Source organism: Bhargavaea sp. GQ12 (assembly GCF_059758705.1).
Genome location: NZ_JCAXEU010000009.1, coordinates 1 through 55,396, shown reverse-complemented (window position 1 = coordinate 55,396; position 55,396 = coordinate 1). Strand labels below are relative to the sequence as shown.

The window sequence follows — 55,396 nt, the reverse complement described above, 5'->3', positions numbered from 1 at the left end:
TGATCTCGATCATCCCTGTCTCCTCCTCGTCATGGACTCCGCGATTTCTTGTTCCGTGAAGCCGAGCGCCTCGATGTTCCGGATAAAATCATCGATGAGCTGCGCCTTTTTCTCCTCTCTCAGTTGTCCGAGCCGTTCCGCGTTCTCCGTGACGAACGTCCCCTGGCCCCGCTTCGTTTCGGTAATGCCCATCCCCTCCAGCTCCTTGTACACTCGTTGCATCGTATTGGCATTGACGCCGGCTTCGACCGCGTATTCTCTTACCGACGGCAGCTTTTCTCCCGGCTTCAGGGCGCCCCGGATCAGGTCACCCGTGATCCGGTCGATCAGCTGCTGGTAGATCGGCTTATCCGGCAGGAAGTCAAAACTCATTCATCGCGCCACCTTCCTGTTGAAGATATAGATGGCGAGCATCGCGAGGAGAATTGCCTCGATCGCGGCAAGCCCGACTCCGCTGGCAGCAATTGTCCCCGTGAAATCCAGCGACCAGTCATTGACCCGGTTCAGGCGTTCCGTGTAGGTCAGCGGAATCTCACCATAACCCGCGAGCTTTTCATAAGGCCCCCATCGGGCCACTTTCTGGAATACATAGAACGTTCCGCCCACCAGCATGCCTGTCAGGATAACCGCGCCGATTTTCGTGAACTTCTTCAGCCACTGGTAAATGGTCCAGAACAGGAAGCCGAGCACCATCTGCATGATTCCGAGAAACAGCGAGACAGTACCGACCTCCGCAAAGAAGCCCATGAACCATCCGAGCGGCATGCCCTCCGGAAGGCCTGACCCTCCGCCGAACAGGTGAATCATCCCATTGGCCAGTGCCAGGACCGTGAATAGAAACAGCATGGATGCCACGGTCATCAGCACGGCAAAGACCGCTTTGACGCCGACGAGAACGTAGGACGGTGCAGGGGAATGCAGCCAGATATCCGGCCGTTTCATATCCGCCTGCAGGCTGACAAGCAGGCTGACCACCGGCATATAGCTGAGTGCCAGCACCCAGAAGCCCATGATGATGAACGCAATGTTCATCACCGGAACTTCGTGGAAGGCATAGCGCTGCAGCAAAAACGGCACCACCCCAATGCTGAGCACGGCAGCAAGTACCAGAAACGCCATCCCCAGACGCGCCTGAATCCACTCTTTCCACAAGAGCCCTTTCCATCGGCTCATAAACTTCACTCCCTTGAATTTGCATTGTGTATCGGTGTATTAGTTACATAGTACACTGGTATTCAAACAAAATGCAAGGCATTCGCGGAATTTATTTGGAAATCTGGTTGCCCATAATAAAAACGCCTTCTGCAGAAGGCGTCACAAGAAGAATGAGAAAAAGCGGGATCCCTAGAATCCCGCAGTCCGGTGCAGCACTGGTGATTGAACTTCGAGGGGCCGGGTCACTACCGGTTCCGCACGCCCCTCCAACGAAACCCGGTCAATCAATAATCTGCTCCGCAATGGAAGCCCTACATCCTCCGAGAGGTCCTCCTCCAGTCCATACAGTACGGCAAACAAGATCCGGCGAATAAAGAAGTACAGCAAGGCGGCCTCACCGGGACTTTCCTGTGGCAGATCCGCGGCCTGCTCCAAAGAATCGGGCATCCGGAAGCGGTCCGTCAAGATCAGCGGCCCCACCTCGATCCGGCTGCCGGTAAGATCCATGAACAGCACCCGTTCCGAAGCCGCCCGGGCATCGTCGCGCCTTACGGTTTCCGAGCTTTCCAAGATTACCGCATCATAGCTCCCGGCCGTTTTCTTCGTATCCACCTGAAGATATGGAATCTTCCCCAGCATGGTTCGCAGCTGCGGAAAACGCTCCGGATCCGCTGCAAACCAGATGCGGAACCCGCTGCCATTCTCCGCAAAGTCCCTGACCGTCTGCTCAATCCTCCCAAATGGCCTGCCGGTCAGAAACAGATTCCTGAAGACCTCCAGATCGGATCTGACGGCAGACAGCATGGCACGCTCCCTTTCTGACCGGCACTCCATGAACAGGCCCGGAAATTTATTCAGGAACGCCTTTGCATAGGCGTACTCCCGGGATTGTTCGGCTGCCTGCCCGGAAAAGCCCTGATTCAGCAATATGCTGAACCGGAGAAAGTTCAGTTCCCCTTTCCGGACAGCCGCTTCCACTGTCCCCTTCTCACTGTTTTCAATGGTCACCAGCCCGCCTCTGTCATATAGGCCGACGGCCGGTCGCATGATGAACATTCCAATCACCTACCCTAATAAGAATGAGTACAGCACGTCGTCTCCTGTTCCGATAATCGTTCCGAGAGGCGCATCATAAAATCCGCCGAGCGGAAGCGACCGGATTCCCAGGTAATTCGCCACGAGCTGGATGTTCTGGCCGATATGCCCGGCTTCCTGCTGGACCAGCTTGTAGGAAATATCGGGATACTTGGCGGCAATCGAGTCCAGATCGGCCGTAAGGGCAATGGCAAACTGTGCGGTGGCCGCACTTTCCTTCTGGATATATGCCTGTTCGATCCGGCTCCACGGGACACTTTTCCGTCCGGCCAGGAGGCCCCGGTCCGCATCCACCTGGCAGACATTCCACCTTCCCAGGGATTCTTCCACCCTATTTTCATTGAACAGCAGATGAATCCGGACATAGTAGCGGGCACCTCCGGACGGATAGGCCCTTCCCTCTCGTTCATGGCCGATAAACGCAAGCTGGGTAAACCGGGCGATCAGCGGCAAGTCGATGGTCTGCTCGTTCGGAAACGGATAAGGCCAGGTATGCCGCTGCATCAGTGCATTCTCGAAGCCGTTTGTTCGATCAGGAACATAGTCCATCTGATGAAGGACTTCCCCCTCAACAGGCTCGGGAATCCGTTCGCTGTGCTTGTAAACCTGCATGCTCGTATAAACCGGATCATTGATTGTCAGGCGATGATAGTCCTGGTAAAGACGGTCGTAGCCGACTTTGAAATCCCAAAGCCTCATACCGCCGCGGCGCCCTTGGCCAAAAATATCCCCGACAGGAAATGCTCATTTTCAGGGGAGATGCCGAGCCGGTTGTTCAGCATATGGATGTGGGACACCATGAGGTAATGGACGTCTTCCTCACGGTACGTGTTTTGGATGTCGAGGATCCGTCGCATGGCGGATTCAAGGTCTGCAAGATAATCCCGATATACCTCCGGCACCTCGCTCCTGTACCGGTTCTTTTCCAGTCGCTTTTGGAGCGCGTTCCGGACAGCCTCATGCCGCGCATCCGCACCGAACGATTCCCAGACCCTGTGGTAAGCCGAGAAGAAATCCTCCTCCGAGCGGGTCATGCCGATCTTTTCCGCGATCATGAAGCTGTATTGCATCAGGTCGAACGCCACCACATACCGTTTCGGCCATTCAAGCGAATCTATGATCGTTTTGGCCATCTCCGACGATCTGTGGAACAGCTGCTCCGAGTGGCCCATGGCCTCCTGCCCTCCGTAGCGTTCCCACTCCGGCCCGTACGGGATATCCCGGATGCTGAAATTCGGATACACCTCCAGGTTGTTCACACCCTCCAGTTCGACGATCCGATTGTCATAGCTGACTTCCCTGAAGGGATGATCTGCATGGTCCTTTCCGAATGCCTCCAGCCGGTCTGACAGCAAGGCGTCAAACCGCTTTTTTCTGACGGGATCCTCAAACCGGCAGCGGAGCCGGATATGCGGACCTCCCTGCCAATAGCGGATAAAAAACCACTGATCCGGTGTTACCGCATCGATCACCCTGAACAGATGACCGCTGAGGAACTGGTCAATCAGCCCGAAATCATGAATAAACAAGTGTTTCGAATGCCACATGTCTCCCCCTCCTTCTATTTACTTAACGCCGCCGGGAACCTTGATCGTCACTGCCTGGTTCCGATCCGGGAACACGACGGCAGAGTAGCCGATGGCCATGTCGTCCGGAAGACTGGTTTTTCTTCTGACGTACGCGTCATCAACGTTTTTCAAGGGACGCACCGCACAATTTTCCCCGGCCATGGAAACAGAAATAAACTGCATCAGGCGGCCCATTTCCATGAACAATGGCGTGGCGTCCGCCATGATGTCCGTTTTACTAAACGCCATAAAGATCCAGAACTGAAACCCGAGAAAATTCGAGAACTCATGGTACTCCGATAGCAGCCGCTGATCCTCCCGCTCCCCTTCAAACGGACAGATGTGAATGAGTCGGCCTTCCTCCAGCCGGTAGTAACCCGGCGCAATCCCTCTGACATCGTTCACTGCGACCAATAGCTTGATGCCGGCCTCTTCCAGCACAGGAACTGCCCGCTCCATCAGGTCGTTAAGCGGATGCTGGTCCAGTGTCCGGTGGAAAAAGACGTCCCCTTCCCCTCTCTGGTCCGCCGTACGGTCTGTAAAATGCCTTTCCGTCAGGGAGGACAGCATCGCGTCCGGCACCGCCCCGAGTTCCCTGTCGGCACTGGCTTCTCCCGGACCGATGCGGAGAACCGCACGAGGGCGGATATGGATGCCGGACAGGTGATCCGTTTCTGAAGAACTGCCTGCCGGTGCATACCGGTACCCGCATCCCGCCTGCTGCAAGGCAAACTCCAGATTGAACAGGGCGTGGCCGGCGTTCAGGGCGGACAGCATCCGGGAGAACTCGCCGTAATACAGCTGCAATCTGCGGTCATCCGTCATGAGAACGGCCCGGTCTCCTGTCCCCTCCGCCGGACCGATGTCCACCACGCGGTCCCTGAACGGGTCATAGGCATGGATCCGCCCTTCCGTCATGATCAGGATTTTGATGGTCTTCATATTCCTTGCGCCCGGTATAAGCGGATGGAACGGATAGCGGCTCGCCAGGTCGACCCTGCGGACCTTCTCCGTGTATTCGTAGACCAGCCGCATCATCCGCACCTTCTGCGGCGCTGCCTGTGACGGCCGTCCCGCCCGGACAGCCGCTCCGATCCGGTCCGGATCCGGCGACACCTCCCCCCGGGCAAAGTGTTCAAACCGCCTGTCAGTAAAGGCGTCCAGATAAGCCGCATCCATCGTGCTCACCTCACGGGAAGGGGTGCGGGACACGCTTGAGCCATTCTTCGTCAAGATGCCCGCGCCCCTTCAGACGGATTGCCTTCTCCACACGGCTGCGGATGATCCTCCGGTTCTGGTGCCCGAACGTCATCGTCAGCATCTCCGGCACGATGTACTTCACATTGACAAAGCCGATCCGGTCGAGGTTCGGGTTTTTGGTGACCGCGCGGAATGCCTTCCCGGAAAGGCCTTTTACGATTTCGTGGAACCGGCCGATGACATCTTCATACCTTCCGCTAAAACGGGTATAAGACTCTTCCAGCTCTTCCATCGTATTTTGGTAGGGGGTGTTGAGCGCAAACCGCAGATAGGTCTCCGCCTCCCGGTTGGAATAAAGAAGGAGATGATCTTCAAGCCGGCTTACCGCCTCCGGATTGTCCAGAAGCATCGCCTTCCTCTCCAGATACTCCTGTTTCCGGAAAACATTCTGGAACACCGATATGGCCGTGGTCGCTTCGATCAGCGCCTTTTCAATCGCGTCTTCCAGATCAAATGAGGACGCCGCCGCGGTATAAAACGCCATATCCTCTTCCCCTGCGTCTTCCTTCTCCAGGAGCACCCAGATGGTCGGGATCTTCAGCTCCATCGAGATATCGAACAGATGGGCACGGATCCCTTTTTTCTGCAGGGCGACCAAATAGCTTTTCAGCGTCTTTGAGCGGATCGAGGATTCCCTGATGCGTACTGGCGGAATCTGCCCGTACCAGGTGCTGAGGAAGGCGTCCCGCTCAAACAGTTCCAGCATCGCAAACAGACTGGCTTCATTCACGGTCGACCCGAGCGCGCTGCCATTTGAACTGTCAAACAGATAGCGGGGCTCCCCGGACACATGATGGGAATCAAAGTAAATCATCTGTTCCGGAATCAGCTGCATTTCTCCGCTGATGAGTTCCTCGGCTTCCCGGTATCGGATCTGTTTTTCCGGGGTGTATGCCCCCATTTCCATCTCCGCCGATTCCATCACCCCGGTCAGAGTCAGCCCGATTCGCGGGTCTTCGCCTTCCCGCAGAACGGCGTCCGCCGGACCGTATGGAAAGGCCGTCGCATACCGCTCGAGGGACTCGAGGACCGACGTATGGCGTGACTTCCCATATGTATCGGTACGGCCGTACGACAGAAGAGATATGCCATTGTGATGCACTTCTGTCTCCACCATCGGCAGGCCATATGAGTCGCCCGACCGGCTTTCCCGGTTGACGATCGACAGGCGGCTGCCGCGGATCACTTTGTTATGACGGCGGAGGCGGGCCTTGACGTCTTCCCACCGGTGCTCACGGGGATCATCAGGATTGAACATCACCGAGGGCTTTTGGTGCTGCTCCGCTGCCGGGACATCTCCGGAACAGACCGGACAGTCTCCGCGCTTGTAGGTAGCCAGCATCGTGACTTCTTTTGTATTCCGGTTTATGGCGAACAGCCCGTCCGCTGTTTTCTCGTTTTGCAGCATCCATGCATAGGAGCTGATAAGCCGCTGCTCGATCATGTCCGGCTCCTTAGCATCCTCTCCGTTCAAATAATGATCTGCCAGTTCCATCTCTTCAATCCGGCTTTTCAGGCATGACAGGCAGAAGCTTCCGGATTGCCTGACGGGACCGATAAAAATGAACGGGTGGGTCGCAATGACCGGAAGATCCCCTTCCTTCAGATCCGCCGCGTCTTCCCATTGATCCAGTAGATTGACCATTATCCATTCACCTCCGCCAGTTGCTGTGCGTGCTCCGTGACTTTAAAACCTGCGGCCTCTGTACCGACGCCGTTTTCCCTTGCGCTTACATAGGTGTAGAGCGCGACCGGAATCTCGCTGATCTCCAGCGGCATCTTGAAAGCTGCCGTTATGTCCGCATCTTTGTCGTGAATACGGACAGTGTATCTGCCGGACAGAGGCCCGGTGATCGTCCAATCCAGATCCATCTCTTTTTCTTTGATCAATTGCCGGATGGTATCCGAATCCGGAGTTTCCACGGTAATTTCGGCTTTGCTCAAGGCTGCCGGCCTGTTGCCGTATGCCTGCCCGAGAATCTCCGGGAACGCCGTCCGGGATACGAAAGAGGCCAGGCGGCCGTAGTCCATGTCCGCGTAATAGAGGCTTCGGACCTTATCGGCACTGTCCGCATACTGGATGGTCAAAATCTGAAGCGGAAGCTGCCGGTAGTCGTCATACTCCGGGTTCCTGTTGACCGACAGGATCCGTGAACTGTACATGCCGATAAACCGCTCCACCTTGTTCAGCCCGGCGATCGGGTCTTCCCCGGCCGCCCTGAATTCTTCCGGAAGCCCGGCTGCCGGGTCATATAGCGTTTTCCGTCCGACTTCGAACTCTTCATTGATGGTAAATACCTCAGGCGCTTTTCCGATGATTGTCAGAATGACACTGTAGAACAGGAAAGGGGCGAGCAGTTCAGCCGAAACCGTCTCACTCCCGGCTTTCCCGGAACCGAGGTGACGGATCATCTGCCGATCTGCGCCTGCGACAGCCACTTCTCCTGCCGGATTCACCGCAACATTGATCGCCAGTGTCTGCCCGCCTGACAGGACGGTAATATCATTGTCCAGGTCTTTCCCCGCCATGCCGACCGCAAGGCCGCTTGCAAACAGCAGGTCACTTAGTGCCCCACCCGCGAAAAAGCCGGGAGAAACGGTGACCTTGGCTTCTGAAATTCCTTCAAGCGCACTTTCCACGCCGACCGCTTCCGTTTCCACCATCCGGAAGTAGGCCTTGTCCCTGTGCTGCAGAAGAAGCGTTTCCCCAATCTCATAAATGAGTCCCTGATTTTCCAGCAGGCTGACCAGTTTGCCGAAGTGAGGATAGCGCTCCGTGATTTTCTGCCTGTCCATCCCGTCGGCGAGCTCTCCCAGCATCCGGTGAATCTCCACATACACGGCTTCCGTCGCCCTGATGCTGAACTTTTTGGATTCACTTGTAAAAATGACGGTTCCATTATGGTAATGGAACCGGCAATTGGACCGATATTTCAGGATTGCCATCTGTTTCTCCTCCCTTAAACTTTTGCACGGCGGCTGACGAGCAGCACCGAGACAAAGACCAGCAATGTCAGGTACGCGAGCGAGATCGTGGTTTCGGTGTTCAGGACAAACAGTCCGTTCCATACGTCGATGAAGATGTGATTGATGTGATAGATCGGGTTGAGGTTTGCGATCCACTGTACAAACTGCGGCATTTGTGCGACCGGGACTGTGAAGTCTGCAGTGAACAGGACCACCTGGAAAATGACGATGGAGAAGACGAGGGCACTTTTCATCTCTTTAAAGAATGAGTAGATCGCGGACGAGATGGTGAGCAGTGCCGCAGTGATCAGAATAAATACGGCGTAGGCGGAGAAGAAATCTGCCAGGCTGATCTTCAGGCTGTACACCGCGATGCCGATGGATGTGATGAGCATGAAGCCGAGCGACGTGATGATGACCGACTTGATAATGTTCGACAGCAAGATGGTGCGCATATTGACCGGCGAGACGCTGATCCGCTTTTCGATTCCGAGCGAGCGGTTCATCACCTGGTCAAAGCCGAAAGCGAAGAACACGACGGAGAACGTGATCAGGATGATGAAGGACGGCGTATAGAACTGGACGTAGCTCAGGTCTCCGCCATACGTTTCCCCTCCGAACAGCTGCCCCATGAAGAGGTAGGTGGCCGGCGGGACGATCACTGTGAAGACGAGGTAGAAAATCTCCCGGAAGAACATGATGAGGTCATATTTCAGCTGGGTTGCAAGCATCGTCATCGTACTGCCTCCTTTTCACCGATCCGGTCCAGATAAAAATCATTGATGGAGGTATGCCCTGTTTTCGCCAGCAGGTTGGCCGGCGTATCAAACACGTTGGACTGCCCTTCGTGAATGAGCATCACCTTATCGCAATACCGTTCGACTTCGTCCATGTAGTGGGTGGAAAGCAAAATCGTCCCGTTGTGTTCCTTGTTGTGCCGGATGATGTTCTTCCAGAGCACATCCCTCATGTATGGATCCAGGCCGGTTGTCGGCTCATCCAGGATCACGAGTTTCGGGGAGCTCATGAACGCGATGGCAAGCGCCACGCGCTGCTTCCATCCGCCCGACAGCTTATCAAACGGTGTCTTCAGATGCTCCTGAAGCTCGAAATCCCGGATCGTCGCCTTGACGTCGGCTGATTTGCCGTAGTACGACCGGAACAATTCCAGCAGTTCCTTTACTCTCAGGTTTTTATAGAAGTTCGTCGGCTGGAGGACGATGGACAGGTCCTTTTTAAGTTCACGGACGCCCTTTGCCCCGAGTGATCCGACATCCTTACCGAACAGGTTGACCGTACCTTCATCGAAGTCCCGGATCATCATGAGGGTCTCGAGGAAAGTTGATTTCCCCGCTCCGTTTTTTCCGATGACCGCAATCACTTCACCCTGCTCCGCAGTGAAATCCAATCCTTTCAGCACCTGCTTGTTCCCGTATGCCTTTTTCAGGCCTTTGACGATGATGTTCGGCATGTGTTTCGCTCCTTTTCAAGTGAGTATTCGACGAGGAATTCATTTAGCGGAATCTCCGGATCCGGCAGCAATTCCTCGATATACGCGTTGTCTTTGAGCTCGTTGGCGAAGAACTTCAGCAACAGCGGGACGGATACGTCGAAGAACATCGGCTTTTCCACGACAAAGTCCCCTTCGTTGCGGAAGTACTTGAGGAAAAATCGTTTCGGCAGCGCTTTTTCCTCAAAGTATCGGTTCACCCGTGCATACAGCTCTTCCGGGTCGGCCGCTCCGTTCATCAGCTCCCGCAGCTCCTCCGTCTGCAGCTGCCACTTTCTCCGCGACAGGACGACATTGCCCATCGTCACCCGCGGCGCTTCCCGGTACGGTTTCAGAAGAGCCGTAATATCGAAGTTCATCCTGCCCGACTGGAACAGATGCAGCATGACGGACAGGATCCCCGGCAGAAAAATCGGCACGAGCGAGGATTTGTAGACGATCCGGCAAATCTTTCCGTCGCTGTCCAGGAACTCGATTTTTCGTGTGTTCGGGTTATACCGGACGGTGATGTCGCTGACCGGCTGGCCGCCGTCTTTGGAGAACTGCCGGTATCCGACTTCAAGCTTGGCCGTCTTCAGGTCTTTTCGGACATGGATGCCCCCGTTGAACCCGAAAAGCTCATCGATTTCATAGTAGTTCCGGTTGCGGAAAACCCGATTGATGTAGTCCGCATATTCACGGTTTTCCGCGGCTTCTCCGAAAAAGTCCTTGAAGCGTGAGATGAATTTTTCATGTCCGTCATACACGTCGTTGAGTACGACGGTATCCTTGTCTGCGTATTGGAGGAACAGTGAGCAGGAAATGTCGATATCGCGTCTGATGGCTGCCGGAATCCGCTCACTGTACGAACGGATCAGTTCTCCGGCGTCCACATCTCCGCCGCCGCTTTCTTCGATCAGCCGGCTGAACTCATCCAGGAACCCGTCCCGCAGATCATCGAGAATCCCGATTTCCTCGGCCGCTGCCTCCCTGTACCGGTACCTCTGGTTTTGGTAGTACGGATAGAAATGATGGATGTTCTTGAAAAACACCTGATTCAGCAGCCGGCTGTCCGTCAGTTTCTGCGGCGCGTCCCCATACTCTTCATGGAACAGGCGGCCGATTTCATACTGCACACGGACGTTGACATCGAACAGCAGGAGAAAGTCCCCGATCACTTTCATAAAGTCTTCCTCTACGATGGAGGAGACGAGATCCTGCCGGGTCTTTCCGAAAATGACGTCTTCATAGATCAGTTCCTTGCCGGACTGAGGATGCGCCTGCCTGATGAGTTCCCCGATCCGCTTCCAGTGGGCAATCCGGTCAAAGGCGCCTTTCTTTTCGAATGCCCTCAGCTCGGCATCCAATTCATCCAGTTGTCCAATCACGCCTTCCCCGATGCCGTAAGTGTCGAACAGGCGGCGGACAGACTGCAGGATGCCCCGGTTATTCGGGATATCGACCTGCTGCCTAAGCAGCTTCAGCTGGATCAGCTTGGCGAACAGGGCTTCCTCTTCCCCCCGGTACTCCGGAATCTGTCCGGCCTGTTCCGCGAAATCCCCGTATGTGAGAGTCTGCTTTTTCTGTTCCATCAGGTAGCCGATCAGGCCGGGATGGAGCGGATATTCCACGAATTTGTCGCTGGTCTCAAATACCTTTTGGGATTGGTTGACGCTATGCTGGCTGACATAGTAGACCTTGCCGTCCCGGACACCGAAGTTCTCCACCTTTACTGGAATCTTCCTGAGTGCGGCCTCATCTGTCCGAAGGAACTCATGGACGATTTTAAGGATGATGGAGTGGTTCATCTCGCAGAAGCTCGTGTTTTCAAAGGTTTCCTTTCCCTCACCGGCGAGTCCGGTCTTGGTCAGGTAGGAAAACGGACTCGTCTTCATGGAGCCCCGGACAAGCAGCTTGAGCAGGAAGAAATCGAGTTTTCTCAGTTTCTTGTTGTGGCCGGCATGATCTGTGTCCAGATATTTCTCCAGCTTTTCGTAGATCGTGTCATTAAAGAAGGCGATGGATTTCGCCAGATCTTCGTGGGCGGCATGCTCCTGCAGCGCTCCGCGGTTAGCTTCGGCAGCAGAGTGATACGCATTTTTGAACGCATCAACCGCTGTCTGATGGTGATTTTCACTTTCCAGATAGTCATGGATAACCTTCAGGGCCGCTTCCGGATGATTTTTCCCGAGGGCATTGGACAGCCGTTCGAGCCTTCGGTTGAACAGATCCCGCTTGAGGTTGAGCAGATCCGGATTTTTGGTTTCCGCGAACAGCTCTTCCAGCCTGATGACCGCCCGTTCCGAGGCCTCTTCTGCGTCCTGCCGGGTCTCTTCCACTGCATCATGCAGGGCGGGCAGCGGAGCGGATTGCTCCTGCATCTGTTCATACCAGGTTTTCGGGATGTCACTGCCCCTAAATAGCACAATCGGATTTTTCAGTACCTCGAAGTTCAAACCCCTATCTCCTCTCTCCACGTACGGGCGTTTTTTGTTTCGGTGTATCGGTATGCCATGTAGATGAACTGCTGTTTTTTCAGCGCGCTTACCTTCAGGAAGGGCAGGGAAAGATACAGAACATTGACGATGAACCGGTAGGCGGTGGCATCCATGTCTGCCAAAAACCCGGTCTGTCTGAAGTAACGGACAAACTGCTGATGAAAGTCATTTTGGAAGCCGGTATCCAGATCAGCCACCGACTTTCTGATGGTGTCCAGGTAACTTTCATCGAGATTCCGGTGGATCTCGGCCTTGTACGAGTCTGATATCTTTCCCCACACTTCCTTCCAGCGTTCAATGTGGGGATCGCCTTGCGCGTCAAGTGCGCCGATATCATGTTCGTGTGTCCGGAACCGCTTTTCAAAATCAGCTTCGGTATAAGGCAGGTTTTGCTTTTCCGACAGTTCCAGGAACCCCTGGACGTGAGAGATAAACGAAAAGTACCCTTTGTTTCTCCCCTCATCCCGATAAGTTTCCGATACGTGATGGAACAGCAGCGGCATGAGTGCCGGCATCGCTTCACCATCTTCGTGCAGCCGGAAAAACACTTCCTCCAGCACCGGCTGAAGTTCAAATCGCATCTGATGGATGATCCGGGTCAAAGCCGGGTTGTGGTAATCGAAGCGGTTCGCTTCCACCCTCACCGACCCGTGATCGGCCATCATTTCCGGAACGTCCTTCTTTTCCAGCACGGCAATCCGGTTCACCATCTTCCGGTATTGTTCCCGGACCTGCAGTTCATCATCAGGATTCAGCTGAATCGCCTCTGCTGCCTGCCTCACCCGGGAGGCAAACTGTTCGATGGCAACAGCTTCTGCCGAACCGTCGAAGGTCACCGCAAGATGCGGTCCGGATTCCCAGGATCGCGAGATGTAGTAAGGAACCCCGACATCCCGCGCCCTGAAAATGACAGTCCGGACAAATGCGGTATCCGTCGCCTTGCTGAAGTTGAAGATTTTCACGTCTTTCATGATATCCGCATCCTTCTTCATGATTTTGCCGGGGCCTGTTGCAGGCAGCCCTCAGCTATTCGTTCTGTTTTCCGCAGCTTTAGCAAGAACCGCAGCAGGAAGTGGAACCGCATGTCGACGTAGCGCTACAGGAAGTCGAGCCTGAACTTGCTGTTGTTTCAGGAATTGCGCTCACTTCGTCGAGGTCGAGGAAATCAACATCTACTTCAAATTCCTTTTTCGTTTGCTCTTCCGGTTTGTTGTTCATCTGAATCTCTCCTTTTTAGTTGGGTTTAATGGTTATGGGTTCGGTTTCAGCAGGATCCGCAGCAGGAAGTCGATCCGCAAGTCGATGTGGCTGAGCAGGATGTCGAGCCCGAGCTTGCCGTCGTTTCCGGAATTGCGCTTACTTCGTCCAGATCGAGGAAGTCCACATCTACTTCGAATTCTTTCTTTGCCTGTTCGTTTGTTTGGTTGTTCACTGGTTTGTTCATTGGTATCTCCCCTTTTGTTTGATGGTTGGTACAGCAGGTCTTTCCGACTTCTGTTGCTTGAAAAGCGTTCTGTTTCCCCCTTTCAATGAATGCAGGAAGTCCGATCAATCTCCCGCTTCCGCAATCCATTGAATGCTGAGCAGCGGCAGATCCGGATGATCCGGCCCGGCGGCGTCCAGATAGTCGGTCAGGTTCCCGTGAAGAGAAAGCACGGCGCTTAGCCCGTGTGCAAGATCCACACTCTTCCCCCGGAGCCTGACAGTCTCTTCTTCCGGGTGACTCCCGTTTTGGAAGTAACCGACGGCCAATGGCGCTTTCAGGCCGGACGGGCCCAGCTGATGCCTGATTCGGCGGACATCGATCCGGTCCGTCAGACGGAATGCATCCTGCCGGAAATCCGGAATGTAGACGCCCGGACCGGGCAGGCCTTCCACCACACTCTCCCGGAACAGGATGACACCGGGCGTGAGCTCACAGAACTCCCCCTCTTTCCGGCGGAACGCTTCGTACAGAATTTGTGCCAGCGTATTCACATGAAGCATCGGTTCTTCTGAATCCTGTGTAGCGGGCGCTTGATCACTCCGGAAAATCCGAAAAGGAATCAGCCACGTTTCATCCAGTTCCGGATGATGTCCGGCTGCCTTGTTCATCTGTTGTCACCTCCTTTCGGTGTAGCCCAATCGTACGGCGGTTTAAAAGTAAAGCTCAATAAGTAAAACAGGCACAAAAAAACAGCCGGTTAACCGGCTGAAAGCATGACGACTTTACTAAAATTCCTGGGTTGAATTGCGTCATGAATGTGTCGATAATTAACTGAATTTTACTTCTTCTCTTTAACGTTTCCTCTTGGTTACGATGAGGTTACAAAAAACAGGGAGGAATGTACGATGAAAAAAGCAAAAGATCTGGTTTTGGTTGCCGCAATGGTCCTGGTAATGGTTCTTCCTGGGATATCATCTATAGAAGTTGGTGACGGCAACAACGAAATTAGTCCCCTCGACAAAGGTGACCGCGGCGAACAGATTCTCTGATTCTGAGCCTTTGGGGGCGATATGGCTCAAATTTACCTTTTCCGACATAGCCGATTTTCATATAATAGGAGATAGGTAACCCATGAAGCTAAGCATTTCCGATCAATTCCTTCCATTGTGGAGGAATTTTTTTTTGTTCATCGAAACTGATACTTTAGTTCCTGATTCCATTTTTGGGAAGATATTATTAAGATGGCTTTGCAAAGAGGGGGGCAGAAAAATGGAAGTGGGAGAACGGTTAAGGCAAATCCGCATACATAAAGGATTTACACAGTCGGAATTGGTGGAAGGAATCTGTTCGGTCACTTACATCAGCCGGATCGAAGGCGGAAAAGTTAAGCCATCCGGGCGTTTTATCAGGGAAGTGGCCGACAAACTGGGCGTATTGCCTTCATTGATACTTGAATCGGACAATGAGCAGGCTGAACTGGAAGTCGGCAAGATCTATGACTCTTATAAACAGGGAACACCGCTTGATGATTCGACACAATCTTTCCTCGGGATGACCGCCCTTGAAAATCACTCGCCCAAAACTTTTTTCCAGATCTACACTATGTTGATTGAACATGCCTCTTCTCAGGAAAACCCGGCCATCCAGGCAGAAGAATATGTCCGGCGCTCTGAAAACCTTCTGCCTTCAGAACCTGAACCCCACGACCGTGACGTTGCACTCGACTACTACAGAGCACTGTCCCGTTTCTATTATTCCAAACAGCAATTTGAAAAAGCCTACCGTTACGAGAAAATCATCGAGAAGCATCTGGACGAAAACTGTCCCGGCATCGACCGCGCGAGAAATTACTTCAACCTCGCACTTACCCGCACACAGCTCGACGATGACGCAGATCTGGAACTCGCGTTTCATTACGGCAACCAGGCACTCGACATCTTCCGCCAGACGGATCATCAAAAAGGCGTGGCGGATTGCCTGACCACACTATCGATCATCGCCCACAGGATGGGGGAATTTGAAAACGCCCTTGAATACCTGGATGAATTGGATGACGAGGCGCTCGGCTACTTGTCTGTCTCCGACGACGAAACAGACGGTCATGCCAAACTCACCAAACGGGCTGTCATTGACTATAACTACGGCAGAATCTATCAGAAGATGGGAGATGCCGAGCAAGCCCTTGTCTATTTTGAAAAAAGCCTCGAACTGGATACACTCGCCCAAAACGAAAAATTCACCACTCCGGTTCTGACAAGACTCGCAGAACTCTACGCCGAACAGAAAAACTGGGAACGGACGGAGTATTACCTGAACCATGCTTTCGACGTTGCTGAACAGTACGACCTGCCGGGATCAAAAGTCCTGCTTCTGCATAAACAGGCACATCTGCACAAAGTGAAGGGTGACGAACCCGCATACGAGAAAGAAATGCAGAAAGCCATCCAGCTGGCATCCGACTGGAGTTTCACCGTTGACGTAAAAGAAATCAGCACAGAGCTGGCCGATCATTATTATGAAGTCAGGGCATACAAGATGGCCGCCAAGTATTACCGGCTTGCACTTGAAAGAGACTGATCCGTCCCAATCCTGGTCACGGGTCTTTTTGTTTGCACCCAAAAGCGCCAAGCCCCCGGGGGACTTGGCGCTTTTGGCCGTACAAGGTTATAGGAAGTTCTCCGCTGCAATCTCGACGATCAGCAGGAGCGTGACCAGGCGAAGGATCGGCTTAACAAAACGTGGATTGATCCTCTCCGCGATATGCACGCCGACCCGCGCGCCGGTCAGCGAGCCGAGCATGAGCGCAATGGCAACCGGCCAGATGATGTTGCCCGATGTGATATAGCCGATCGCCGCTCCGAACGCACTGGAGAACGTGGCGACACGGACAAATCCGATTGCCCGGATATAGGAAATGTTCAGGTGGCCGAACAGCTGCAGGAGAATCGTCGCCTGGCCGGGACCGAACAGGCCGTCATAAATGCCTACCCCGAACAGGCTCGGAACAGCGGTCCTGCTTGGCTTGAGCTTGGCATCCCCGCTGAAGTCCCCTTTCGAGAGGAAAGAGAAAATAAACGCCACGACCAGCAGCACCGATGCGACTGCCAGCATCGTCGCTTCGCTCAGCCCGTTTGCGATAAAACCGCCTGCTAACCCGCCCGAAAGCGATACCGGCATGATCCAGTACAGTTCCCTAAAAGATATTTTCTTCTTCAGGAGGACCGTCAGGAATGTCGAAAGCGAGCTGACAGTGTTGGAAATCTTGCTCGCCCCGACCGCGGCGTGGACCGGTATGCCGAGCAGGAGCATCGCAGGCAACGTGATCAGCCCGCCGCCTCCGGCAAGCGTCCCGATCGTCACCGCCACGAGCCCGATAAAAAACAGCCCGATGTATTCCATCACCGCACCTCCCTCTTTAGTTGGTAATATAAGTATACGACTAAATCATCGATAAGAAAATTAGATTGTTATTATTCATTAATATAAGTAACTCTTATCAAACGATTTGAGTCCGGCACCTTTTGGCATCCGTCTAATCATTGAAAAGGAGGTGAGCGCTTGGACATCATGGCACACAGTCAGGCTGAAACCGGCGCGGGGCACCGTGAACTGTTCAACAGCCTCGTCCGTCAGCATGCGGACGAGCTGAAACGGATTGCTTACATCTATGTCCACGACCGTGCAGAGTGCGAGGACATTGTCCAGGAAGTGTTTATCAGCTGCTACAAGAACCTGGGGAACTTCCGGCAGGAATCCGAATATAAAACCTGGCTGATCCGGATCACCATCAACAAGTGCAAAGACCATCATCGGAAATGGAGTTTCCGCAACCTGGTCTACAAGCCGGTCATCGGCCTGTTCAGAACCGGCCCTTCCGCCGAAGAAAAGCTGATGGGCCGGCATCACTCCCAGGAAATGATTGACCGGATCTCCGCGCTCCCCGCGAAATACAAGGAGATCCTAATCCTGTACTACTATCAGGAGATGGGCGTATCAGAGATCGCCGAGGTTCTGGAACTGAACGTCAGCACCGTCAAAACCCGGCTGCAGCGGGGCCGGGAGTCCCTGAAGCATTCACTGGAAAGGAGCGAGACGAATGGATCCGTTTGACCGCAGCGTTTCTTCGGAGCTGAAGAAGTCTGTGAACAGTGACATTCGGTTCACGGCACGTGAAGAAGAAAGGCTTTACCATTCCATCAATACGGAGAGAAAGCAGAAAGCCCGCCCGATCTATTGGGTGGTCGCAGCGGCTGCTACCGCACTGTTCCTCCTTCTCGGGGCTTCATTCCTGATGCCGGAACTGACTGAAGAGCCCTCGGCATCCCCCGAAACAGCCGCTCCGGACCCGGCCTCTCCGCCCACAGAGGTCAGTCCCGGGAAATCCACCGCCGTTCTGGCAGATGACGGGCTTTGGGAAGAACTTAAGAACGTTGAGCTGACTTCCCGTGAGATCAGCCGAAGCGAACGGGCGACCAGCTATGAATTCACCATTGTGAACCGTTCTTCTATCCGTCTGGTCGCCCTCCGGCTGTACGCGAGCTACGACCGGAACGATAACAATCAGATTCAGGGCAATCCATTCCGTGCTTCCCTGTTCTCCGACCGGGAACTGGCACCGGGAGAAACGTACTCTTTCACAACGAGCCTGCCATCTGCTGTTTTCCGCGAGGACAAGGTGAACCTGGCCGGCCTCACCCTCGACCTGGAAGGATACGCCGGGGTAATGAAGCCGGAGCGCTATTTCTCCATTGGCCGATCCGAAAGTGTTGCGGAATAAGTCCGCTCATGCAAAAGCACCCGTGACCTGAAAGGTCCCGGGTGCTTTGCTGATTATGAAAGAATGATCTCCCGCTCCCGTGCGGCAAGGCGCGCAATCTCTTCATTGGTACGCGTGAGCCGGTCGCGGAGTTCACGCAGCACTCGCTCAACATCAACGAGGACACGGTCCAGCTCGCCTTTCGCTTCCGTGATACGCGAGTGGACCATCCAGTCCGTGAACATGTTATCGAAGAAGAAGTCCGTAAAGTTCAGGAAATCTCCCTTGTTGACCGTCAGGCGGTGCTGGTCGAATTCCTCAACATCCGCAAGCTCTGACTGGAAACGGCGCAGCGCACGCTGTGCGCGGTGGATTTTGTCATCGGAGCTGTTGATGCTGGAGTACTTCATCGCCGTGACGATCATGCCGCCGCCAAGGAATGTATCCCACATCGACATTCCTTCCGCATTGCCGAGCTGGCTCATTGCGGACTGCAGCACCCGGCCTGCATCCTGGCCGGCATGGATCGCTTCCTCGATCTCCCGGCGGAGCGACTGGAGCATCGCCCGTTCATCGGCCACCTGCTGGAGCTTCTTGACTGCGGCCTCATCGTTGTTGCGCATCCACAGTTCCTTTTCCTGCAGAAACGCTTCCCAGTCGTCATCGAGGAACTCATAATCAGGACGGTTGAGCTCAGCTTTCAGCGCGGACGTTTCTTCTTCCAGGTCCATGAGCACTTTCTCGGCTTCATTGAACTTCAGCTCGGCTTCGGCTGCCTCGTTCAGTTCCTTTTCCATGATTTCATCCATCTTGCCGGTCAGCTGGCGGAACTTGTTGGCAAACGAAAACTGGCCCAGCCGAAGGACGTCCTGCTGCTCTTTCGTGAGGCGCGACTTTAGCCGGTCATGGTTACGCCTGGCCTCTGCGCGCTCTGTCTCTTTTGCTTCATACCGCTTTTTCATCCGGTCCCGCTCCGTCATACGCATCCGGAGCTCGGTCTGCCGGTCGTAGATTTCTTCCCTCATCAATCCAAGCACCCCCTGATTTACTTACGATTTTATCACTCTCAGGTTTCATTTCCCATTTCTTGACGGGCATCAACGTCTTCCGGACAAAATGGCAGTACGCTGTTGTAAAGAGGTGGTGAAGATGGCCCGGATAACTCGGGTTCTGATTCTATTGCTGCTCATCTCGGGGTGCAGCAGGGAAACAGGACCGGCACTGCTCCCCGATCCCGTTCCCGATCAGGAAATGGCGTCCTCCCGATCCGGTGCTTTTTTGGAGATCTTGGACGTGCGGACTGATGATGGGCATTACAAAATCATCTATGAACTGACGAATCAGAGCGCAGAGCATTTTGGTTACGGCAGGTATGCGGCACTCGAAAAAAAGACGGCTAAAGGTTGGCACGGTCTCATCTATTCCGATGCCGTGTTTTACCGGGATCCGGAATTCAGGGATTTCGGCAAGATGCTGAATCCGGGCGGGTCGGACAGGATGGTACTGGATACCGTAGACATCGGCACAGCCCTTAACCCGGGAATGTACCGTCTTGTGAAAACTGTCAATAGCAAGGACGGGCAGGAAATTTCAGTCGCAGCAGAGTTCGAAGTGAAATAAAAGCCGCGCGGCGGGAGTTATCCGCTGCACGGCTTTTCATCACGAATGCTTGATCTGCTGGCGTTCCTGCCGGTTCGCACGGCGGGCCGGGGCCTTGTCGAACAGGGCTTTTTCCGCCTTTGTCTCCGGGTACACCGGGGCAACAGGCGTCGGCTTGTTTTCTTCATCCATCGCGACCATCGTGACGAACGATTCGGTCGTCAGCTTGCGGGCACCCGTGACGATGTCGACCGAGTGGACCTGCACAAACACTTCCATTGACGTCCGACCGGTGGAACACACGACGGCTTCAATCTCCAGTACATCGCCGACCCTTGCAGGCGAGACGAAATCGACCGAGTCGATCGATGCCGTGACGACCGCCGCGCCGGCATGCTTCATCGACGCGATCGCGCTCATTTCGTCCAGATAGGCCAGCACCTGGCCCCCAAAAATGGTTCCGTGATGGTTCGTGTCCGGCGGCATGACGAGTTTCGTCGTTTTCGTCCGCGAACGGCTCATGGGAATCGCTTCTGCCATAGGGCAACACCTCTTCTGCCCGGATATTCGTCCGGGTTGGTACGCAACAGTATACCCGAATCGGGCGCGGGATGCACCGTACAAGGGTGCGGGAGCCTCGTTGCAACTTCCGGTACCTTGTTGCAACTTCCCACCCCTTATTGCGACTCCACCATTAGCAAGGAAAAGAAAAAATCCCCGGCGCGCCGGGGATTTCAGCATTAAACGGTCTTTAATTCCTTGCCTTCCTTTGCCATGATCTCCGCGTCGTACAGGTGGCAGGCGACAGAGTGGCCTGGCTCGACTTCGCGAAATTCCGGATCGATCACCGCGCAGCTGTCCATCGCGAACGGGCAGCGGGTGCGGAACCGGCAGCCGGACGGAATGTCGGTCGGACTCGGCACGTCACCCGTCAGGACAATCTGCTCGCGGGTGCGTTCTTTTTCCGGGTCCGGCAGCGGAATCGCCGACAACAGTGCCTGGGTATACGGATGTAGCGGCTTTTCATACAGCTCATCGCTCCCCGCGAGCTCCACGATCTTGCCGAGATACATGACGGCGATGCGGTCGCTGATGTACTTGACCATCGAAAGGTCGTGAGCGATGAACAGGTACGTGAGTCCTCGCTCCTCCTGCAGCTCCTTAAGCAGGTTGACAATCTGGGCCTGGATCGATACGTCGAGTGCCGCGATCGGCTCATCGGCAACGATGAACTTCGGCTCAACGGCAAGCGCCCGTGCGATGCCGATCCGCTGGCGCTGACCGCCGGAGAACTCGTGCGGGTAACGCCCCGCATGGTTCTTGTTCAGGCCGACAAGCTGAAGGAGTTCATGGACACGTTTTTCCCTTTCTTTCGGGGACATGTCCGGATTGTGGATGACGAGCCCTTCCGAGATGATTTCGGAGACGGTCATCCGCGGGTTCAGGGACGAGTAGGGATCCTGGAAGATCATCTGCACATCGCGGTTGATCCGTTTTTTCGTCTTCCGGTCGAGGCGGCCCTTGATTTTAAGCCCGTCAAACTCAAGCTCTCCGTCCGTCGGCTCATAGATCCTGGTGAGTGTACGGCCAACCGTCGATTTGCCGCATCCGGATTCGCCGACAAGGCCAAGCGTCTCGCCCTCTTTGATCGAGAAGCTGATGCCGTCGACCGCCTTCAGCACGGTTTTTCGGTCAAGGCGGAAATGCTTTTTCAAGTTGTTTACAACGAGCAGGTCTTTCTGCCCGGCATTTGCGTCGTGGTGTTCTTTAAGTTCTTGTGTCATACCGGCACTCCTCCCGCTGCATCGATGGCGGCCTGATCGGCGGCGATTTCCGACGTCTGGCGGCCCTTCCGGATCACTTCCGGTATATGGTCTTCCGGCGTACGCTCATCCTGAAGCCAGCAGCGGACGGCCTGCGTGCCGCTCACTGCCGTGTAGCCAGGGTTGTGGTCGTGGCACACCTTCATCGTGTATGGGCAGCGCGCGGCAAACGGGCAGCCCGTGCCAAGCGATGCCGGATCCGGCGGGGATCCCGGGATCGGGATGAGCGGTTCGGTACGGGGGGCGTCCAGGTTCGGCATCGACCGGAGCAGCCCGAGCGTGTACGGATGCTGCGGCCTGTAGAAGATTTCATCCAGCGTACCCTGTTCAACGACTTCCCCCGCATACATGACGGCGACCCGGTCGGCCATGTTGGCGACCACTCCGAGGTCATGTGTGATCAGGATGATCGCCGTGTCTGTCTTTTCCTGGAGGCCGCGCATCAGCCGCAGGATCTGTGCCTGGATCGTCACATCAAGCGCCGTCGTCGGCTCATCGGCGATCAGCACCTTCGGGTTGCAGGCAAGCGCGATTGCAATGACGACGCGCTGGCGCATCCCGCCGGAGAACTGATGCGGATAAGCGTCGAGCCGGGCTTCCGCGTTCGGAATGCCGACCAGCTCGAGCATCTCCTTCGCACGCTCACGGGCCTGCTTTTTCGTCAGCTTCATATGGCGGGAAAGCCCCTCCGTAATCTGCTTTCCTATTTTCATCGTCGGGTTCAGCGAGGTCATCGGGTCCTGGAAGACCATCGAGATGTCCGACCCGCGAACGTTTTGGATCTCTTTCTTCGAAAACTTGAGCAGATTTTTCCCTTCATAGAGGACCTCGCCCTCGGGGATGATCGTGTTCTGCTTGGGCAATAGCTGCATGATCGACTTCGCGGTCACCGACTTGCCGGAGCCGGACTCGCCGACGATGGCGAGCGTCTCCCCTTTTTTCAGAGAAAAGTTGACGCCCCTTACCGCCGGGACCTCGCCGTTGCGGGTCTTGAATGAAACATGCAGGTTGTTGACTTCAAGGATGTTTTTGTCCATTTTTTGACCCCTCACTTTCTCATTTTCGGATCGAGCGCGTCGCGCAGCCCATCAGCCAGCAGGTTGAAGCAGATCATGACAAGGCTGATGACGACCGCAGGAATAAGCAGTTTATACGGGAACGAACGGATCGCGTCGTAGCCGTCCTCGATCAGGACCCCGAGTGAGGCGAGCGGTGCCTGAAGGCCGAGGCCGATAAAGCTCAGGAACGCTTCGAAGAAGATCGCTGTCGGAATCGTGAACATGACGGTGACGATAATCGGCCCCATGACGTTCGGGAGCAGGTGCTTCCTCATCAGTCTTGAATCCGAGGCCCCGAGCGTCCGCGAGGCGAGGACGAATTCCTGTCCCTTCAGCTGGAGCATCTGCCCCCTGACGACCCTCGCCATCCCGACCCAGCCGGTGATGATCATTGCGAGGATGATCGACCGGATGCCCGGCTCAAGTATGAGGATAAACAGGATGATCACAATCAGGTTCGGGATCCCTGTCAGGATCTCGATGATCCGTTGCATGACGTTATCGATGCGGCCCCCGTAATAAGCGGAGATGCCGCCGTAGATGACCCCGATGACGAGGTCGAGGAACGCTGCGACAAGCGCGATGAACAAAGAGATCTGTGTTCCCTTCCAAACACGCGTCCACAGGTCCCGCCCGAACTCGTCGGTGCCGAACCAATAATTCGTCTCAACGCCGCGCTGGGCGTACTGGTCGACGCCATTTACATCTTTCCCGTCAAATCCGAGCCATTCGAGGCCCGCGACTTTCGGCGGAAGGTTCGAGTGCGGAATATGCTGTTCACGGTAAGTGAATTCGTTCATAGACGGGCCGATAAGTGCCATCGCCCCGAGGATGATCAGAAGAATCAGGGAAACGAGTGCGCCCTTGTTTTTGAACAGGCGCTCCATCGCCTCTTTCCAGAAAGTCGGTGCCGGCGCCGCGAGTTCCTCGCGCACCGTGGAATCCAGAGGTTGCGGGACGAACAGATCCGCGGACGGTTCCGCCGGACGGTCTGTGCTGCGGAGATTCTTGGAGTCTCCGTCATTCGGCTGGATGGTCGTCATGCCTTGCTTCCCCCTTTCAGGTCGATCCGAGGGTCAAGCAGGCCGTACAGCACATCCACGACAAAGACGACGAAGATGAAGAGCGCACTGTAAAGCAGCGTGATGCCCATGATGACGCTGTAGTCGAGCACGAGGATCGACAGTGTGAACTGCTCCCCGAGACCCGGGACCCCGAAGATCTTCTCGATGACGAGGGTCCCCGTCATGATTGAGACGGCGAGCGGACCGAGCATCGTGACGACAGGGATGAGGGCGTTCCGGATGACGTGCTTCCAGATTACACCTGATTCATTCAGCCCTTTTGCCCGTGCGGTCGTGACATAATCCTGCCCGAGCACCTCGAGCATTTCACTCCGGATAAACCGGGCGACTGTTGCGATAACCGTCACAGACAGGGCAAGCGACGGCAGGATGGTGCTCTGATAGTTCTCCCATAGTGCAACCGGCAGCCAGCCGAGTTTGACGCCGATATAGTACTGAAGAAGCGCCGCAAAGACGAACGATGGAATGGACATGCCGAGGACGGCAATCGTCACAGATGCATAGTCGAGCGCAGTGTTGTGGCGGAGCGCCGAAACAATTCCGAGTACCAGGCCGATGATCGTACCGAACACGAGGCCCTGAAGGCCGATCAGCGCGGAAGGCCCGATGCGGTCGCCGATCATGCTCATGACCGTGCGTCCCTGATACTGGAACGAGTACCCGAGATCACCCTGGACCAGGTTTCCGATATAGGTGAGGTACTGGATCGCCACCGGTTTATCGAGCCCGTATTTCGCATCGAGGATCGCCCGCTGCGACTCGGTCAGCTTTTCCGCGTTCGAGTAAGGCGTACCCGGAAGAAGCTGCATCAGCAGGAATGTCGCGGATACGATGATGAACAATGTGAGTGCTGCATAGGCAAAGCGTTGAAGCAGATAGCGTTTCATGATGTGGTCACCTCGCTTTATAAATCGGTGCAATTAAAGGAAAAAAAGCGGGGGCCGCACCAGTGGCTCCCCCGCTTGTCTGCTGCTATAAAAGGTTTACTTGACCGATGCCCACTTGAGCGAGAGGTCCGCGCCAGCCGGGTGGATGACGAGGTTCTCGATGCTCGGACGGGTCAGGTACGTATTGCCCCGCTGGTAAAGCGGTGCGACCGCGGCATCTTCTTCAAGGAGAACCTTCTCGATTTCGAGGAGGGTCTTGTAGCGGTTGCTGAGGTCCGTGTCCGTGCGTGCTTCGGCTACAAGCTCATCCAGCTTCGGATTAACATAGTCCATCCGGTTCGCCGAGCTGCCATCCACCCACATGTCGAGGTAAGTCATCGGGTCAGCGTAGTCAGGGCCCCATGTCGAGAGGGAGAGATCGTACTCGATCGCTTTCTCGATTTCAAGACGCTGTGCGAATGGAACTGCTTTCAGCTCAAGCTTGAATCCAGGCAGGTTATCTTCCAGCTGGGCCTGAAGATATTCGCCGACTTTCTTCATTTCATCCGTGTCCGCGATGTTCAGGGAAACCGTCAGGCTGTCGATGCCGGCTTCTTCAAGGCCTTTTGTCCAGAATTCCTGTGCTTCTTCCGGTGTGCCTTTGTTGATGTCGCCGTTCAGCTCACGATAGTCCTGGCCTTCAGGGGAGTTGTAGTACCCTTCAGGAACTACTCCGTAAAGCGGCGTGGAGCCGTCTTTGAGGATAACGTCTGTCAGGCCATCACGGTCGATCGCCATGTTGACTGCGCGGCGGATGTTCGCGTTGCTCAGTACTTCATGGTTGTGGTTAAAGCGCAGGAACACGATGCCTGACGCCTTTTCGTTCGTGAATCCTTCATTGTCCTGATACTGGTCGACAAGAGAAGACGTCAGCTTCACACGGTCGACTTTTTCTGTTTCATACAGGTTGGCACCGGACTGTGGATCCTTGATCACGACGAACTCGGCTTTATCGAGCTTGACGTTTTCGGCATCCCAATAATCTTCGTTCTTTTCAAGCGTCCAGCCCTGTTCCTGCTGCCATTCGGAGAATACGAACGGTCCGTTTGCAAGAACGTTTTCGGCTTCAAGTGCATATTGGTCTCCCTGCTCTTCCACGAATGCCTGGTTCTGAGGCAGGAATGTCGCGAATGCAAGAAGGGTTTCAAATAGCGGGTTTGGTGCCTCGAGTGTCACTTCAAGTGTCTTCTCATCGACGGCCTTGACGCCAAGTTCTTCCGCGTCCACTTCTTCATTCATGATCGCTTCGGCATTTTTTATGCCTGCCGTAACGAGCATGTAGTTGTAAGGACCGGCTTCACGCATAACGCGCTTCCATGCATATTCGAAGTCCTGGGCGGTCACCGGCTCGCCGTTGCTCCAGTTCTGCTCACGGAGCGTGAACGTGTGAACGGTTTCATCTTCATTTTTGTCATGCTTTTCCGCCATGGCCAGTTCCACTTCGTTGGACTCATTCTGGCGGTAGAGCCCTTCATTGATGTTGTTCAGGACGTTGAAGGCGATCGAGTCATGTGCCTTCGTGGAGTCCATCGTCGGAATGTCCGAGCCTTCGCTCAGCGTAATCACCTGTGCGGAGCTGCCGTCCCCTTCGGCGCTTCCGCCCTCCGAATCTCCGGACGCCTCATCACCGGAACCGCTGAAGTTGCAGCCCGCGAGAATAAGAGCCGCTGCGGCCGGAGCCATGAAGCGGGATACCCACTTTTTGTTCATGCTATTTTCCCCCTTGTCTCTATCGAAATGTAATCCTATTTTACGTATACTATCGATAGAAAGCAATATCTTTTTTCACAATTTAGAAATTTGGAATCGTTACCATTTACGCTCGTGAAAGGAAGTCTGCTTATGTATCGACGTTTTGTCCCGATTATTTTTGTCATTCCCCCGATGTTTGTCGGATGGTCGTGGATGACGCGCACTCCAGACCCTGTCCGGGCTGCCGACTTGCTATTTTGGGCAAGCATTCTGGTCCTCATCGCAGGTGGCGTCCTTTATATCGCCAGACATGAAGTAACAGAGACTTTTACAAAAAATTGGAGGAAATTCTTCCGTTCTCTTAGCAGGAAAGAAAGCTTTATCAGAGAATCCGAAGGCAGGAAGGAAGACCCGGAATTCAAAAAGGGACCTCTGCCTTATCGTGCTGTTCTGCTTTTCGGGCTCTATCTGTTTATAGTGAGCATCATTGCCTCGGTGCTGGCAATGGAATAGGACGAAGCTGGCCGGTGGCTATTTCCCGGGAAATATGTCGAATCAGGTCATGTAAAAAGACAAGGTCCCGCAGAAGCGGTTCCTTGTCTTTTGTTACTTCGGACGGTTTTCGAGGAAGTTACGGTAGGCGAAGCCTTTGACCTGGTCTTCCGAATAACGTTTCAGCAGTTCGTTGATGAGATTCTGCTGCATGGAGGCATCGGACAGGTTTTCCACTTTGTCGGCAATGCCGTCAAAGTCGGAGCCAAGGCCGATGAATTTCTCGCCGCCGAGGCCGCAGAAATGTTCGATGTGACGGATCAGGTCATCAATGGTCACTGAACCGCCTTCCTTTATGAATGCCGGGCAGTAGACAACATGGATCATGCCGCCCTTATCAAACAGCGCCTTCGCCTGGTCGTCGTAAAGGTTCCGGACATGATCACGGATTGCCCGGGCATTCGAGTGGCTCGCAATCGGGTAATCCGCAGTCTCGATCACGTCCCAGAACGCTTTCTCGCACAGGTGCGATACGTCGGTCAGGATCTGGTGTTCGTTGTTGAACCGGACGATTTCCCGGCCGAATGTCGTGAGGCCGGCTCCGCGGGGCTCGCCGGCACCATCTGCTGCCAGGTTCGCATTATTCCAGGTCAGTCCGACCGATCGGACACCAAGTTGGTGGAGGATAGACAGCTTCTTCAGGTCGTTGCCGATCGCATCCACACCTTCGAGCGTAAGTAGCGCGCCCGTCTCGCCTTCTTTTAATGAATCGATATCCGACCAGTCCCGGATCAGCTTCATTTCCGGGTTGTTCCCGAGGACATCGGTGTAGAACCAGTGAACCTGATCGAGGGCCGCCTGGAACTTTTCCTCGGCCTTCATACCCGGCCAGATAAAGATGGCGAAAGCCTGAAGCTTTATCTCGCCCTCGCGGAGGCGTTCGCGGTTGGTATCCAGTTCCGGTGCGTCGGCAAACCGGATCTTGCCGTCCGCTTCATACAGTTTCAATAATGCGTCGCAGTGCAGGTCAATGATTTGCAAGACTTCCCGCCCCTTCCTTTGCTGTTTCGATGAACCGCTCGAACAGGCGGAGTGATGTGCTGTCCCCTGCTGCGGCAAGTGCTTCCGGATGCCACTGGACGCCGACCGCGAACCGGTGCTCCGTACTCTCGACCGCCTCGATCACGCCGTCGGACGCAACGCCGGAGATTGCGAACGGCGCCTTCACATCACGCACCGCCTGGTGGTGATAAGAATTCACCCGGAACTTCTCTGCCTGCGCGGCCTCCCGCAGAATGCTGCCTTGCGCCGCCTCGACGAAATGGGACAGATGAACCCGGTTTGCGCGCTGGCTGTGCTGGAGCAATTCACGGTCGATCTGGGAATAGATATCCTGATACATGTCGCCACCCTCGGCGATGACCATGACCTGAAGGCCCCGGCAGATGGTGAGAAGTGGCATGTCGCGCTCGAGTGCCCCTTTAATGAGCGCAAGCTCCGATGCATCCCGGCCCGGCGAGATCTCTCCGAGCTTTGGATGCGGCTCCTCGCCGAATAGGGTCGGATCGATGTCGCCACCTCCGGAGACGACAAGGCCGTCGAGTGCTTCAAGGATCCGGTCCGCGTCGTTTTCCGTGTCGATCGGGATGAGCAGCGGGATGCCGCCGGCCCGCTGGACAGCAGTGATGTAGTCGTGGTTCAGGACGTGCTTATAGTCAAGTTCAACATGGGTCGTGATGCCGATAAGCGGTTTCATGGTGAATTTCCCCCTTATATTAACCTTCATTGATTCTAATGTTAGCCTCATGCATAAGTCCCGTGCTTGTTTTCCTTACTCCACGCCCGGCAGGATGGTGAGCGTCTTTGCATCGGCGTCCAGATATGCCTCGACGCCGAGCGGGACCGCGAAGTGCGGCTGGCAGTGACCGATCCGGAAACCGGATACGACCGGCTTACCGAACCCTTCAAAGAAGTCCTTGAACACCTCTTCATAGAAGAAGTCGCCCTTATGATTCTTAGGATATTTAAAGTCGCCGATGACGATGCCGGCCACACGATCAAGAACACCCGACTGCCTTAACTGCGTCAGCATGCTGTCCGTGCGATACGGCTCCTCGTCGGTATCTTCGATAAGGAGAAGCTTCCCGTCAAACGAAGGGGCGAACTTCGTGCCAATGCTTGAAGCAATCAGTGAGAGGTTGCCGCCGATCAATTGACCCCACGCGCTTCCGCCGGAATACGCGGTAAGCGGCGAGACAGATTCGTCATAGTGCAGCTCGAGCGGCTGGAACAGCTGCGCAAAGAGTTTGGCCGACAGCGGATCAAAGTCTTCCTTGGCGACGTCCGACTCGAGCATCGGCCCGTGGAACGTCACCAGGTCCGAATACATATGGATGGCCTGGTGGAGCGCAGTGATGTCGCTATACCCCCAGAAAATCTTCGGGTTTTCCCGGATCATCTGGTAGTCGACCTTCTCGAGATAACGGGCGGCGCCATAACCCCCTCTTGCACAGATGATGCCTTTGACTTCCGGGTCCCTGAACATCTCGTGCAGGTCGTCCAGGCGTTCCTGATCGGTTCCCCCGAGATACCGCTCCTTTTTCCCGACAGCCTTTCCGATCTTCCAGTTGAGGCCGAGCGACTCCAGGAAGGCGAGCGAGCGGGTCAGCTGTTCGGTTTTCGGCGGGCTGGACGGGGCGATGATGCCGACGGTGTCGCCCCGTTTCAGCCGCTCCGGACGGATGAGTTCCGTCATCGGTAGGTGGTCTGCAGCGCAAGCTCGATCATGACGAGCATCGCGCTGTACGCTTCCAGGATATCTTTCGCCTCGAACCGGACGACCGTCGATCCCGGTTCGATTTCGCAGCCCGGCATGAATGCCGCCCATTCGGCCTGGCCATAGTTCGTGAATTCGATGCGGAGCACCGGATTATCCGGAGGCGTCAGCGGCTTGACGTTGTTGCCGTTCGCAATGGCTTCCGCCGCCTTCTCCTTAAGCAGTTCATGCGACTTCTGTGGGGACAAGGACCGGACCGCGGAGCGTGTCAGCGACTTTTTCACCGCCGCCGTCACCACACCCGGGATCAGTTCCTCTGCTTCGCGGCAGGCTCCGTCGTCCCCTGCCACCATGATGACCGGCACACCGTGATAACCCGCGATGTACGCATTGAATCCGATTTCCCCGATTTCCTGATCATTGATCCACATGTTGCGGACCGCATGGATCATCGAGTGGCTCATGACCCCCGGCTGTCCCGCTCGTGAATGATAGCCCGTGAAGATGGCGCCGTCATACGTGCTGTCAAGGCCTTCCACCATTGAGTACAGCTTCACGCCACCGTTGATCAGCTCCGCTTCCGGATGCAGCTTCTCAGGCAGCAGGTTGTTCATCTTCGAATGGCTGTCGTTGACGAGCAAATGCTCTGCCCCGCCGGCCAGCGCCCCCTCGATGACCGCATTGGCGTCCCCCGTCATGAGGCTCCGCCCGATTTCGTAGTTATGCTGGGATGAATCGACGAACGTGTAATCCGGGATGCCCGTGATCCCTTCCATGTCGACCGAAAGATAAATATTCATCGGTTCGCCTTCTTTCTTTTCAGAACTATTTTCGTTTTCGAAATACAAGTCCACTTTAGCAGAACAAGGGGTGCCGGACAATGCGATTTCCTGCTGAACATGAAAAATACGGAAGCCGGAGTGGGCTTCCGCTTTACGATTACCATCTCAGGACCATCAGGTCTTCGTCATAATATCTTCCGCTGACTTCAGGGCACGGGGCTCGGTTCCATATCGTTGTCTGGTATGTATATTTATTAATTCTACTTTGATTCAATCCCATATTTGGCCTTCCACGCTTCACGCTGTTCCACCATTTCCACATCTCTGAGATTTTCGTAGCCGTACTCCACATGAAATTGGCCGTTGCATTCAAGAATGAAGGTGAGGCTTGTCCATGGCTCCTGCCCCAGCTCCTTAAAAGCATCTTGCAGGTCAAGGATCCGTTCCGCCAGTTCGAATTCACGGTCTTCGAATTCTTCTTCGTCCAAGTCGAAAAGTGTGGGGATTTGATGGCTCAGAACCGGCGCTCTTCCGTCTGCCGGATCGTAATAGAAGTATTCGGTAGAGAAGTCTTCCCAGCCTTCGACGTATAAGTATACTTTGTTCCATTCTTCCGGTATGAGGTCATTTATAACTTGAGCGGCCTCTTGGAAAATTTCCTTTTGGTCAAGCATAGATTATTTCACCCCGTCTTCTATAAGACGTCATCGATCGCGTTGGTGACGAGTTCCTCAAGACAACTGAATTCCTGAATCTGATCTCCACTGGGTTTATCCAGTTCGTAATACATATTGTCGGTCAGGTCAAAACAATACCAGGAGATACTGGAGTCAGCCAAGAAGATGTAGCTGCGGTTCCATTCTTGTTCCCACCAGATTCTGTTGGCAGCATAAACGCTGTTGTTCTGATCATCCTGATTGATGTTGTAGATTACCAAACCGTTGTACTGCAATCCGTTAGTGATCTTCATTAAATCAATGTAATCGTTGATAAAAGCTTGATTCCTCGTCTTTTCGGTAGCCCATTTTATAAACCTCATCGATCAATAAACCGGATGCTAACGGCTCGGGAAGCCGTCCGGAACTTGGATTCTTCGATTAACGATCTCCATCTGTTTTTTCATCCTAGTCCGTCTCTCCTGGAGAATTGACATTGATTCGATCCGTCTTATTCAATCCCATACCTGGCCTTCCACGCTTCGCGCTGCTCTCCGGGATCGACTTCGCTTAAATCCTCATAGCCAAAGTCCACCTTGAACTGGCCGTTTTGCTCCAGGATAAAGGTGAAACTTGTCCACGGCTCCTGACCGTCTTCCCTGAAACCCCGCTGAAGGGAAAGCCCTGTTTCGCCAAGCTCATACTCCTTTATCTCGAAGTCATCCGGGTCCATATCAAACCGCTCCGGGGTGTCGTGGCTGAGCACTGGACCTGTGCCCTCTGCAGGGTAATAAAAGAAATAGGCGGTTGATGAATCATTCCAATCTTCCACGTAAAGAAAAACCTTTTCCCATTGCTCAGGGATCAGGTCATTCAACTGATTGGCTAGTGCTTGATAGATCTCTTCCGTTTTCCGAGCCAAATGCTTCACTCCCTGCTACTCTCCGAAAATATGCTTTGCTTCCCAGCGATCCTGCTTTTCAATCGGATCAAGGTCAGACAAGTCCTCATAACCGTACTCCATCTTCATGTTTCCGCCGATTGTCAATGTCAACGTGAGGTTTGTCCAAGGTTCCTGACCCGCGAACTGCATCCATAGCGATTTTTGGTGATTGTAGAGGCTTTCTTTTAACTGATTAAAATGCTCATAGTCCACTTCGAACCTATCAGGGATATCCAGGCTGTAGACCGGTTCTCCGCCATGGGAGGGCGCACTGCTTTCAGGGTAATAGTAAAAATAGGCTGTGGAGTACCCTTCCACGATTTCTTGGTAAATTTCTTTCATTTCTCCTCCTTAGAGAAGCAGCATCATCGTTTATATTCAATCCCGTATTTTACTTTCCAAGCCTCTCGCTTCTCCCCCGGATCCAGTTCCTTTAAGTCCTCATATCCGTATTCGGCCTTGAACGTGCCATCATGATTTAAAATCAACGTGAAGTTCGTCCATGTTTCCATATCCTGTTCACTGAACATCTGTTGTAGAGCCAGAACCGTCCTTCTCAGCAGACGTTTCTGAAGAAGAAAATCATCCGGATCAACAGAAAAAAGGTCCGGAATATTTAAGTTTAGAATTGGCAGAGTGTTATCTGCCGAGTCGTAGTAGAAGTATATGGTAGTGTAGCCCGGCCAACTTTCAGCGTACAGCTTCGCAGTGGTCCATTCCTCAGGAATCATGGCGCTAATCTGGTGCGCAATCTCCTCATAGCACTTTTCAATCTGTTCTGCAGTCACTTATCCCTTATCCCCCCCAGTGAGATTGTTGGATTCCCAGCGTTTTCGTTTTTCAAGAGGATTAAGATCTGACAGGGCGCTGTAATCATAGTCGATCTTCATTTTTCCATCGCTTTGCAAAGAAAACGTCAGGTTCGTCCAGGGTTTCTCTTCCTGGTTTTTGAATTCGTTCCATAGCACTTTGATGTGGTCATATAATTGTTCATCTAATCGATCAAACGTTTCCTGGCTGACTTCGTATTCATCAGGGATATCCAGATTGTAGATGTACTCGTCGCTCCCTGCAGGAGTGTAGTAGAAATAGCACTTATAGTACCCATCCCAATACTCGGCGTACAGCTTCACCCAATCCCACTTTTCCGGAATCATCTCAAGCACTGTATTCGCAATGGCAGTATAACGGTTTTCCTTTTCTTTCGTGTCCATGGTACTCCCCCTCACTGGGCAGTATTTAATTGATTGAGTGCTTTTCTTTCCAAAGTCTCCTCTTCTCAACTGGTCCCAGCAGTGATAGATCCTGATAGTCATATTCAATTCGAAATTCACCAGTACTCTTGGGTATGAACGTCATGCCGGTCCACAGTTCTGCTTCTAGTCTCATCTGTTTTTCATATAACAGCATGATCGTATCTCTCAGCTCATCTTCCAGATGTTTAAACTCTGTGGAATCCACTTGGAATTGCTCAGTAATTTCATAATGTAAAAGGGCTTTATTATCGTTTTCAGGATAATAATAAAAATAAACCGTGTCGTAACCTGCCCATTTTTCCGCGTACAAATATACTGAACTCCACTTCTCGGGAATCATCCTTTGAATTCGATCAGCAATTTTCTGGTAGATAGTCTCCATAACCTCAATCCCCATTTCGATTGCTCCATACATCTATTCTACCGGGATACGGCTGAGGGAGCAGCGGGATTTCCTATTTTGGAAGAAAAGAGGAGGAAAGACCCGGACGCATTGGTTTGAAAGCACCAAAAAGCCGGAAGAGGGATGTCCACTTCCGGCTTCTGACGGGTTGTTGCCTGCTGGATTCGAATAATTACCACGCTTGCCTGAGTCTTTACCCTGTCTATACGAGCGGTTACCAATTGTATAAAACGCTTATTGTTTAGACCTGAAGAGCACTCTCTTCAAAACACCTATGGTCAAACCGACAAACAGGATTATCAAAACCAGGTAGCCGTTTGGCAGTTCTCCGTTATAAGCACTATAAACAGCTGCTGAAATCACGATCACCATCAGTAATAATATCCAGTCAAACTTGCCGAACTTCATTTCACCTCACGGCCTTTACATATGAGACTTTTATGCGTAATCACTCAGAACGTCGTTTTCACCGTAATGAACTTCAGCTCGGTCATGCCGTCGATGGCGTATTTGACGCCTTCACGGCCGTAGCCGCTCATCTTGACGCCGCCGTATGGCATGTTGTCGACGCGGAATGTTGGGATGTCGTTGATGATGACAGCGCCCGCTTCGATTTCATCTGCGGCTTTCATCGCGGATTCGATGTCTCGCGTGTAGATGCCGGCGTTCAGGCCATACTCGGAGTCGTTGACGAGATCGATTGCTTCGTCGAGGTCCGAGTATTTCATGATCGTGACGATCGGGGCGAACACTTCCTTGCAGACGACGTTCATATCCGGCGTAACGTCGGTCATGACGGTCGGAGCGATGCCGTTCTGGACACGCTCGCCGCCTGTTCGGACGGTCGCACCGGCCTTTTTCGCTTCCTCGATCCATTCCATGGCACGGTCCGCCTCGCCCGGATGGATCATCGAGCCGACATCGGTCGATTCATCTGCCGGATCGCCGATCTGGAGTTTCTCGGTCTCCGCGACGAACTGGTCGACGAATTCATCGTAGATGTCGTCATGCACATACACGCGCTGGAGCGAGATGCATACCTGTCCGGCAAAGCCGAATGCGCCGGTGACGGCACGCGGCATGATTTTCTCGAGCGGCACGTCCGGCTCGACAATCAGTGCAGAGTTTGAGCCAAGCTCGAGCGTCAGTTTTTTCAGGCCGACCTTCGACTTGATGTCGAGTCCTACAGGAACGCTACCGGTGAATGTCACTTTCTTCACGAGATCGTTCGTAATGAGCGGATCGCTCAGCTCGCTGCCGCTCCCCGTGACGATTTGGAGGGCGCCATCCGGCAGGCCCGCTTCCTTGAAGATCTCGGCCAGAGCCAGTGAAGAAAGCGGCGTCTGAGTGGCCGGTTTCAGGACAACCGCGTTGCCCACTGCGAATGCCGGTCCGAGCTTGTGTGCGACCAGGTTCGATGGGAAGTTGAACGGCGTGATTGCCGCGACGACGCCGAGCGCCTCCCGCTTTGTCCAGCCGATGCGGTCCGTCACACCCGGCGCCGCGTCCATCGGCACCGTCTCGCCGGATAGCGACTTGGCCGCTTCCGCCGAGAACTGGTATGTCGCGATCGTCCGGTCGATTTCGCCACGTGCCGTCTTGATCGGCTTGCCCGCTTCCTTCACGAGAAGCTGCGCCAGCTCCTCCTTCCGCGCCTCGATCAGATCGACGGCCCGGTAAAGCAGTTCGGCCCGCTCGTATGCCGGCCATTTCCTGAACTCGAGAAACGCCTCATGGGCACCTTCAATTGCCTGTTTCACATCTTCTTCATCCGCTTTTGCAACCGTTGCAATCGCTTCCTGGGAATACGGCGACTTCAATTCATACGTACGCGCCGCTTCCTTCCATTCCCCGTTGATCCACAGTTTCCATGTTTCCATTTCCCAACACCTCCCAAAACTATTCTATACCCGTTCCGCGGGGCATCCAAATAAGGTACTCTGAATAAAACGAATACGGGGGAATGAACGATGAACGAATTGGATGTTGTGCTCCGAACAGGGGAATTCATTTCAAAAGAGACGATCAAAGAGCATCTGGGCAATGCGGGTATCGGGAAAGGCGACAGAATCATCATCCACACGTCGCTGAAAAAGGTCGGCTGGATATCCGGCGGCGAGCAGGCCTTTGTAGAAGCGCTACTTGAAATCGTAACGGCAGACGGGACGGTCGTCATGCCTTCGCAGTCCTCGGACAACTCGGACCCGAGGCACTGGATGATGCCGCCGGTCCCGGAAGAATGGCACGAGCCGATCCGCCGCACGCTACCGGCTTACGACCCCCATCTGTCGCATCTGCGCGGGATGGGCAAGGTCCCCGAATGTCTCCACCGTCATCCGGAAACGGTCCGCAGCCCGCACCCGGCGCATTCGTTCATCGCCTGGGGCCGTGACGCGACAGAATGGATGCAGGATCATCCTTTGGAGGATTCCTTCGGGGAGGGTTCCCCCCTAGGCAAAATGCACGGCTCCGGTATGAAGATCCTGCTCATCGGGACCGGCTACGACTCCTGCACGGCACTGCATCTGTCGGAATACCGGGCTCCGGGCCTCGAGACATACCGGGACGGCGCGGCCATGCTGGTCGGCGGTGAGCGGAAATGGATTGAATACGACATGGCGGATCTGGAATCCGACGACTTCCCGCCGCTTGGAATGGCATTCGAGCGTGAACATCCGGAAGCCGTGACCCGCTGCAAAATTGGCCAGGCGGATACCCGGGTGATCGACATGGACACATTGGTCGACTTCGGGACGGAATGGATCACGAAATGGCGGGAAAAGAAAAAAGTAGCGCAGGCAGAGAAGGCCGAGTGATCGTTTTAGGGGGCTAATAGTAGGGTAAACTTAGGAGAAATCGAATGAAGTGGGGGATGGATATGGCGAAGAAGGAGCCGTTCATGGAAGAAACGTACGAAGACCGGAAACTCCGCGAAGAGCTGGGCCGGCAGACCAACGCTGGATTTGCCCGGGTGGAGAACATGGAGATGGAGGCCGGCGCAATTGACCTTCCGACCGATGAGACCGTGCTTGAACCCCTAACCGAAGAGGAAATCAAGCGCCGTGTCGGATCCGGCAATTACGAGGCGGCAAAGGATGACAAACAGACCGGTTCGATCAACAGCTGACAAATGGCCGCATCGCTGCGGCTTTTTTGTATGGGGCGGATGCTGGCTGTCGGGAAACGTTAACATACTGGAGTGAGACGTTAACATAAGCGCTCACTAAAACAGGGCTGACACAAGAGGCGGATCATTCCGCTCCGTGTGTCAGCCCTGTTTTTCCGAATTCATCCGCCGATGTAAGACATGCCGATTTTATTGCGATTACGCGCGGTCTGTTCGGTACGCTCGTCGGAGTAGCGGTCGGCCCGGTTTTCCCAGACGCTTGCTATGGCGCTCATGAGTTCTTCATCGCTTGCACCATCCCGGATCAGGCTGCGCAGGTCGAATCCGCCTTCTGCGAACAGGCAGGTGATCAGCTTGCCGTCGGATGACAGGCGTGCACGGGTGCACGTGGAGCAGAACGACTCCGACACCGAGGTGATAAACCCGAGTTCCGCTCCGTTGTCGCTGTGGCGGTAACGTTTGGCGACTTCCCCGTAGTAGTCCTGCCCGACCGGCTCTAGGTCATATTCACCCCTGAGCCTGTCGAAGATTTCTTTTTTCGTGACAACGTCCTTGAAGCTCCAGCCGTTGTCATTGCCGACGTCCATGAATTCAATGAATCGGAGCGTGATGCCCCGCTCTTTGAAATAGGCGGTCATCGGCAGGATCTCGGAATCGTTGACGCCTTTTTTCACGACCATATTCACCTTGATCTCGAAGCCGACGTCCTTGGCGTAGTCGATCTGCTTCAGGATACGCGCGGGGTCGACACCCCGGCCGTTCAGTTCACCGGAGATGACCGGGTCCAGGGCATCGAGGCTGATGTTCAAACGGCGCAGGCCCGCATCATAAAGCGGCTGGGCATGCGTTCCGAGCAGAAGCCCGTTCGTCGTAAGGCCGATGTCTTCGACCCCTTCAACCGACAGGATCCGCTCCACAAGATCCGGAAGTCCCCGTCGCATCAGCGGCTCGCCGCCGGTCAGTCGGATTTTCTTGACGCCGGCGTCCGCGAACAGGCGGGTGAGCCGGTGGATCTCCTCGAAGGTGAGAAGCTCCGACTTCGGGAGGAAGGCGTAGTCGTCCCCGAATACCTCTTTCGGCATGCAGTAGGAACATCTGAAGTTGCAACGGTCGGTGACGGAGATCCGCAGATCACGGATCGGCCGCCCGAACCGGTCGGTCAAAGGCTGTCGGGTCATGTTCGCTTCCTCCTTCTCATTGCTCGTTCGGCGTGTTCACATTACGGAAAACAGACAGGTCCGGATTCAGTTCACGCGCGTCGATCCACTCCGTCTCCACTGAGGCAAGAAATGGCATAACACCGTGTTCGCCTCGCGCAAGCGCTTCACCGATACGTTCCGCAAGCGTCCCATTCCAGACGCTGAACAGCGGGATCGGATGGTCTTTCGTGCGGACGGCGGTCACGTCCGCGTCCGGGTCGGACAGCGTGAGAAGTTTCCTGACTTCCATCGGGCCGATGCCGGGCATGTCGCACGGTATCACGGCGAACCCGTCCGCTGGCCGCAATTTCATTGCGGAACAGATGCCGGCAAGCGGACCAGCTCCGGCAATCTCCGGAAGATCCGTAATGACGTCCGCCCCGCCAAACCGCTCCACGTGTTCCTGCCGGGCGGAAACGATGACTTCACTGCAGCCACCTTCCAGGAGCGCTTCATGCGCCCGCTCCCAGAATAGCCGGCCTTCGTAATCGGCAAAGGCCTTCGGCGAGCCGTATCTCCTGGACTGTCCGCCCGCGAGGACAATTCCCGTCGTCATCAGCCGCCGCTTACCGGCGGGATAAATGCCGCGGTGTCGCCTTCAGCGAGGACATCCCCGTCCAGGGCATATTCCTCATTGACCGCGACGCGCGCACCGCCCCCGCGGATGCCCGGATATTTTACTTCGGCCCATTCCAGCAGTTCCCCTACAGTCCTGCCTGCGAGCTCGGCCTTTTCTTCCGGGACACCCGTCAGGTCCCGGATGCCCGCGAAATACAGAAGATTGATCATGTGTTCCGCACCTCCGGTTTTTTGTTCTGGTCGCCGATCCACTGCTCGCCCGTTTCCCAGATTTCCTTTTTCCAGATCGGCACGTCCTGCTTGATCCGCTCGATCGCGTATTCATTGGCTTCATAAGCGGCTTTCCGGTGTGGCGAGGAAACGGCGATGACGACGGCGACTTCACCCACGTCCAGCTCGCCGATCCGGTGGGCGATCGCAACGCGTGTCCCTTCCCACTTCTCCTCGATCTCCCTGCCGATCTGGGCCATCTTCTTTTCCGCCATCGGCACGTACGCCTCGTAACTCAGATAAAGCGTCCGGATGCCCTTTGTCCACTCGCGGACATGGCCGGTGAACGTGACGACCGCCCCCGCCTCGGGACGCAGGACATGGTCCGCATAGCGCTGCGGGTCGATCGGCTTGTCGGTGATTTCATAGATGGACATGGCCAGTCCCCCCTTTTAGCCAGCGGCCGAACCAGCCGCGGATGGCTTCTGTGTCTTCCCTTGCAATGATTTCCGGTGCGCCAGGTGCATCCGTGCCTGCCGTGACGGCGAGCCGGATGTCCGGAAGGTTTTTCAGCACTTTCCACTCCTCCGCTCTCCGCATGAGGACAATCTTCTCGAACGGTGCCTGTTTAAACCCCTCGACCAGGATGAGGTCCGGCCGAGCAGCGGCCGCCAAACGAATCAATGGAAGAGGACCGGCCTCCGCTTCTCTCAAATGAAACTGGATGACCCCGCCTCCCGATACGGCGGAAGCCGCCGCCCCGTCCCCGAAGAATTTCATGCTGTCGGTTTCCGGGTCAGGCAGAGCGGGCGGGCCTCCGTGGCCGTGGTGCTTGACCGTGGCCGTCCGGAGCCCTCGGGACGCGGCTTCCGCGATCAGCGTCCGGATCAGCGTCGTCTTGCCGCTGTTCTTGAACCCGGCGACCTGGAGCACCCTCACAGTTTCCATTGTGTGCTGCCTTCCTCGACGCCAAGCAGAAGGACGTCGACCTCATCTCCCTTTTTGAAGCCCCGCGTCCCGCCCGGCAGCACGATCATCGCGTTGCCGCGGGCGATCGAGGAGACCGCATTGGACTTGTTGAAGCCGGCGGGCGATGCCGTGTTGCCATCATAAACTGCCCGGACGAAACGGGTGAACGGGTTGGGCTTCGTAAAGTCTTCGCCCAGCACCGTTTTCGTGTGCGGCAAAAATAGCTTGTCCGCTCCCATCATCTTGAGGAGCGCCGGGCGCGTGAACAGCTCGAAGCCGGTAAAGCAGGACGACGGGTTGCCCGACAGGCCGAACAGCAGCTTGCCGCCGCCTGCGGCGACCGTTGTCACGCTGCCGGGACGCATCGCGACTTTGTTGAACAGGACTTCCGCTCCGATCCGCTCGTAGACGGCCGGCAGATAGTCGAAGTCGCCGACCGACACCCCGCCGGTCGTGATGATGGCATCTGTCTCGGAAAGCGCCCGTTCGACCGTCCCGATGACGGCGTCCAGATCGTCTGCCTGCGCGCCGTACGTCCGGCATTCGATGCCCATCCGGCGGAGCTGTGCAGCAATCATCGGGCCGTTGCTGTTTCGGATCTTGCCCGGTGCAAGCGGCTCTCCGACGCCGACCAGTTCGGTGCCGGTGGCGAGGATCCCGACGATCGGCCGCTTGGCAACCTTGACATGCGCGTAGCCGAACGTCGCGAGCACCGCGACCGTCCCTGCATGGATGTAGCTTCCGGCGGGGACAACTTCCTCGCCTTCCGCCAGGTCCTCACCCTTCAGTGAAACGTTCTCCAGCGGTTCGAACGGTTTCCGGATCGTGAAAGTGTCCCCGTCCTCCACCGTCTGCTCGAACATGACAATAACATCTGCCCCATCCGGAAGCGGCGCGCCGGTCATGATGCGTGCAGCCTGCCTTTCGCCAAGTGTTTGATTCGAGACACTTCCCGCCGGAATTTCATCGATGACGGTGAATTGGATCCGGTTGCTGCCGGAAGCGCCTTCGGTGTCTTCCGAATGGACGGCGAACCCGTCATACGGCGACCGGTTAAACGGCGGCACCGGATGGGAGGCGGTCACCGGCTCGGCGAGGATCCTGCCCGCGCTTTCCTCGAGCGGGACTGTCTCCGTCCCCGTCTGTTCGGCGTGTGCGAGCACCCGCTCCACCGCCTCCGCGACCGGTATCGGTTTCCGTATTTCCACCATCATGACCGCCTCCTGTTTGCATCTGCTATACTCGGATTATCCTGATTTTAACATAGCCCCTGAAAGGATGATTCCCGTGTCCGACCTGACTCACTTTAACGACCAGGGCCGCGCCCGCATGGTCGATGTCTCCGATAAGGACGAGACTGTCCGCACCGCCGTCGCCCGCTCATCCGTACTGGTGAATGAAACCATCCACCGCCAGATCAGTGAAGGGACGAACAAGAAAGGGGACGTATTTGCCGTCGCACAGGTCGCCGGCATCATGGCGGCCAAGAACACGCCACAGATCATCCCGATGTGCCACCCGCTCCCGCTGAAGGGCATCGATATTTCGTTTAAATGGAACGTCGATGAGGCAGCCGGCCACTACGAAGTGCTGCTGGAGGCAAGCGTCAAGACGAAAGGCCAGACCGGCGTTGAAATGGAAGCCCTCACCGCCGCATCCGCCGCCGCCCTCACCATCTACGACATGTGCAAGGCCGCCGGCAAAGAAATGATCATCGGCCCGACGATGCTGCTCGAGAAAACCGGCGGCAAGTCGGGGGATTATAAGAGAGACTAAGTGATTGATTGGATGAAAACCGCCTGATGGGGCGGTTTTTTTGATCCACAACCAACTGCGAACCTGGCAGTTTCCCCATACTCCAAGTCCGGACCGCTTACTCCAAACCAGCCGGCCTTACTCCATTTCCAGGCCCCTTACTCCAAATCGGCTGGCCTTACTCCATTTCGGGCCCTCTTACTCCAAATCGGCTGGCCTTACTCCATTTCCGATCCCCTTACTCCAAATCAGCTGGCCTTACTCCATTTCGGGCCCTCTTACTCCAAACCGGCTGGCCTTACTCCAACTTCAAGGTGCATTTCATGCACTCTGCCTATTTCCGCAGCTCCGCCACGATATGCCGGATTTCCGGGATGATGAGACGCTCCATGGCGAGGCGGACTGCGCCGCGCGAGCCGGGCAGGATAAAGACAACCTTGCCCTGCGCGGTGCCGGCGGCGGCCCGGCTGAGCATCGCTTTCGTTCCGACGTCTTCGGTGAAGCTCAGGTAGCGGAACAGTTCGCCGAAGCCGTCCAGCTCTTTTGACAGGAGCGGCTGGATTGCCTCAATCGTGACGTCACGCGCGGCAATGCCGGTGCCTCCGGTCGTGATGACGGCGTCAATCTCCGGTTGGGCGAGCAGCGCGGAAATCACATTCCGAATCTCCATAGTGTCATCTGCCACCCACCCTCTACCGTCGACGGCCAGGCCCGCGAGTTCCGCAAAGTGCTCGATAAGGGTGCCGGCGGTATCGTTGTCTTCCGTTCTCGTGTCGCTCACCGTGAGGATCGCGATCCTTACTTCCTTCGGTTGTGGTCCATGTGCCAACAGACTCCCCCCTTTCCCTAGCCGAACAGGCGGTGATACAGTGTTCTGCCCTCTTCCGCCGTTGTGGCGCCGTGGATCAGCAGCCGGCCGTCGCCAAATAGGACAAACCTGTTGCCGAATGCCCGGAATTCAATGAAATACGGTGTCCGGCGGGCGTTCGGATCAAGCCGGCGCCCGATCGTCTCTCCGGTATCCAGCGACACGGTGCGGGCCGGATCGGGCAAAATCTGGACAGCGTCCCGGCCGCAGAGGACCGCAGCATCGCCAGCCCGCCGGGGTCCGAGTTCCGGATAAGACGGCGAATCGCCGCATGTGGCGCATTTCGGGTCGCGGATACGGGAAACGCCAATGTCCAGATGGGTGCCATCCCACAGGTCGAAGTGATGCACTTTCGTCCGCATGGCGGACTCGTTTCCCGTCAGCCACTTCATCGCTTCTGCGCACTGGATTGCAGCGGTCGCGGATACGGCCGGCGGGATAATGCCCGCCGTGTCGCATGTCGCGCCCGTGGCGGGCAGCACCGGCAAAAGGCAGCGGTAGCACGCGCCTCGTCCCGGGATAAACGGATAGACCGTCCCCGAACCCCGGACGCACGCCCCGTGGATCCACGGAATGCCGTGCTTCATCGCAGCGTCATTGATCAGAAGGCGCGTCTCAAAGTTGTCTGTTGCGTCCATGATCAGATCGCTTTCCACAGCGAGTGATTCCATTAGCGGACCGTCGGCATTGCCGAGATGTGACCGGATGACGGCATCACTCCGGATCTCCCTCAGATGCGCTTCAGCGGCCACCACCTTCGGGAGCATGTCCGCTGCGTCCGCCTCGGTGAACAGCGTCTGACGCTGAAGGTTCGACAGCTCGACATAGTCACGGTCGACCAGGATGATTTCCCCGATGCCTGCCCGCACGAGCGCCTCGGCGATGACAGTCCCCAGCGCGCCGCAGCCGATGACAGCCACCTTTGCGGCGGCGAGCCGCTCCTGCCCGCTTTCTCCTATCGGCCCGAATAATGTCTGTCTTGAATACCTTCCATCCACGTCAGCTGCCTCCCCCGATGAAGGAAAAAATGCCGGTCAGCGCCGGGCATCCTTTCCGTGTTCTTTCGTGATATCGCTGAAAGTCCCCACATAGCGCACATGCTCGCCGGTCTCGTCGCTGACGGCAGCGATATTCAGCCACTGCAGGTACTCTTCCCCGTTCTTTTTCTTGTTCCAGATTTCGCCCTGCCACATTCCTTCTTCTTTTATCTGCTTCCACATCCCGCCATAGAATTCCTTTGGCTGGCGGCCGGAAGACAGCATGTTGGGGTTATTGCCGAGGGCTTCTTCCTCGGTATAGCCCGTCAGCTTCGTGAACATCGGGTTGACCGCGCGGATCGTCCCTTTCGCATCCGTCACGAGCACCCCCTGGCCCGTCGACCGGAACACATCCGCCTGGAGCGACAGCCGGTCGGAGTAGTAAAGCCAGACGACAAGGATCAGGCTTGCGAGCGCCACCTGTGACAGCAGCATGAAGCCGATCGAGTATTGTCCGGTCATCGAATAGATGATCGAGAGGAGGATCGGCGGGAAGAATCCGCCGAGGCCGCCCATCATCGAAACGAAACCGTTGGCGATCCCCGCCTGCTTGGCAAAGTAGAATGGCACGAGTTTGAAGATGACGCCGTTGCCGATGCCGGCACTGATTGCGATGGCGATGCTGCCGACCGTGTACAATCCGATCGATGGCGAGAATGCCAGGATGATCGCGGCGACCGTGTAAACGGCAAATGTGGCAATCAGAAGGAACATCGGCTGGAACTTGTCTGCCAGCCAGCCGCCGATCGGCCGCAGGAACGTCGCGACCGCGATGAAGATCGCCGTCCGGATGCCCGCATCCACACTGTCGAGGCCGTAGTTTTCGACGAGGAAGTTCGGCAGGTACACCGTGAAGGCGACAAATGAGCCGAATGTGATGAAGTAGAACAGCGAGAACAGCCAGAGTTTCGAATTGCCCGAGATGCCCCTGATCTGCTCGAACATCGACGTCATGACTTCCGGTTTCGGCTCCTTGCGGTCCCCGAAGAAAAAGTTCAGGAGCGCGAAGGCCGCCAGAATGATGAGGAACAGCTTGACCGTCGGCTGCCAGCCGATCTGGCCGGCGATGATCGGCGCGGCAAATGTCGTGATCGCCGTACCGATGTTCCCCGCCCCGTAGATCCCGTTGACGAGGCCGTGCTTTTCTTTCGGATAGTACTTCGGAAGCGAGGTGACCCCGACCGAGAACACTGCCCCGCCGACGCCGAGGAGCAGGCCCCCGATGATGAGGTCCGCGAACGTGTCCGCCTCACTGATGTACCAGACCGGGAAAAGCAGGAGGACAAAGCTCCACATAAACAGCGTCCGGGCGCCGACGAAGTTGGCGTAATAGCCGAACGGCATGCGGAGAATCGAGCCGAGCACGACCGGCACCGCCGTGACGATCGCCAGGCGCTCCGGCGGAACGTCGATGTCCTGCGTGATAAAGGAAATCAGCGAGGATAAAATGACCCACACCATGAAGCCGACCACAAGGTTTGCCGTCTGGAGCGGCAACTGAATCTTCTTGACCATCTGTTTCACCTACTCGGTTAGAGTTTTGACTACAGGTGCTGCAAGTGAGATCGTAAAACCTTTTCTATGATTCTATTGTAAGCTCCTGTCGCGGGACGGGTAATAAGGGGGTTCCCTCTGCGTGACGGGGGAAACCCTGTATGAGAAAAAGCCGCCCACGGATCTGTGACAGCGGCCTGTACCCATCAGACGATGAGCGTGTTCAGTTTTTCGGCGAGCGCGTCCAGGTCATCCGCACGAAGCAGGCGCTCGGCCATCGGGAAAAGGACCGTCTCTTCCTTCACGAAATGGACGGTCAGCACCTCGAATGCTTCTCCGGCGTCACCGGCAATCTTCCGGATCTGGTCTTCGGTGAGCCCGGAAAGGTCTCCCCGCGTGTGATGGAAAAAGTGGCCGATATAGGCGTCAATCTCCCCGTGCTCTTCCTGGATACCGACGATCGGTCCCTGCTCAAGCCCGATATAACCGCCGAGGACAGGGAAAAAGTGCTCCTCTTCCTTGTCCGTGTGGTTCTTCAGCGGATCGAGGAAGTCGATAAGTTTCGCCTTCAGTTCGGCCAGAAGAGCAAGCGCCACGGCCCGGTCCATGTCTTCTTCCCGCTCGAACCGGAGGACGATGTCATGCCATTCCTCCGCGAGATGCATGAGGTAGCGGTGCTCGTTTTCCAGGAGCCGCACCGCCGGCTCCGTAAACTGCAGTTGTCCGTTTGCCATCTGCGATGCCTCCTGTCTGTTGAGTCAAAATGTGGTTGCTTTCCGTTCCGGCGCACGTTTTCCGCGGGGAAGGCACCGAGCCGGCGCCAATACGAAGGTTGGCGTCTGCGTGCAACGTGCAGCGTTGCGCGGCACCTGGGTCTCTCCGCGCTTCCTTTTCCGCAGGAGTCGGCGACTTCACTGCAAGCAACAGACCTATTCGGCATTCCACCCATTCCTCAGAAGTTCAACAGTTTTTTCTTGAGGGCGAATTCGACGAGCTCCGGACGGCTCTTGAGGCCCAGCTTCTCCATGATCTTGGCTTTGTGGGCCTCGACGGTTTTGACGGAGATGTAGAGCATCTCGGCGATTTCCTTGTTGCCGTAGCCTTTGGCGACCAGCGGGAGAATCTCGAGCTCGCGCTTGGACAAAAGCTCATACGGATCGTCGGGGGCCGCCGTGTGGTCGGCTTTGACAAATTCGCGCACAAGCGAGGTCGCCATTTTCGGATGGATGTACGTTCCGCCGCGCCTGATTGTGCGGATGGCGTGCAGCAATTCCTCGTCTGGCGCATTTTTCAGCATGTATCCGGAAGCGCCGCTTTTCAGGACGTTGAACAGGTACTCCTCATCGTCGTGCATCGTCAGGATCAGGATCTTCGTGTCCGGGAAATCCTCCTTGATCTTGCCTGTCGCGATCAGGCCGTTTTCGCCCGGCGGCATGCTGAGGTCCATGATCAGGAGGTCCGGCTGGTGCCGGGCTACCATCTTGTAAGCTTCGATTCCGTCTGCCGCTGTCGCAACGACTTCCATATCCTCCTGGAAATTGAGGATCATCGAAAAGCCGCTCCGGACGACAGCATGATCATCCGCGATGACAATCGAAATCTTGTCCATTAGCGGTCCCCCTTTCCGCGGAGCGCGGGGACGCTCAGCCGGATCGTCGTGCCGGCGCCCGGCGCGGAGTCCACGTCAAGCGTGCCGCCGACCAGCTCCGCGCGCTCTTTCATACCGTACAGGCCGAGACCGGTGCCCTCCGGCTCGCTGCCGGGGATGAAACCCGTACCACGGTCGCGCACGGTCAGCAGAAGCCGGCTGCCCTCGCCTTTAAGCGTGACAGACACCCGATCCACATCCGCGTACTTCAGGGCGTTCAAAATCGCCTCCTGGCACACCCGGTAAATCACCGTTTCAATCTCCGTTTCATACCGCTTCACCGGCAGGTCGGAAGTGTAGTCGACGGCGAGTCCGTACATTTCTTCAAGCCGCTTGAAATGGGAGCGGAACGCCGCTTCCAGGCCCAGATCGTCCAAAGCGGAAGGGCGCAGCTCGACCGACAGGTTCCGGATCTCTTCAAGGAGCCGGGACAGCGATGCCTCCGTCTCCTTCACCTTGGAAAGCACCTCCGCATCCCCTGTCATATACTTCAGCACCCGGAGGTCGACGACCGCGCTCATAAGCTCCTGGGCGACGCCGTCATGAAGCTCCCTGGAAATCCTCCGGCGCTCGTTTTCCTGGGCGTCGATGATATGCTTCATCATCTTGTTCTGGTAGGCCTTCTCCTGCATACGGTGCTGGCGCGTCATGTCGCGCAGCAGGAACACCCGGATATCGTTTTCCGGGTCGACCGTATGGAACGAGGAGGCGTACGGCACGAGGCCCTGCCCCTTCGTGTCCAGGTACATCTGGAAGGACGAGAAATCGTTGCGCTCCGGATGATGGAAATAGCAGTTGTCGCACGTCTTCTGACCGGTCTCATCCACATATCCGGCACATGCCCGGCAGAGCGCGCCCTCGGTGCCGTCCAGAAGTGCCTTCAGCACATCCCGGTCAAGGATCTTTTCCGCCGCCGGATTGGCGGCAAGCGCCCTGCCCTCCCCGTCAAAAAACAGGATGGCTTCGCTGCTTTTGTCGAACATCTTCAGCATCAGCTCATTCAGCAGATCCTGCTTCACGCTCACCGGCTCACCAGCTCCTTCCCGTCAAAGCCGGGGACGGAGCCGGACGCCGCTGCCATCTCCAGGCAAAGCGCTTCCGTCATTTCCCTATGATCGTCCCGGTAGCCGCCGAGCAGGACGCCTTTTACACGCCCGCCATCATAAAGCGGCACCGCGGCGATGCTCGTCAGCTGTTCGGTATTGACGATCGGATAGTCGAGCACGCCCGGTACATGCCGGCCCGGTTCCACATGAGGCACAAGCAGCGGCTTTCCCGTCTTGAAGACGGTGCCGGCGATGCCCCTGCCGGACCGGAGGATGATACGGCGAAAGCGGTTGTTCAGATTCCCCGACGCGACCCGCCAGCGGACCGAATAGCCGCTCGGGGCGTCTTCTATCGCCAGCGCCATAAAGTCGAAGCCGAGCCGTTCCCGGAGCCTGTCGATCACATTCTGGTAGATTGTCAGTTCATTCATCGCGGACCTCTCCCGTTTTCCGCCCGATCGGCGTTCATTCTTCCCTTCAGCTTAATTCACCTTATGCCTCCTGTACAGGATGTAACTTCTGCCGACATACGACAGCGGGGCGCTCCAGACGTGGACAAGGCGCGTGAACGGCCAGAGCGCGAAAATGAGGAAAGCAGCCAGAATATGAATCTGGAATGACACCGGAACGCCCATCATGTATGAAGGATCCGGCCGCAGGAGGAACAGATCGCGGAACCAGACGGAGATCGTGTCCCGGTAGTCGAACGCCGGATTCACGGCGTTCGTCACGACCGTCGCGTACATCCCCATGAAGACGATGATCAGCAAAAGCGTGTTGACGATCATGTCGCTTGCGGAACTGAGCTTTCTAACGGCCTTGATCGAGAACCGGCGGAACGTCAGGATGAACATCCCGAGAAGCGTGATGAACCCGAAGAACCCGCCGATCCAGATGGCGCCGAGGTGGTACATGTGGTCATTGACACCTACTGCCCTCATCCATTCCTTCGGGATGCCAAGTCCCGAGATATGGCCGAGGATGACCGGGATGATCCCGAGGTGGAACAGGAGGCTCCCGATCACAAGCTGCTTTTTCTCGATGAATTCACTGGATTTTGCCGTCCAGTGGAATTTGTCCGTCCTGTAGCGGAGGATGTGCCCCACCACAAAGACCGCGATGCAGATGTAAGGGAAAATCACCCACAGAAACTGATCAACCATGAGCCGGCACCTCCTCTAGACACGCTTTGAATGTTTCCCGCAGCCCCTTGATAAGGTGGAAATACGGACTTTCCTCCTTTTCGAGTGCTTTCATCAGGTGGTAGGTGCCGTCTTCGAGGACTCCCATCAGGATCCGGAAACTGTCGGGCGTGCGCGGGTCATCCAGCCATTCGGCGGCATAGAGGAACTCGCACATGAGCGGCAGATAGTCGGACAGCTCCTCGTCCGGCATCTCGAGGCCGTACATCTCATAGAGCACTTTCAGCTTCGCGAGCATCTGTCCCCGCTCGCGTGCATCCTCGAACTTAAACCAGGTCATATACAGCGCGCAATCCTCCTCGAAGTCGAATGTCGAGGTGTACATCTCCCTGAGCCCGTCGAGGCTGAACCGGTGGATTTCCTCCCAGTACCGGAGCACATGGTTACGCGCCGGGTGGCCGGGTCCGAATGCCTCTGCGACCTCATCCGGATGGAAATCCCGCTTTTCCGGCCATGTCAGATGGTTGGCGAAAAATCCGAATGAATCTTTGAACGTATACAGCTTCCTGTTGTCAATCACGCCAGATTCCCCCGTAGAAGTTCTCTTCGTAGATCTCCTTGCCGGTCTTTGTTTCCGTGCCGGCTCCCGGGCTCGCAGGTCCGCAGCCGTCGCATCCTGCGCCGCCGGTGCCCATCGCGCCGAGACCCATCGTGTCACCGCCGAAACCGGCAGACCCCTGCATGTCATAGGTGTTCATCCGGTTCTCTTTGTGGGAAGTCGGGATGACAAAACGGTCATCGTACTTGGCAATCGCGAGCAGCCGGTACATCTCTTCTGTCTGCAGGGCGGTGAGTCCGACGCGCTCAAGCCGCGACTCGTCGAACTCCCTGCCGGAGGAAAGGGCCCGCATGTACTGACGCATCATCGCCATGCGTTGGAGCGACCCCTTGACCGTCTCCGTGTCGCCCGCCGTCAGCATGTTCGCAAGGTACTGGACCGGCGTGCGCATCTCCTCGATCGCCGGGAAAATCATGTCCGGGTTCTTGATCGAGTCCTTGCCCTCGAAGTAGTTCATGATCGGCGAGAGCGGCGGCACGTACCAGACCATTGGAAGCGTACGGTATTCCGGGTGGAGCGGGAATGCGAGCTGGTGCTCGATCGCAAGCTTGTAGACCGGCGAGTTCTGAGCGGCCTCGATCCAGTCCTCCGTGATGCCGTCGCGGCGCGCCTGCGCGATCACTTCCGGATCGTGCGGGTTCATGAACAGATCGCACTGCGCGCGGTACAGGTCTTTTTCGTCCGGCGTCGAAGCAGCTTCGAGAACCCGATCCGCGTCATACAGAAGGACGCCGAGGTATCGGATCCGTCCCGTGCATGTTTCCGAACAGACCGTCGGCAGGCCTTCCTCGATCCGCGGGAAGCAGAATGTGCACTTTTCTGCCTTGTTCGTCTGCCAGTTAAAGTAGACCTTCTTGTACGGGCAGCCGGTCGTGCAATAGCGCCAGCTCCGGCACGCTTCCTGGTCGACGAGCACGATGCCGTCCTCGTCGCGTTTGTAGATCGCCCCGGCCGGGCAGGACGCCACGCAGCTCGGGTTCAGGCAGTGCTCACAGAGACGCGGCAGATAGACCATGAACGACTTCTCGAAGTTGAATTTGATCTCTTCCTCGATTTTCTGGATGTTCGGGTCCAGTGGGCCGGTCACATCGGCGCCGGCCAGGTCGTCCTCCCAGTTGGAGCCCCATTCCAGATCCATCTTCTCGCCCGTCACTGCAGAGTAAGCACGGGCGACCGGCGGGTGCTCCCCTTCGCCAGCGGTGACGAGGTGGTCGTAGTTGTATGTCCACGGCTCGTAGAAGTCGCGCATCTCCGGCATGTCCGGGTTGTAGAAGATCTTCCCGAGCGCCACTTTCGACAGGCGGTTCCCCGACTTCAGCTCCAGGTTGCCGTTGCGGAGCTGCCAGCCGCCCTTGTACACTTCTTGGTCCTCCCAGCGTTTCGGGTAGCCGATTCCCGGCTTTGTCTCCACGTTGTTGAACCACATGTACTCCGCGCCTTTCCGGTTCGTCCAGGTCGTTTTGCAAGTGACGCTGCATGTGTGGCAGCCGATGCACTTGTCCAGGTTCATCACCATTGCAATCTGAGCTTTAATCTTCAAGCCAGTTGACCTCCCTTTTCTTCCTGATCATAGCGTATTCGTCACGCTGGTTTCCGATCGGCCCGTAGTAGTTGAATCCGTAGCTGAGCTGGGCGTAGCCGCCGACCATCTGCGTCGGTTTCATATGGATGCGCGTCGGTGCGTTGTGGCTGCCGCCCCGCGTGTCCGTGATTTCCGACCCCGGCGTCTGGATGTGCCGGTCCTGTGCGTGGTAGGCGAGCAGCGTGCCCCGCGGAATCCGGTGGCTTGTGACCGCGCGGCACGTGAGCGCGCCGTTCCGGTTGTACACTTCAATCCAATCGTTGTCCGATATGCCGTGCTCCGCCGCTTCCTCGTTGTTCATCCATGCAACCGGCCCGCCGCGGAAAAGCGTCAGCATGTGCAGGTTATCCTGGTACATCGAGTGGAAGTTCCACTTGCCGTGCGGCGTCAGATAACGCAGGACAAGCTTGTCTTTGCCGCCGCGCACTTCCTTGTCGCGCGGCCCGAACACCATCGGAGGAAGCGTAGGCTTGTAGACCGGAAGCGCCTCCCCGTACTGGAGAAAGATCTCATGGTCGATATAGAAGTGCTGGCGCCCGGTGAGCGTCCGGAACGGCACAAGGCGCTCGATGTTTGTCGTGAACGGCGAGTATCTGCGGCCGGCTTTGTTGGATCCGCTGAACACCGGTGTCGGGATGACTTCACGCGGCTGGGCGGTGATGCTCTGGAATGTAATCCGCTCCGCCGCGCGCTCCGCCGAGATGTCGGCAAGTTCCACGCCGGAAAGCTTTTCCGCTTCTTTGTAGGCCTTCTGCGAAAGGCGCCCGTTTGTCGCGGACGACAGATGAAGCACCGCATCCGCCGCCTGGCGCGCCGTTTCGACCTTTGGCAGTCCGCTCTTGATCGACTCGTCGTGATAGACGCCGTTGATGCGCTTGAGCTCCTCGTATTCTTCTGCTGCCGAGAAGCTGACACCGTGCGCACCGGTCTTGCCGACCTGAAGGTTCGGGCCGAGCGTGATGTACTTGTCGTAGATTTTCGTATAGTCACGCTCGATGATGCTCAGGTTCGGCATCGTCTTGCCGACGACCGCCTCCACTTCCCCCTTTGCCCAGTCGCGGACAAGGCCGAGCGGCTGCGAGATTTCGCTTTCTGAGTCGTGGTTCAGCGGCGTGCTGACAAGGTCTTTGTAAACACCCGGCAGATGCGTCTGGGCCATGCCAGAGAACACCTGCGCCAACCTGCGGAAGATATCCCAGTCGGTTCGGGATTCCCAGAGCGGGTTGACCGCCGGGTTGAACGGGTGGACGAACGGGTGCATGTCGGTCGACGACAGGTCAGTTTTTTCATACCACGTCGCAGCCGGCAGCACGATATCCGAATGGAGCGGCGTGGTCGTCATCCGGAAGTCGAGCGAGACGAGAAGATCGAGCTTGCCTTCCACTTCGTCGCGCCAGACGATCTCCTCCGGCTTCACTTCCTCGTTCGGCCTCGCCATGAGCGCGTCCGCCGTGCCGAGCAGGTGCTTCATGAAGTATTCCTGCCCTTTTGCGGAACTCGAGATGAGGTTCGAGCGCCAGACGAACATTGTCCGGGGGAAGTTTTCCGGCGCTGCCGGGTCCTCGATTGCGAACTTGACTTCGCGGCTCTTGATCTGATCGGCCGCACGCCCGATGATTTCCTCGTTTGTCGTCTTGCCTTCGCGGGCCGCCTCTTCGGCGAACAGCAGGCTGTTCTTATTGAACTGCGGATAGCTCGGCAGCCATCCGAGCCGCGCGGCCATGACGTTGTAGTCGGCCGGGTGGCGGTAATCCAGTTTGTCGGCGAGCGGCGACTTCAGTGATTCGGTGTCCCCTTCCTCGTAACGCCACTGTTCGGTGCCGAAGTAGAAGAACGACGTCCCGTTCTGGAGGCGCGCCGGTCCCTGCCAGTCTTTTGCAAAGGCAAGCGTCGACCACCCCTCGATCGGACGGCACTTTTCCTGTCCCACGTAATGCGCCCATCCGCCGCCGTTGACGCCTTGGGAAGCGGTCAGGATGACGAGGTTCAGGATCGAGCGGTAGATCGTGTCGGAGTTGAACCAGTGGTTGATGCCTGCGCCCATGATGATCATCGAGCGGCCGCCCGTATCCAGTGCGTTCTGGGCAAACTCCCGGGCGATCTGTGTCACGACCGATGCCTTGACGCTGGTGATGCGCTCCTGCCATGCCGGCGTGTAGTGGGACTCGGCATCGTCATAGCCCTTCGCGTCATACGGGTTGTCTGTCCGGCGCACGCCGTATTGGCTCATCATGAGGTCATAGACGGTTGCCGCGTATTGCTCCGTGCCGTCAGCGAGCCGGACTTTCCTCGCCGGGATGACGCGGCGGAATGTGCCGTCGCCGGATTCATCGAAGAACGGGAAATCGATTTCCTTCCATTCTTCTCCGTGGCCCTCGACGGACAGTGCCGGCTCGATGCGCGTCCCGTCCTCTTTATCGAGGATCAGGTTCCACTTGCCGTCCTTTTCCCAGCGCTGGCCCATCGTCCCGCTCGGTACGACGAACTCGTCCGCCGCCTCGTCGAAGATCACCGGTTTCCACTCAGCGTTTTTCGTATCGCTCCCGAAGTCACTCGCGCGCAGGAAGCGTCCTGCCTTCAGCGAGTCGTTATGCGTGTCGAGCAAGATCATGAACGGCATGTCCGTGTACTGCTTCGCATAGTCGATGAACATCTTTTCTTTGCGCTCCTGATAAAACTCGCTCAGGATGACGTGGGTCATCGCCTGCGCAAGCGCGGCGTCAGTGCCGGGGTGCGGCGCGAGCCAGTTGTCCGCGAACTTCACGTTCGCGGCAAGGTCCGGCGCGACCGAGACGACCTTCGTCCCCTTGTAGCGCACTTCGGTCATAAAGTGGGCATCCGGCGTCCGCGTGAGCGGCACGTTCGAGCCCCACATCATCAGGTAGCCCGCGTTGTACCAGTCGGATGATTCCGGTACGTCCGTCTGCTCGCCCCAGATCTGCGGCGAGGAAGGCGGAAGATCCGCGTACCAATCGTAGAATGACAGCATTTCCCCGCCGAGAAGCGAGATGAACCGTGCGCCGGACGCGTACGAGATCATCGACATTGCCGGAATCGGCGTGAATCCGGCAATCCGGTCCGGGCCGTACTTGCGGATCGTGTAGATAAGCTGTGCCGAAATCAGTTGCAGCGCGTCATCCCAGGCCACGCGGATGAGCCCGCCCTTGCCTCGGACACGCTTGTAGCTCATTGCCTTTTCCGGGTTTTCAACGATGCTCGCCCATGCATTGATCGGATGGCCGTCGTTTTCCGCGAGAGCCTCGCGCCACAGCTTCCACAGCCGGCCGCGCATGTATGGGTACTTCACCCGGTGCGGGCTGTATTCATACCAGGAGAAGGTCGCCCCACGCGGACAGCCGCGTGGCTCGAACTCCGGCATGTCCGGGCCGCAGGACGGATAGTCGATCTGCTGGTTTTCCCAAGTGATGACCCCGTTTTTCACAAACACCTTCCAGCTGCAGGAACCGGTGCAGTTGACGCCGTGCGTCGTTCGGACGACCTTGTCATGGGACCAGCGCTGGCGGTACATGTTCTCCCAGTCCCGGCTTTTCTCCTCAAGGACCGACCAATTCCCCGAGTAGCTTTCCACCGGCTTGAAGAAGTTCAGGCCATATCTTCTCTTTTTCATTCATCCGACACTCCTTTTTGGACAGGACAATTGGGCAGAATGCTAGTGATACTATTCTGATAGTTTCATTATGGAGGTTTGTGCCATTCCTTCCCATTAGGGAAAGACCTATCGGGGGGCGGGAATTCCCTTTATCGGGCGGTGAAAAGCGGGATTTTGCAAACGGGGCAGATTCGTCAGGAAGATAACCGGGGGGCCGGCCGGTCTTGTGGCAAGTCGAGGGGCCTTGTGGCAAGTCGCAAGGCCTTGTGGCAACTTCGGAACCCATGTGGCAAGTCCGGAGTCCTTGTAGCAACTTCGGAGCCCATGCGGCAAGTCGGCAACCCATGTGGCAACTTCGGAGCCCTTGCGGCAAGACCGCAACCCATGTGGCAACTCTGGAGCCCATGCGGTAAGTCGGCAACCCATGTGGCAACTTCGGAGCCCATGTGGCAAGTTCGAAACCCATGCGGCAACTCTGGAGCCCATGTGGCAAGTCCGGAGCCCTTGTGGCAACTCAGGAGCCCATGTGGCAAGTCCGGAGCCCTTGTGGCAACTTCGCAGACCTTGTGGCAAGTCGCAAGGCCTTGTGGCAACTTCGGAGTCCATGCGGCAAGTCCGGAGCCCATGCGGCAACTCTGGAGCCCTTGTGGCAAATCACATCCCAAGTTGCACCTCCCCGCCCATTCTGCGCAACTGGCAATAAAAAAAAGCCCCCCTTCTTCAAGAGGCCACTGAAAAAGTCCATTGAAAGAGCTATCACTCAGTTTTTGAGTGGTGGCTCTTTTCTATGACATCCGGTTGATTTC

General features: G+C 56.1%; 62 protein-coding genes (1 of these 62 cut by a window edge). 9 read left to right on the top strand and 53 right to left on the bottom strand.

Features of this window, described 5'->3' with window-relative positions; translation table 11 throughout:
• From AC6CHQ_RS09850 to AC6CHQ_RS09775, 16 genes are all read right to left on the bottom strand, one after another.
• A protein-coding gene (locus AC6CHQ_RS09850) for an ATP-binding cassette domain-containing protein (protein WP_092053434.1) crosses the window boundary here: on the bottom strand, positions 1-13 show its 5' end (the start). 710 nt of this gene lie to the left of the window's left edge; the window shows 13 of its 723 coding nt (coding positions 1-13); the start codon lies at positions 11-13; its stop codon lies off the left edge, out of view.
• A complete protein-coding gene (locus AC6CHQ_RS09845) occupies positions 10-372 on the bottom strand; it encodes a GntR family transcriptional regulator (RefSeq protein WP_092053438.1) in 363 nt (120 codons plus the stop codon). The genes AC6CHQ_RS09850 and AC6CHQ_RS09845 overlap by 4 nt, the downstream gene beginning before the upstream one ends.
• Complete coding sequence (locus AC6CHQ_RS09840; protein WP_092053442.1) at positions 373-1,173, bottom strand: hypothetical protein; 801 nt, start codon at positions 1,171-1,173, stop codon at positions 373-375.
• 171 nt (positions 1,174-1,344) lie between these two features.
• Positions 1,345-2,211: a hypothetical protein gene (locus tag AC6CHQ_RS09835; protein ID WP_498081454.1), complete on the bottom strand. Its 867-nt coding sequence runs from the start codon at positions 2,209-2,211 to the stop codon at positions 1,345-1,347.
• 9 nt (positions 2,212-2,220) lie between these two features.
• Positions 2,221-2,949 carry a SagB/ThcOx family dehydrogenase gene (locus tag AC6CHQ_RS09830; RefSeq protein ID WP_092053452.1) on the bottom strand — a complete coding sequence of 243 codons (729 nt, stop codon included), beginning with the start codon at positions 2,947-2,949 and terminating at the stop codon, positions 2,221-2,223.
• A complete protein-coding gene (locus tag AC6CHQ_RS09825) occupies positions 2,946-3,797 on the bottom strand; it encodes a thiopeptide-type bacteriocin biosynthesis protein (RefSeq protein ID WP_092053455.1) in 852 nt (283 codons plus the stop codon). The genes AC6CHQ_RS09830 and AC6CHQ_RS09825 overlap by 4 nt, the downstream gene beginning before the upstream one ends.
• 18 nt (positions 3,798-3,815) lie before the next feature.
• Positions 3,816-5,051, bottom strand: coding sequence for a hypothetical protein (locus AC6CHQ_RS09820; protein WP_498081453.1), 1,236 nt, complete (start codon positions 5,049-5,051; stop codon positions 3,816-3,818).
• Positions 5,008-6,723, bottom strand: coding sequence for a YcaO-like family protein (locus AC6CHQ_RS09815; RefSeq protein WP_092053464.1), 1,716 nt, complete (start codon positions 6,721-6,723; stop codon positions 5,008-5,010). The genes AC6CHQ_RS09820 and AC6CHQ_RS09815 overlap by 44 nt, the downstream gene beginning before the upstream one ends.
• Positions 6,723-8,024: a hypothetical protein gene (locus AC6CHQ_RS09810; protein WP_092053470.1), complete on the bottom strand. Its 1,302-nt coding sequence runs from the start codon at positions 8,022-8,024 to the stop codon at positions 6,723-6,725. The genes AC6CHQ_RS09815 and AC6CHQ_RS09810 overlap by 1 nt, the downstream gene beginning before the upstream one ends.
• A 14-nt stretch (positions 8,025-8,038) precedes the next feature.
• Positions 8,039-8,782 carry an ABC transporter permease gene (locus AC6CHQ_RS09805; RefSeq protein WP_245744389.1) on the bottom strand — a complete coding sequence of 248 codons (744 nt, stop codon included), beginning with the start codon at positions 8,780-8,782 and terminating at the stop codon, positions 8,039-8,041.
• The gene (locus tag AC6CHQ_RS09800; RefSeq protein ID WP_092053472.1) at positions 8,779-9,516 is read right to left on the bottom strand and encodes an ABC transporter ATP-binding protein; all 738 of its coding nucleotides are present in this window, start codon (positions 9,514-9,516) and stop codon (positions 8,779-8,781) included. Before AC6CHQ_RS09800 ends, AC6CHQ_RS09805 begins: the two co-directional genes overlap by 4 nt.
• Positions 9,489-11,990 carry a lanthionine biosynthesis protein gene (locus AC6CHQ_RS09795; RefSeq protein WP_498081452.1) on the bottom strand — a complete coding sequence of 834 codons (2,502 nt, stop codon included), beginning with the start codon at positions 11,988-11,990 and terminating at the stop codon, positions 9,489-9,491. Before AC6CHQ_RS09795 ends, AC6CHQ_RS09800 begins: the two co-directional genes overlap by 28 nt.
• Positions 11,987-13,003 (bottom strand): hypothetical protein, encoded by a 1,017-nt coding sequence (locus AC6CHQ_RS09790; protein WP_498081451.1) that lies wholly within the window; start codon positions 13,001-13,003, stop codon positions 11,987-11,989. The genes AC6CHQ_RS09795 and AC6CHQ_RS09790 overlap by 4 nt, the downstream gene beginning before the upstream one ends.
• A gap of 79 nt (positions 13,004-13,082) precedes the next feature.
• The gene (locus AC6CHQ_RS09785) at positions 13,083-13,250 is read right to left on the bottom strand and encodes a thiazolylpeptide-type bacteriocin (protein ID WP_082818747.1); all 168 of its coding nucleotides are present in this window, start codon (positions 13,248-13,250) and stop codon (positions 13,083-13,085) included.
• A gap of 46 nt (positions 13,251-13,296) precedes the next feature.
• Positions 13,297-13,476 carry a thiazolylpeptide-type bacteriocin gene (locus AC6CHQ_RS09780; RefSeq protein ID WP_157294729.1) on the bottom strand — a complete coding sequence of 60 codons (180 nt, stop codon included), beginning with the start codon at positions 13,474-13,476 and terminating at the stop codon, positions 13,297-13,299.
• A 104-nt stretch (positions 13,477-13,580) separates the two neighbouring features.
• Positions 13,581-14,126 (bottom strand): hypothetical protein, encoded by a 546-nt coding sequence (locus tag AC6CHQ_RS09775; protein ID WP_498081450.1) that lies wholly within the window; start codon positions 14,124-14,126, stop codon positions 13,581-13,583.
• A 237-nt stretch (positions 14,127-14,363) separates the two neighbouring features.
• Between AC6CHQ_RS09775 and AC6CHQ_RS09770 the strand changes: the two genes are divergently transcribed.
• Together AC6CHQ_RS09770 and AC6CHQ_RS09765 are read left to right on the top strand one after the other, a co-directional pair.
• On the top strand, positions 14,364-14,507 hold the full coding sequence (locus AC6CHQ_RS09770; RefSeq protein WP_498081449.1) for a hypothetical protein: 144 nt from the start codon (positions 14,364-14,366) through the stop codon (positions 14,505-14,507).
• A 220-nt stretch (positions 14,508-14,727) separates the two neighbouring features.
• Positions 14,728-16,035, top strand: a complete 1,308-nt coding sequence (locus tag AC6CHQ_RS09765) for a helix-turn-helix domain-containing protein (RefSeq protein WP_498081448.1) — start codon at positions 14,728-14,730, stop codon at positions 16,033-16,035.
• Between the two features lie 87 nt (positions 16,036-16,122).
• On the opposite strand, the gene AC6CHQ_RS09760 is transcribed toward AC6CHQ_RS09765, so the two are convergent.
• The gene (locus AC6CHQ_RS09760; RefSeq protein ID WP_092053491.1) at positions 16,123-16,857 is read right to left on the bottom strand and encodes a sulfite exporter TauE/SafE family protein; all 735 of its coding nucleotides are present in this window, start codon (positions 16,855-16,857) and stop codon (positions 16,123-16,125) included.
• Between the two features lie 168 nt (positions 16,858-17,025).
• On the opposite strand from AC6CHQ_RS09760, the gene AC6CHQ_RS09755 reads away from it, so the two are divergent.
• Together AC6CHQ_RS09755 and AC6CHQ_RS09750 are read left to right on the top strand one after the other, a co-directional pair.
• On the top strand, positions 17,026-17,568 hold the full coding sequence (locus tag AC6CHQ_RS09755) for a sigma-70 family RNA polymerase sigma factor (RefSeq protein ID WP_245744404.1): 543 nt from the start codon (positions 17,026-17,028) through the stop codon (positions 17,566-17,568).
• A complete protein-coding gene (locus tag AC6CHQ_RS09750) occupies positions 17,555-18,235 on the top strand; it encodes a hypothetical protein (protein ID WP_251240061.1) in 681 nt (226 codons plus the stop codon). Before AC6CHQ_RS09755 ends, AC6CHQ_RS09750 begins: the two co-directional genes overlap by 14 nt.
• Positions 18,236-18,288: 53 nt before the next feature.
• Here the strand turns inward: AC6CHQ_RS09750 and AC6CHQ_RS09745 are convergent, their stop codons facing one another.
• The gene (locus AC6CHQ_RS09745; RefSeq protein ID WP_251240060.1) at positions 18,289-19,239 is read right to left on the bottom strand and encodes a hypothetical protein; all 951 of its coding nucleotides are present in this window, start codon (positions 19,237-19,239) and stop codon (positions 18,289-18,291) included.
• 124 nt (positions 19,240-19,363) lie between these two features.
• On the opposite strand from AC6CHQ_RS09745, the gene AC6CHQ_RS09740 reads away from it, so the two are divergent.
• Positions 19,364-19,834, top strand: a complete 471-nt coding sequence (locus tag AC6CHQ_RS09740; RefSeq protein WP_498081447.1) for an immunoglobulin-like domain-containing protein — start codon at positions 19,364-19,366, stop codon at positions 19,832-19,834.
• A gap of 39 nt (positions 19,835-19,873) precedes the next feature.
• Here the strand turns inward: AC6CHQ_RS09740 and AC6CHQ_RS09735 are convergent, their stop codons facing one another.
• The 6 genes from AC6CHQ_RS09735 to AC6CHQ_RS09710 all read right to left on the bottom strand — a co-directional run bounded on the left by AC6CHQ_RS09735 (position 19,874) and on the right by AC6CHQ_RS09710 (position 26,415).
• The gene (locus tag AC6CHQ_RS09735) at positions 19,874-20,353 is read right to left on the bottom strand and encodes an acyl-CoA thioesterase (protein ID WP_092053506.1); all 480 of its coding nucleotides are present in this window, start codon (positions 20,351-20,353) and stop codon (positions 19,874-19,876) included.
• A gap of 200 nt (positions 20,354-20,553) precedes the next feature.
• Positions 20,554-21,597 carry an ABC transporter ATP-binding protein gene (locus AC6CHQ_RS09730; protein ID WP_251240058.1) on the bottom strand — a complete coding sequence of 348 codons (1,044 nt, stop codon included), beginning with the start codon at positions 21,595-21,597 and terminating at the stop codon, positions 20,554-20,556.
• Positions 21,594-22,673 (bottom strand): ABC transporter ATP-binding protein, encoded by a 1,080-nt coding sequence (locus tag AC6CHQ_RS09725; RefSeq protein WP_251240057.1) that lies wholly within the window; start codon positions 22,671-22,673, stop codon positions 21,594-21,596. Before AC6CHQ_RS09725 ends, AC6CHQ_RS09730 begins: the two co-directional genes overlap by 4 nt.
• Positions 22,674-22,684: 11 nt before the next feature.
• On the bottom strand, positions 22,685-23,737 hold the full coding sequence (gene opp3C / locus AC6CHQ_RS09720; protein ID WP_092053515.1) for an oligopeptide ABC transporter permease: 1,053 nt from the start codon (positions 23,735-23,737) through the stop codon (positions 22,685-22,687).
• Positions 23,734-24,666, bottom strand: a complete 933-nt coding sequence (locus AC6CHQ_RS09715; protein WP_092053518.1) for an ABC transporter permease — start codon at positions 24,664-24,666, stop codon at positions 23,734-23,736. Before AC6CHQ_RS09715 ends, opp3C begins: the two co-directional genes overlap by 4 nt.
• A gap of 96 nt (positions 24,667-24,762) precedes the next feature.
• Entirely contained in the window at positions 24,763-26,415 is a 1,653-nt protein-coding gene (locus AC6CHQ_RS09710) for a peptide ABC transporter substrate-binding protein (protein WP_092053521.1), read from the bottom strand.
• Between the two features lie 132 nt (positions 26,416-26,547).
• On the opposite strand from AC6CHQ_RS09710, the gene AC6CHQ_RS09705 reads away from it, so the two are divergent.
• Complete coding sequence (locus tag AC6CHQ_RS09705) at positions 26,548-26,910, top strand: DUF3899 domain-containing protein (protein ID WP_251240056.1); 363 nt, start codon at positions 26,548-26,550, stop codon at positions 26,908-26,910.
• A gap of 93 nt (positions 26,911-27,003) precedes the next feature.
• Here AC6CHQ_RS09705 and AC6CHQ_RS09700 read toward each other — a convergent pair whose 3' ends face one another.
• The 12 genes from AC6CHQ_RS09700 to AC6CHQ_RS09645 form a co-directional block, all read right to left on the bottom strand.
• Positions 27,004-27,930 carry a dipeptidase gene (locus tag AC6CHQ_RS09700; protein ID WP_251240055.1) on the bottom strand — a complete coding sequence of 309 codons (927 nt, stop codon included), beginning with the start codon at positions 27,928-27,930 and terminating at the stop codon, positions 27,004-27,006.
• Positions 27,917-28,645 carry a gamma-glutamyl-gamma-aminobutyrate hydrolase family protein gene (locus tag AC6CHQ_RS09695; protein WP_251240054.1) on the bottom strand — a complete coding sequence of 243 codons (729 nt, stop codon included), beginning with the start codon at positions 28,643-28,645 and terminating at the stop codon, positions 27,917-27,919. Before AC6CHQ_RS09695 ends, AC6CHQ_RS09700 begins: the two co-directional genes overlap by 14 nt.
• A 75-nt stretch (positions 28,646-28,720) precedes the next feature.
• Positions 28,721-29,644: a S66 peptidase family protein gene (locus AC6CHQ_RS09690; RefSeq protein ID WP_498081446.1), complete on the bottom strand. Its 924-nt coding sequence runs from the start codon at positions 29,642-29,644 to the stop codon at positions 28,721-28,723.
• Positions 29,641-30,465 (bottom strand): D-aminopeptidase DppA, encoded by an 825-nt coding sequence (dppA, locus tag AC6CHQ_RS09685; RefSeq protein WP_498081445.1) that lies wholly within the window; start codon positions 30,463-30,465, stop codon positions 29,641-29,643. The genes AC6CHQ_RS09690 and dppA overlap by 4 nt, the downstream gene beginning before the upstream one ends.
• A gap of 242 nt (positions 30,466-30,707) precedes the next feature.
• The gene (locus AC6CHQ_RS09680) at positions 30,708-31,121 is read right to left on the bottom strand and encodes an immunity protein YezG family protein (RefSeq protein WP_251239371.1); all 414 of its coding nucleotides are present in this window, start codon (positions 31,119-31,121) and stop codon (positions 30,708-30,710) included.
• Positions 31,122-31,141: 20 nt separating this feature from the next.
• The gene (locus AC6CHQ_RS09675) at positions 31,142-31,486 is read right to left on the bottom strand and encodes a YrhA family protein (protein ID WP_432803565.1); all 345 of its coding nucleotides are present in this window, start codon (positions 31,484-31,486) and stop codon (positions 31,142-31,144) included.
• Positions 31,487-31,614: 128 nt separating this feature from the next.
• Positions 31,615-32,025 (bottom strand): immunity protein YezG family protein, encoded by a 411-nt coding sequence (locus AC6CHQ_RS09670; protein WP_251239370.1) that lies wholly within the window; start codon positions 32,023-32,025, stop codon positions 31,615-31,617.
• Between the two features lie 15 nt (positions 32,026-32,040).
• Positions 32,041-32,388 (bottom strand): immunity protein YezG family protein, encoded by a 348-nt coding sequence (locus tag AC6CHQ_RS09665; protein WP_251239369.1) that lies wholly within the window; start codon positions 32,386-32,388, stop codon positions 32,041-32,043.
• Between the two features lie 23 nt (positions 32,389-32,411).
• Positions 32,412-32,834: an immunity protein YezG family protein gene (locus tag AC6CHQ_RS09660; RefSeq protein ID WP_092053540.1), complete on the bottom strand. Its 423-nt coding sequence runs from the start codon at positions 32,832-32,834 to the stop codon at positions 32,412-32,414.
• Positions 32,835-33,260: an immunity protein YezG family protein gene (locus tag AC6CHQ_RS09655; protein ID WP_251239368.1), complete on the bottom strand. Its 426-nt coding sequence runs from the start codon at positions 33,258-33,260 to the stop codon at positions 32,835-32,837.
• Between the two features lie 25 nt (positions 33,261-33,285).
• On the bottom strand, positions 33,286-33,684 hold the full coding sequence (locus AC6CHQ_RS09650) for an immunity protein YezG family protein (RefSeq protein ID WP_251239367.1): 399 nt from the start codon (positions 33,682-33,684) through the stop codon (positions 33,286-33,288).
• Between the two features lie 473 nt (positions 33,685-34,157).
• Complete coding sequence (locus tag AC6CHQ_RS09645) at positions 34,158-35,585, bottom strand: aldehyde dehydrogenase family protein (RefSeq protein ID WP_498081444.1); 1,428 nt, start codon at positions 35,583-35,585, stop codon at positions 34,158-34,160.
• Between the two features lie 90 nt (positions 35,586-35,675).
• Between AC6CHQ_RS09645 and AC6CHQ_RS09640 the strand changes: the two genes are divergently transcribed.
• Positions 35,676-36,521, top strand: coding sequence for an AAC(3) family N-acetyltransferase (locus AC6CHQ_RS09640; protein ID WP_498081443.1), 846 nt, complete (start codon positions 35,676-35,678; stop codon positions 36,519-36,521).
• A 44-nt stretch (positions 36,522-36,565) separates the two neighbouring features.
• Complete coding sequence (locus tag AC6CHQ_RS09635; RefSeq protein ID WP_498081442.1) at positions 36,566-36,832, top strand: hypothetical protein; 267 nt, start codon at positions 36,566-36,568, stop codon at positions 36,830-36,832.
• A gap of 161 nt (positions 36,833-36,993) precedes the next feature.
• On the opposite strand, the gene moaA is transcribed toward AC6CHQ_RS09635, so the two are convergent.
• From moaA to AC6CHQ_RS09605, 6 genes are read right to left on the bottom strand one after another with little or no spacing between them, the layout of a single operon-like run.
• Positions 36,994-38,010, bottom strand: a complete 1,017-nt coding sequence (moaA, locus tag AC6CHQ_RS09630; protein ID WP_498081441.1) for a GTP 3',8-cyclase MoaA — start codon at positions 38,008-38,010, stop codon at positions 36,994-36,996.
• A gap of 16 nt (positions 38,011-38,026) precedes the next feature.
• Positions 38,027-38,587, bottom strand: coding sequence for a molybdenum cofactor guanylyltransferase (mobA, locus tag AC6CHQ_RS09625; RefSeq protein WP_251239362.1), 561 nt, complete (start codon positions 38,585-38,587; stop codon positions 38,027-38,029).
• Positions 38,587-38,820 (bottom strand): molybdopterin converting factor subunit 1, encoded by a 234-nt coding sequence (moaD, locus tag AC6CHQ_RS09620; RefSeq protein WP_251239361.1) that lies wholly within the window; start codon positions 38,818-38,820, stop codon positions 38,587-38,589. The genes mobA and moaD overlap by 1 nt, the downstream gene beginning before the upstream one ends.
• Positions 38,817-39,257 carry a molybdenum cofactor biosynthesis protein MoaE gene (locus AC6CHQ_RS09615; protein ID WP_285858907.1) on the bottom strand — a complete coding sequence of 147 codons (441 nt, stop codon included), beginning with the start codon at positions 39,255-39,257 and terminating at the stop codon, positions 38,817-38,819. The genes moaD and AC6CHQ_RS09615 overlap by 4 nt, the downstream gene beginning before the upstream one ends.
• Positions 39,244-39,768, bottom strand: coding sequence for a molybdopterin-guanine dinucleotide biosynthesis protein B (gene mobB, locus AC6CHQ_RS09610; RefSeq protein ID WP_498081440.1), 525 nt, complete (start codon positions 39,766-39,768; stop codon positions 39,244-39,246). The genes AC6CHQ_RS09615 and mobB overlap by 14 nt, the downstream gene beginning before the upstream one ends.
• The gene (locus AC6CHQ_RS09605) at positions 39,756-41,000 is read right to left on the bottom strand and encodes a molybdopterin molybdotransferase MoeA (protein ID WP_498081439.1); all 1,245 of its coding nucleotides are present in this window, start codon (positions 40,998-41,000) and stop codon (positions 39,756-39,758) included. The genes mobB and AC6CHQ_RS09605 overlap by 13 nt, the downstream gene beginning before the upstream one ends.
• A gap of 76 nt (positions 41,001-41,076) precedes the next feature.
• Between AC6CHQ_RS09605 and moaC the strand changes: the two genes are divergently transcribed.
• Complete coding sequence (moaC, locus tag AC6CHQ_RS09600; RefSeq protein WP_498081438.1) at positions 41,077-41,565, top strand: cyclic pyranopterin monophosphate synthase MoaC; 489 nt, start codon at positions 41,077-41,079, stop codon at positions 41,563-41,565.
• A 313-nt stretch (positions 41,566-41,878) separates the two neighbouring features.
• Here the strand turns inward: moaC and AC6CHQ_RS09595 are convergent, their stop codons facing one another.
• From AC6CHQ_RS09595 to AC6CHQ_RS09545, 11 genes are all read right to left on the bottom strand, one after another.
• Entirely contained in the window at positions 41,879-42,373 is a 495-nt protein-coding gene (locus tag AC6CHQ_RS09595) for a MogA/MoaB family molybdenum cofactor biosynthesis protein (RefSeq protein WP_498081437.1), read from the bottom strand.
• A 17-nt stretch (positions 42,374-42,390) separates the two neighbouring features.
• Positions 42,391-43,410 carry a ThiF family adenylyltransferase gene (locus tag AC6CHQ_RS09590; RefSeq protein WP_498081436.1) on the bottom strand — a complete coding sequence of 340 codons (1,020 nt, stop codon included), beginning with the start codon at positions 43,408-43,410 and terminating at the stop codon, positions 42,391-42,393.
• 36 nt (positions 43,411-43,446) lie between these two features.
• Positions 43,447-44,964, bottom strand: coding sequence for a nitrate/nitrite transporter (locus AC6CHQ_RS09585; protein WP_498081435.1), 1,518 nt, complete (start codon positions 44,962-44,964; stop codon positions 43,447-43,449).
• 185 nt (positions 44,965-45,149) lie between these two features.
• A complete protein-coding gene (locus AC6CHQ_RS09580) occupies positions 45,150-45,677 on the bottom strand; it encodes a hemerythrin domain-containing protein (protein ID WP_424237427.1) in 528 nt (175 codons plus the stop codon).
• Positions 45,678-45,895: 218 nt separating this feature from the next.
• The gene (locus tag AC6CHQ_RS09575) at positions 45,896-46,543 is read right to left on the bottom strand and encodes a response regulator transcription factor (protein ID WP_251239376.1); all 648 of its coding nucleotides are present in this window, start codon (positions 46,541-46,543) and stop codon (positions 45,896-45,898) included.
• Positions 46,544-46,551: 8 nt separating this feature from the next.
• A complete protein-coding gene (locus tag AC6CHQ_RS09570) occupies positions 46,552-47,583 on the bottom strand; it encodes a sensor histidine kinase (RefSeq protein ID WP_251239375.1) in 1,032 nt (343 codons plus the stop codon).
• A gap of 29 nt (positions 47,584-47,612) precedes the next feature.
• Positions 47,613-48,068 carry a GAF domain-containing protein gene (locus AC6CHQ_RS09565; protein ID WP_251239353.1) on the bottom strand — a complete coding sequence of 152 codons (456 nt, stop codon included), beginning with the start codon at positions 48,066-48,068 and terminating at the stop codon, positions 47,613-47,615.
• 51 nt (positions 48,069-48,119) lie between these two features.
• On the bottom strand, positions 48,120-48,800 hold the full coding sequence (narI, locus tag AC6CHQ_RS09560; protein WP_251239352.1) for a respiratory nitrate reductase subunit gamma: 681 nt from the start codon (positions 48,798-48,800) through the stop codon (positions 48,120-48,122).
• Positions 48,793-49,359 (bottom strand): nitrate reductase molybdenum cofactor assembly chaperone, encoded by a 567-nt coding sequence (gene narJ, locus AC6CHQ_RS09555; RefSeq protein ID WP_498081434.1) that lies wholly within the window; start codon positions 49,357-49,359, stop codon positions 48,793-48,795. The genes narI and narJ overlap by 8 nt, the downstream gene beginning before the upstream one ends.
• Positions 49,352-50,938 (bottom strand): nitrate reductase subunit beta, encoded by a 1,587-nt coding sequence (narH, locus tag AC6CHQ_RS09550; protein WP_251239350.1) that lies wholly within the window; start codon positions 50,936-50,938, stop codon positions 49,352-49,354. The genes narJ and narH overlap by 8 nt, the downstream gene beginning before the upstream one ends.
• Complete coding sequence (locus AC6CHQ_RS09545) at positions 50,928-54,608, bottom strand: nitrate reductase subunit alpha (protein WP_498081433.1); 3,681 nt, start codon at positions 54,606-54,608, stop codon at positions 50,928-50,930. Before AC6CHQ_RS09545 ends, narH begins: the two co-directional genes overlap by 11 nt.
• Positions 54,609-55,396 lie beyond the last annotated feature (788 nt).

Coding starts and splice junctions, on each gene's coding strand:
- AC6CHQ_RS09845 (WP_092053438.1), bottom strand. CDS start 372: ATGAGTTTTGACTTCCTGCCGGATAAGCCGATCTACCAGCAGCTGATC.
- AC6CHQ_RS09840 (WP_092053442.1), bottom strand. CDS start 1,173: ATGAGCCGATGGAAAGGGCTCTTGTGGAAAGAGTGGATTCAGGCGCGT.
- AC6CHQ_RS09835 (WP_498081454.1), bottom strand. CDS start 2,211: ATGTTCATCATGCGACCGGCCGTCGGCCTATATGACAGAGGCGGGCTG.
- AC6CHQ_RS09830 (WP_092053452.1), bottom strand. CDS start 2,949: ATGAGGCTTTGGGATTTCAAAGTCGGCTACGACCGTCTTTACCAGGAC.
- AC6CHQ_RS09825 (WP_092053455.1), bottom strand. CDS start 3,797: ATGTGGCATTCGAAACACTTGTTTATTCATGATTTCGGGCTGATTGAC.
- AC6CHQ_RS09815 (WP_092053464.1), bottom strand. CDS start 6,723: ATGGTCAATCTACTGGATCAATGGGAAGACGCGGCGGATCTGAAGGAA.
- AC6CHQ_RS09810 (WP_092053470.1), bottom strand. CDS start 8,024: ATGGCAATCCTGAAATATCGGTCCAATTGCCGGTTCCATTACCATAAT.
- AC6CHQ_RS09805 (WP_245744389.1), bottom strand. CDS start 8,782: ATGACGATGCTTGCAACCCAGCTGAAATATGACCTCATCATGTTCTTC.
- AC6CHQ_RS09800 (WP_092053472.1), bottom strand. CDS start 9,516: ATGCCGAACATCATCGTCAAAGGCCTGAAAAAGGCATACGGGAACAAG.
- AC6CHQ_RS09790 (WP_498081451.1), bottom strand. CDS start 13,003: ATGAAAGACGTGAAAATCTTCAACTTCAGCAAGGCGACGGATACCGCA.
- AC6CHQ_RS09785 (WP_082818747.1), bottom strand. CDS start 13,250: ATGAACAACAAACCGGAAGAGCAAACGAAAAAGGAATTTGAAGTAGAT.
- AC6CHQ_RS09780 (WP_157294729.1), bottom strand. CDS start 13,476: ATGAACAAACCAGTGAACAACCAAACAAACGAACAGGCAAAGAAAGAA.
- AC6CHQ_RS09775 (WP_498081450.1), bottom strand. CDS start 14,126: ATGAACAAGGCAGCCGGACATCATCCGGAACTGGATGAAACGTGGCTG.
- AC6CHQ_RS09770 (WP_498081449.1), top strand. CDS start 14,364: ATGAAAAAAGCAAAAGATCTGGTTTTGGTTGCCGCAATGGTCCTGGTA.
- AC6CHQ_RS09765 (WP_498081448.1), top strand. CDS start 14,728: ATGGAAGTGGGAGAACGGTTAAGGCAAATCCGCATACATAAAGGATTT.
- AC6CHQ_RS09760 (WP_092053491.1), bottom strand. CDS start 16,857: ATGGAATACATCGGGCTGTTTTTTATCGGGCTCGTGGCGGTGACGATC.
- AC6CHQ_RS09755 (WP_245744404.1), top strand. CDS start 17,026: ATGGCACACAGTCAGGCTGAAACCGGCGCGGGGCACCGTGAACTGTTC.
- AC6CHQ_RS09750 (WP_251240061.1), top strand. CDS start 17,555: ATGGATCCGTTTGACCGCAGCGTTTCTTCGGAGCTGAAGAAGTCTGTG.
- AC6CHQ_RS09745 (WP_251240060.1), bottom strand. CDS start 19,239: ATGAGGGAAGAAATCTACGACCGGCAGACCGAGCTCCGGATGCGTATG.
- AC6CHQ_RS09740 (WP_498081447.1), top strand. CDS start 19,364: ATGGCCCGGATAACTCGGGTTCTGATTCTATTGCTGCTCATCTCGGGG.
- AC6CHQ_RS09735 (WP_092053506.1), bottom strand. CDS start 20,353: ATGGCAGAAGCGATTCCCATGAGCCGTTCGCGGACGAAAACGACGAAA.
- AC6CHQ_RS09730 (WP_251240058.1), bottom strand. CDS start 21,597: ATGACACAAGAACTTAAAGAACACCACGACGCAAATGCCGGGCAGAAA.
- AC6CHQ_RS09725 (WP_251240057.1), bottom strand. CDS start 22,673: ATGGACAAAAACATCCTTGAAGTCAACAACCTGCATGTTTCATTCAAG.
- opp3C (WP_092053515.1), bottom strand. CDS start 23,737: ATGACGACCATCCAGCCGAATGACGGAGACTCCAAGAATCTCCGCAGC.
- AC6CHQ_RS09715 (WP_092053518.1), bottom strand. CDS start 24,666: ATGAAACGCTATCTGCTTCAACGCTTTGCCTATGCAGCACTCACATTG.
- AC6CHQ_RS09710 (WP_092053521.1), bottom strand. CDS start 26,415: ATGAACAAAAAGTGGGTATCCCGCTTCATGGCTCCGGCCGCAGCGGCT.
- AC6CHQ_RS09705 (WP_251240056.1), top strand. CDS start 26,548: ATGTATCGACGTTTTGTCCCGATTATTTTTGTCATTCCCCCGATGTTT.
- AC6CHQ_RS09695 (WP_251240054.1), bottom strand. CDS start 28,645: ATGAAACCGCTTATCGGCATCACGACCCATGTTGAACTTGACTATAAG.
- AC6CHQ_RS09690 (WP_498081446.1), bottom strand. CDS start 29,644: ATGACGGAACTCATCCGTCCGGAGCGGCTGAAACGGGGCGACACCGTC.
- dppA (WP_498081445.1), bottom strand. CDS start 30,465: ATGAATATTTATCTTTCGGTCGACATGGAAGGGATCACGGGCATCCCG.
- AC6CHQ_RS09680 (WP_251239371.1), bottom strand. CDS start 31,121: ATGCTTGACCAAAAGGAAATTTTCCAAGAGGCCGCTCAAGTTATAAAT.
- AC6CHQ_RS09675 (WP_432803565.1), bottom strand. CDS start 31,486: ATGAGGTTTATAAAATGGGCTACCGAAAAGACGAGGAATCAAGCTTTT.
- AC6CHQ_RS09665 (WP_251239369.1), bottom strand. CDS start 32,388: ATGAAAGAAATTTACCAAGAAATCGTGGAAGGGTACTCCACAGCCTAT.
- AC6CHQ_RS09655 (WP_251239368.1), bottom strand. CDS start 33,260: ATGGACACGAAAGAAAAGGAAAACCGTTATACTGCCATTGCGAATACA.
- AC6CHQ_RS09650 (WP_251239367.1), bottom strand. CDS start 33,684: ATGGAGACTATCTACCAGAAAATTGCTGATCGAATTCAAAGGATGATT.
- AC6CHQ_RS09645 (WP_498081444.1), bottom strand. CDS start 35,585: ATGGAAACATGGAAACTGTGGATCAACGGGGAATGGAAGGAAGCGGCG.
- AC6CHQ_RS09640 (WP_498081443.1), top strand. CDS start 35,676: ATGAACGAATTGGATGTTGTGCTCCGAACAGGGGAATTCATTTCAAAA.
- AC6CHQ_RS09635 (WP_498081442.1), top strand. CDS start 36,566: ATGAAGTGGGGGATGGATATGGCGAAGAAGGAGCCGTTCATGGAAGAA.
- moaA (WP_498081441.1), bottom strand. CDS start 38,010: ATGACCCGACAGCCTTTGACCGACCGGTTCGGGCGGCCGATCCGTGAT.
- mobA (WP_251239362.1), bottom strand. CDS start 38,587: ATGACGACGGGAATTGTCCTCGCGGGCGGACAGTCCAGGAGATACGGC.
- moaD (WP_251239361.1), bottom strand. CDS start 38,820: ATGATCAATCTTCTGTATTTCGCGGGCATCCGGGACCTGACGGGTGTC.
- AC6CHQ_RS09615 (WP_285858907.1), bottom strand. CDS start 39,257: ATGTCCATCTATGAAATCACCGACAAGCCGATCGACCCGCAGCGCTAT.
- mobB (WP_498081440.1), bottom strand. CDS start 39,768: ATGGAAACTGTGAGGGTGCTCCAGGTCGCCGGGTTCAAGAACAGCGGC.
- AC6CHQ_RS09605 (WP_498081439.1), bottom strand. CDS start 41,000: ATGGTGGAAATACGGAAACCGATACCGGTCGCGGAGGCGGTGGAGCGG.
- AC6CHQ_RS09585 (WP_498081435.1), bottom strand. CDS start 44,964: ATGGTCAAGAAGATTCAGTTGCCGCTCCAGACGGCAAACCTTGTGGTC.
- AC6CHQ_RS09580 (WP_424237427.1), bottom strand. CDS start 45,677: ATGGCAAACGGACAACTGCAGTTTACGGAGCCGGCGGTGCGGCTCCTG.
- AC6CHQ_RS09570 (WP_251239375.1), bottom strand. CDS start 47,583: ATGCTGAAGATGTTCGACAAAAGCAGCGAAGCCATCCTGTTTTTTGAC.
- AC6CHQ_RS09565 (WP_251239353.1), bottom strand. CDS start 48,068: ATGAATGAACTGACAATCTACCAGAATGTGATCGACAGGCTCCGGGAA.
- narI (WP_251239352.1), bottom strand. CDS start 48,800: ATGGTTGATCAGTTTCTGTGGGTGATTTTCCCTTACATCTGCATCGCG.
- AC6CHQ_RS09545 (WP_498081433.1), bottom strand. CDS start 54,608: ATGAAAAAGAGAAGATATGGCCTGAACTTCTTCAAGCCGGTGGAAAGC.